This window comes from Aquimarina macrocephali (assembly GCF_051627225.1).
In the GTDB taxonomy this organism is placed as follows: Bacteria; Bacteroidota; Bacteroidia; order Flavobacteriales; family Flavobacteriaceae; genus Aquimarina; species Aquimarina macrocephali.
The window spans coordinates 346,028-403,698 of sequence record NZ_CP151795.1 but is presented as its reverse complement, the minus strand read 5'-3'; the positions used below and the strand labels follow the sequence as shown (position 1 = coordinate 403,698).

Sequence of the window (57,671 nt, the reverse complement as noted above, 5' to 3'; positions counted from 1 at the left end):
GTAGGTGAAGTTGCAGAGAAATACTCAGAATGGGTAGATGAATTGTCTAATGGGCAGATTAAAATAAAAGTGTATGGAGGAGGAGAATTAGTCCCTCCATTAGAAGCTTTTGATGTGGTATCCCAGGGAACTATAGAGATGGGATGTGGAGCAGCTTATTATTGGGCAGGAAAAACTCCGGCAGCACAGTTTTTTGCAGCCGTACCATTTGGGATGAATAGTCAACAAATTACCTCTTGGTTAGAAACAGGAGGAGGATATGAATTATGGAAAAAGACATACGCTAAATTTAACCTCGTGCCATTTATGGGAGGAAATACAGGTGTACAGATGGGAGGGTGGTTTAACCGGGAAATCAATTCTGTAGAAGATTTTAAAGGATTAAAAATGCGCTTACCGGGTATTGGAGGAAAAGTATTGGAAAAAGCCGGAGGAGCAGCGGTTTTGGTTGCAGGTAGTGAAGTGTATACAAGTTTAGAAAGAGGAGTTATTGATGCCACCGAGTGGATTGGCCCATATCACGATTATAAAATGGGATTTCATAAAATTGCAAAATATTATTATACACCCGGATGGCATGAGACAGGTTCACAACTTGAGTTTTTTATTAATAAAAATTTGTATGACGGTCTGCCTCGACATTTACAAGCAGTTTTAGAAGCAGCTTCTAAACGAGCACAAGTATGGGTTTTGGCAGAGTTTGATAGACAAAATGGTATTTATCTGGATAAATTAGTAAATGAAGAAGGTGTTGAAATTCGTGAGTTTTCTAAAGAAACTCTGGATGCCTTGCGAGGATTTACCGATGAAGCAATCCAGGAAATGATAGGGAATGATCCCCTTTCTAAAGAAGTATATGAAAGCTATTCAAGCTTTCAAAAGAAGATCTCCAAATGGTCCGAAGTAACAGAAAAAGCTTATTATAATAAAATACAGAAGTAATCAAAAAAAACCGTTTCAGAAGAAATTTTCTTTGAAACGGTTTAATTGTTTATTAAAAGGTGTTTATTGCTACAATTCGATAGTAGTTTCATTACCATCAGCATCAGTCTGAGTTGCAATATTATCGCATTCCCCATCACCATAGTTCAAAGTAATAACGGCACTATTCTCTGTAGTTGCTATAACACCACTCACCGTATATTGGCATGAGCTTTCATCACGTAAAGGAGTTGTGATCTCTACAGCAAATCGATCACCATTACTAAACTGAGTAAGGCTGTTACCTGTAGTTAAACTATAGAAAATTAGGTTAGGTGGTGTATCTGGGTTACTGTTTCCAGGGAAAGACTCTGTTGCAAAATTAGTTTTACTTGTAGCAGTAACTCCATCTGTCCATGCAAATGTGAAATCAGAATTTGTAGTGAATTTAGTATTTCCTGTGTCACTTTGAAAAGAAAATATAGTAGTGGCAGTTCCACTCACAGTAATATCTTTATAAACAATCTTGTCAAGACTATAGCTAATCTCAATTTTACTTTCTGTATCCAGTTTAAGACTAAAACTCATACGAATACTACCAGAAATTACCTCTCCATTTGGTAACTCGCAATTTTCACCAAAATCTATAGTAACAGTTTTTGTTTGATCTGTTATTTCTGAAGTGATAGTTGCACACTCAGGTGTTTTTACTTTAGAAAAAGACTTATTACGAATATTAGATTCGGTATTGAAAACATTTTCTACTACAGAATTTATTTCTTTGTTAGCAGATGTGATGTCTTTATATTGTTTTGAAGTAGTAACCGCGGTGGTTGGTATTTGTGTTTCGTCGTCGTCATTACTACAGCTTAATAAAAGGCTACAGGTTATGAATAACAGGCCTGTGTAGGCAAAAATTCTTTTTTTCATTGTCAAAGGCTTTAATTAATAAATTGAAAAATGTTATGGGACGTATGATCAGTAAACGATTATAACCCACAGAATCTTATAAAGGGTGTAGTTAATTTGTGTTAAGGTTATGTTATAAGATGTTATTATAAGATGCTGAATTGGAGACAAAAGATTGTTAAGCATATCACAGATTAATTTTATTTATACCAATTTTAACATTACTGTTGCATAGCATTTTTCTTATCAATATCTTCGTAGCGAATGTTCGCTAAAAGTGATTTTAACTCATAAATTATATCATGCAAATCAAAAAAGTTTTAGTAGCTAATCGGGGAGAAATTGCAATCCGTATTTTTAGAGCTTGTACAGAAATTGGATTAGAAACAGTAGGAGTATATACCTATGAAGATCGATATTCTTTACATAGGTACAAGGCAGATGAAGCATATCAGATTGGCGAAAATAATGAACCATTAAAGCCTTATCTAAATGTAGAGGCCATCATAAAAGTTGCCAAAAACAATAATGTAGATGCGATTCATCCAGGCTATGGTTTTCTTTCTGAGAATGCAGAGTTTGCACAACAATGTTTAGAAAATGATATCATATTCATTGGACCTAAAGTATCAGTTTTACGCTCTCTGGGAGATAAGATTACAGCTAAAAAAGTAGCGATCGAGAATGATATTCCTATCATAGAGAGTAACAAAGAAGATCTTACAGATGTAAAAATAGCATTAAAAGAAGCTAAGCGTATTGGTTATCCGGTAATGCTTAAAGCTGCTTCTGGAGGTGGAGGCCGAGGGATGCGAGTGATTCGAAATGATGAAGAACTGGAAAAAGCATACCCAGAATCACGAAGAGAAGCCTTAAATGCTTTTGGAGATGATACCGTATTTCTGGAGAAGTTTGTAGAGAATCCAAAACATATCGAGATACAGATCGTAGCAGATCATCACGGTAATATGGTACATCTTTTTGAACGTGATTGTTCGGTACAACGACGCTATCAAAAAGTAATCGAGTATGCTCCTTCTTTTGGAGTATCCGAAGATATAAAACATGATTTATACAATTATGCACTTGCTATTTGTAAAGCAGTGGATTATAATAATATTGGTACTGTAGAATTTTTGGTTGATGAAGACCAAAGTATCTATTTTATTGAAGTGAATCCACGGGTGCAGGTAGAACACACAGTAACAGAGATTATAACAGGAATAGATCTAATCAAAGCTCAGGTATTTATTGCAGGAGGATATAAATTATCTGATAGGCAGATTAAAATTGAAAGTCAGGAAAGTATAAAAACAACAGGGTTTGCACTACAATGTAGAATTACAACAGAAGATCCTGAGAATGATTTTAAACCTGATTATGGAACTATTACAACCTATCGTAGCGCTTCAGGGTTTGGGATTCGGTTAGATGCAGGAAGTGTATACCAGGGAGTAACCATTTCACCATTTTTTGACTCGATGTTGGTTAAAGTTTCGGCAAATAGTAGAACTCTTGATGGCGCATGTAGAAAAATGTTAAGAGCACTGTCTGAGTTTAGAATACGTGGTGTAAAAACTAATATGCCATTCTTGGCTAATATCTTAAGACACGAAACCTTCAGAAAAGGAGAGGTAACCGTTAATTTTATTCAGAATACTAAATCGCTATTTACGATTAAAGAACCTCGTAATCGAGCAACCAAATTAGCTAATTTCTTAGGAGATATTATTGTGAATGGTAATCCTGATGTTAAAAAGATTGACGATACAAAAACTTTTGTAGTACCTGCAGTTCCAAAATTTGATGAAACCTTGGCATATACAAAAGGAACCAAAGATTTACTAACCGAGCTAGGGCCAGAGAAGTTTGCAACATGGCTGAAGAATGAAAAGAAAGTTCATTTTACAGATACCACCATGCGTGATGCACATCAAAGTCTATTAGCAACCAGAATGCGTACCTATGATATGCTTAAAGTTGCAGAAGGGTTTGCTAAAAACCATCCCGAAATCTTTAGTATGGAAGTTTGGGGTGGAGCTACTTTTGATGTCTGCCTTCGTTTCCTTAAAGAAAATCCATGGGAAAGACTTCGTTCGCTACGAGAAGCAATGCCCAATCTATTGCTTCAAATGTTAATTCGTGGATCTAATGGTGTAGGATATACCGCGTATCCTGATAATTTGATAGGAAAATTTGTAGAACAATCCTGGGAGAATGGGGTAGATGTATTTAGAATTTTTGATTCCCTAAACTGGATGAAATCTATAGCCCCATGTATCGAACATGTACGTACGAGAACACAAGGACTTGCCGAAGGTTCCTTATGCTATACAGGAGATATTTTGGACCCAAATCGAACTAAGTATACTCTCGATTATTATATTCAATTGGCCAAGGATATCGAAAATGCAGGAGCACATATTTTGGGAATCAAAGATATGGCAGGATTGCTAAAACCATATGCTGCTTATGAACTGGTCTCGGCATTAAAATCCGAAATCAATATCCCTATACATTTGCATACACACGATACTTCTTCGGTACAATCTGCAACATATCTTAAAGCAATTGAAGCAGGTGTAGATGTTGTAGATGTAGCTTTGGGTGGACTATCAGGACTAACAGCACAACCCAATTTTAATGCGATAACAGAAATGATGAGATTTCATGAGCGTGAGAATGTAATGGATATCTCTAAATTAAACGAGTATTCTAATTACTGGGAGGCTGTACGCGAATACTATTATGTTTTCGAATCTGGGTTAAAAGCAGGAACAGGAGAAGTATACCAACATGAAATTCCCGGAGGACAATATTCTAACTTAAAACCGCAAGCACAAGGGTTAGGATTAGCAGATCGTTTTCATGAAATTACTAAAATGTACGGAGAGGTAAATCAACTTTTTGGAGACATTGTTAAAGTAACACCAAGCTCTAAAGTCGTAGGAGATATGGCACAATATCTGGTGAGTAATAACCTAACCATAGAAGATGTAAAAGAGCGTGGAGATACTATTTCATACCCACAATCGGTGGTTAGTTTGTTTAAAGGAGAATTAGGACAGCCCGTTGGCGAATTCCCAAAAGACCTTCAGAAATCAATACTAAAAGATCAAAAACCATTTACAAACAGACCCAATGCACATCTGGAACCTGTTGATTTTGAAACCGAATTTACAGAGTTTGTCAAAATATTCAAAAAAGGTATGGGAAGAGAGCTGGATATTACAGATTTCCTTTCATATAAACTATACCCAAAAGTTTTTACAGGAGCCTATAATCATCACTTAAAATATGGCAATGTGATGACGATACCAACCAAAAACTTTTTTTATGGAATGGTACCTGGAGAGGAGATTATTATAAAACTTGATAAAGGAAAAATACTGTTAATAGAATTAATATCGGTAGGAGAACCTCATGATGATGGTAAAGTCACTGTATTCTTTAAAGTAAATGGCCAAACCAGAAATGTAGAGATACAAGATAATTCTATTAAAGTAGATAAAGTGATACATGCAAAAGTGGATAAAGCAGATGCTAAACAGATTGGAGCCCCTTTACAAGGATCATTATCTTCTGTATTGGTCAAAACAGGTCAGGAAGTAAAGAAGAATGATCCTCTATTTATCATCGAAGCCATGAAAATGGAAACCACCATAACGGCCAATGAAGACGTAGTGATTAAGAAAATTGTTCTTAAATCTGGTACGATGGTAAATGCAGATGATTTGGTGATCATGCTTAAATAGTTTTGTCTATTTTTACATCATGCCATATTTTTTAATTATTGCCTTACAAGGCTTTTGTGTTTACCATGCCGTCAAGAATAAAAACAATTACTATTGGTTTTTTGTAATTATATTTTTGCCGGTGTTAGGGAGTGTTATCTATCTTTTGACTCAGGTATTTGGTAAAAAAGATCTGGATGTGGTTCAGGATGAGATTGTGAACGTGATTAATCCTACAAAGAAGATTGATGATTTACAAAAACAACTAGATTTTGCTGAAACATTTCAGAATCGGGTGAATTTGGCAGATGCTTTATTAGAAATAAAAGATTATCCTAATGCTATAAACGAATATGAAGTGGCACTTAGTACCAATTATGATGAGGATGCCGGTGTTGTCAAGAAGCTAATAGAAGGGTATTATCAAACCAAAAATTATGATAAAGTTATCTTTTGTGCCGAGAAGATAATGACTAAATCAGATTTTAAAGGATCTCGAAGTCAGTTTTTATATGGTTTGGCATTAGAAGAAATAGGGCAGTCAGAAAAAGCAGAAGAGCAACTAAAACAAATTGATCAACGATATTCTAATTATCAGGAACGATATACACTTGCTCAATTTTTGGTAGAAAAAGGAAAAATTGAAGATGCTAAAGAAATTCTATCCGAAATCCTGATAGAATCTCAACATATGTCAAAACCCAATCGAAGTAAATATCAGGGAGTAGTAAATGATGTAAAGAAGTTAGCTTCTTCTCTTTAGACATACTTTAGATTGTACTATAAAAATATATAACCTCACAGGCTTTCAAAATCTGTGAGGTTATAAAGTATAATGTGGTAGTATGGTATGAATTGCTTTTTGAAGGCTCTCTTAAAATTTTCTTTCAAAGAAAAAATGAATTATTGCGAGTCGATAATCTCAAAAGTCTCAATACGCTCTTTTACTTTTGTTATCATAATTCCTTTTTCTTGAAGAAATAGTTTAATTTCTTGCATGGGATCGGTAGCTTTTTTGATTTCGTTTAATTTCATACCGTATGTGTACACTAATTTATCTTTTAAGGAAGTATCAGAAGTGAAAAATTCTTTAGATGCATTTTCGAAAAGTGGTAGGAGTCGTTTAATTGGAGTATAAAGTGTTGAGGTTCCTTCTTCTAATTCATTTCTTGCGATAATATATTGATTGGGAAGGGTAACGGTTAATTTGTTTACTAAATGTTCATTCCCAACATTTTTAAATTTGATATCTAAATAACTCAATAGCTCTTCGTGTATTTCCTTAAATGCTTTTTTTACATCATTTCCTTTTTCGTTTTTAGAATATATGATGTCATAAGCAAAAGTGTCCCGGGAATTATTTTGTATTCGAATTTCTGAAGGAATTTTATTAATGATTTTGAAAATATTAGTTAACTCATTACCTATAATTGTAATTCCAACAGAATTATCTCTTGAGCTATAGCCAGCAATGTTACTTTTTTGATATGGTGATTTGCGTATTACAAAACTTCTAATATTTGCTTTGTCAACTAATTTTCGGGATTCTTCAGGTTTGTTTGAGTTCATATTTTTCATTAAATCAATATAAACAGGGTCTTCACCTGGATAAAACCCACCAGAAAATGATATTCCAGATAACTTGGAATCGTTCTTCATTTCTGGTTCGGCCAGTTTTTTAAGAGTAATGGTATCTGTTGTTAAAACCTCTTCTATTAATTTTTCAGTAAGGCGACTACCTCTATAAACGATTTCACCTTTTTTATTGATAATTATGATACTTGGGAAAGATTGAATCTCATAATCCTTAAGGGTTTGTTTGCCCTCTATTCGACCGATCCAGAAATCAAGATCAATATTTTTTAGAAAATTCTCTACTTTTTCTTTAGAGTCACGAGTAACGGCTATAAAATGCACTCCCTTATCTTTGTATTTATTATATAAAGTATTGTTTTTTGGGAACTCTTTAATACAAGGAGCACACCAGGTTGCCCAAAAGTCCAGAATTACAATTTTTCCTTTAAGAGATGTAAGGGTAGGGAGGATATTACCTGGTTTGTTGTAAATTTCCTTTAGTTCAATTTCTGGTGCTTTTACTTTGGTAATGGTATCACTTGTATTAGTGGTTTTGCTATTAGCAATAGCAGAGTTTTGATTATGTGTTTCTTTTTTATTACAACTACTTGTTACTATTGTAATGATTAGACAGGACAGTACAATTAGGGTTACTTTTTTCATTATATTTTGTTTTTTAAGCAAAAGTATAACTGAAAAAAACTATAAAATGCCTAGGGAAGGATGAAAAAAGAACTAGTACGAGTATAAAAAACGGATTATACCTTGTGTTCGTCTTTTCGTATTAGCTTTTTAAGTTGACTTCTATTCTCGACCTGAAACTTTGTATATATTTTTGACAGATGAGATTTGATTGTTGAAACTCCCAAGTGTAATTGAACTGCAATTTCTTTATTTTGATAATCTTGGATGATAAGCTCTAAGATTTCTTTTTCACGTCTGGTAAGTGATTTAATTAATTGATTATAATCTGTGAACTTATCTTTTTCTGATTGAATATGAGTAGATGATATTGAGGCGATTTTCTTTTTCAGATTAAAAATGTAGACAATTAGGGTTATCACAAACAAGCAAAGAAGAATAATCGCAATATCCTTAAGTAGGGAAAAATTGTACTTATCAACTTTAGACTCATTCTTATTAACCTTATATCCAATTACGTCTATTTTTTTACTAAATGCTTCAACGTATGCAAATGTTTCTTTGTTACTTTTTTTTAATTTGAAAAGAACCTCTTTGTAAAAATCAGAATCATTTGAATACTCTTTTTCAATATTTAATTTTTGAACTGCAAATATGGTTACAAGTGGATATGTGTTTGATTTACAGAACTCTTTAATAATATTTTTTCTCTTTTTTGCAATTAACTTTTGCCCTTTTTCTGATTTTAGATAAGGACTAGAATCTTGATTACTTAAATTGTATAGCGATAATTCTAGCTCTTTTATTTTATTATTTTGTTTCTCAAAATCCCCTGTGATTATGTAATCAAAAGGATTGGAACTAAAATCTGAAGATTCTATATGTATTTTTGATTTGTCATTAAGAACAAGTAAAATATGATTTTTTGGTTTGTAAGATAACATTACATCAATTTTTTCATTTTTTACCAGGTAAATTCTTACCACGCTATTTCCTGGCGGTAAATTGTTCCCTTTAAAAATAAAATTCCCATCCATATCAAGTGTTGTAGAATTAATAATTTGACGAGAAGATGCAATATTGTAGTCTTCACCTGGCTCTATGTACGCGATATAAATTTTATCATGCCAAAGCTTATTATAGTGTGATAACTGACCAGAAATTTCATATTGAGAAAAGATGAATTGACTTGAAAAAAATAGTATGATGTAAACAAGATGTCTGCTCCTCATGTTGAAATAGTTGTGAAAATTTATAAGATATTTAGTTTTCTTAACGTTTTATTGTCATAAATGTATACAATTAGAGTCATCTTTATATATCTATCACCTTGGTAGTTTCTAAAATCTTTCTATTTTTACTAAAAAGTAGAAATATCCCCGGGAAACATTGAGAGTCAGGCCTATTCAAATATCATTATTTATCCTATTCGTATTGGGAGTATTATTTGGACTCATGTTTTTGAGTCAAAAAGGAGGAGTTCAAAAAGCTCAAACACAAGATGATGGATTCTCATATGAAGGGATTTCGGTTAAATACCCAACACATACTACATTTTTGGGATTAGAAAAAGATTCATCACTTACAAGACAAGATATCCTGGAAGTCACTCAAATTGTAACTCCTCTGGATATTGAAACCGATGAAAGTAAAAATAATATTGCTTTAACCGAGGAAATAAAAAAACTCCCTGACTTCTCAGAAATAGATACGACTCGTATTGTTAGGATCAAGTATCCTGAGGGTAATCCTGATTTTGCAAGTGAGTTGAGAGAAAAATTATCTTCTAGAGCATGTAGAATTATACATTATGGCGATTCTCAGATCGAAGGAGATCGTATCACAGGATATCTTCGTAACAGGCTTCAAGGGATGTATGGTGGTAGTGGCCCTGGGTTTCTTCCTGTGCTACCTGTGTATAGACAAATAAGCGCTATTGTAGAACCAAGTGAAAATTGGGAACGTTTTGCATTTTTTGATCCAACTCAAAAAAAGTTTTCACATCGAAAATATGGAGCCTATCTTTCTGCTTCTCGTTTTACAGTATATCAAAAAGAGCTTCCAGATAGTACTATGGTTGATTCTTTACCAATTATCAAAGCTTCTGTGAAAATAGGAAAGTCTAGGAAAACATATGCAAAATTCAGGTACTTTACCAATATTGGACTGCATTATGGTAATTGTAACTTTCCGATCAAAGTATCGGTGTATAATGACGGGGTTTTGGTTCAGCAAGATAATCTGATTGCAGATGGCAAATATCATCAATATAAAATAAGAACAGCAACTACGCCTACAGATCTCAAAATTGAACTAGAAGGCAAGGTTAGTGCAGATTTTTATGGATTAACATTGGATGGAGGGTCTAGAGTGCAAATTGATAACGTGGCGATGCGAGGGGCTTCGGGAACGGTTTTTGCAAATTCGAGTGCTGCTATCTACGGTCAAATGATGAGGCAATTAAAACCAAAAATTGTTATTATGCAATATGGAGGTAATACGATGCCATATCTCAAAGATTCTACAGATGTAACCAAGTATGCTAAACGAATTGCCAGACAGGTAAATTGGATTAGAAGGCGGGCAAAAAATACCAGTATTGTATTTATTGGACCAACAGATATGTGTCTTCCGGTAAACGGTAAAATGGAAACCTACCCGTTATTACCGTATCTTAATGCTGAATTAATGAAAACTTGCCTGGAAAATAATGTAGCCTATTGGAGTATGTATGATGCTATGGGAGGAAAAGGAGCGATGAAGTTATGGGTAGACGAAAAACTAACCGCCAAAGATTATATGCATTTTACCTGGAAAGGAACCAAAATAATTTCAGAACTATTTTTTATAGCCCTATACCTTGACCTCAAAGAACCTGATAACCATGATGAGACGTAACAAATTATTCTTTTATGTATGGCTTTTAACATTGCCTCTGATGGCACAAACCTATGTTATAGATACGATACAAAATAAATATCCTTTTGTGAATTGGAAAGCCAATACCATAAAAATGGCAGAAAATTCACCAGCATTTAAGACACTTTTTCGCAAATTAGATACAATTGCAAAAGGAGGAAAAGAAGATTTACATGTTTTTCATATCGGAGGATCTCATATACAAGCAGATATTTATTCGAATCGTCTACGATCTTATCTTCAGATGATGAGCCCTACTGCAAAAGGACAACGAGGATTTATTTATCCGTTTAGTATTGCCAAAACCAATAACCCTGGTAACTATAGAGTAAAGTATGATGGCGAGTGGACGGGATACCGATGTTCGGTTCGAAAAGACAGTGTGGCCTGGGGATTATCAGGAGTAACAGCAGTTTTTAAAGATAGCGTATCAAATGTGAAGATAATTGCGAATGGAAATAATTATCATGAAAAGATGTATGACTTTAATAAGATCAGAATCTTTTATGATAATTGGAGTGATGACTATGAGATATCTTTTAAACAAGATTCCCTGGTTTCTATAGTTAAAGAAAATAAAGAAGCACATTTTGTAGAATATACATTACATAAAAGTGTTGAAGAAATTGAGTTTTGTATTCGCAAAATTAAAGATGAAGAAAATGCCGAGTTTTTGATGATGGGTATCGAATTAATGAATGATAATAAAGGGATTCAATATACTTCTATAGGAGTAAATGGCGGTAGTTTTTCGTATTATAAAAGATGTCGTTTTTTTGACGACCAGTTACTGCTTTATAAACCAGATTTATTTATAGTATCCATTGGTACCAATGATGCATATCATCCTGATTTTAATCCGAAAACATACAAAGCATATTATACAGATTTAATAAAATTAGTACAAAAAGCAAATCCTAAATGTGCAGTATTACTTACTGTGCCTAATGATTCGTATTACAAAAAGAAATTTCCAAATCCGAGAACCAGAATTGCTCAAAAGATTATCTATGAAGTGGCAAAAGAACAAAAAATGGCGGTTTGGGATTTTTATGAAATTATGGGAGGTTTTAATTCTTCAAAAGATTGGTATGCAAATAAACTAATGCCTAGAGATCGTATTCATTTTACTGTTATGGGATATCGTATAAAAGCAGATCTTTTGTTACAAGCACTAGCGCATTCATGGGAAAACGAATTGCAATTAGAGCCAGACTCTATTTTGAATCAGGTAATTAATGAATAGACTTATTGACATATTTTCTTTCTCAGAAGATTTTCCGCTAATCTTTACACAAGCGAATTTCTGGGTTTTCTTTGCAGCAGTATATTTTATTTACGCTATAGTATATAGCAAAAAAAATCTACGAAGTGCTTATCTCTTTGCGATTAGTCTTCTTTTCTATTATAAAACCAGTGGTCTTTTTATAGGGATTTTACTGTTTAGTACAGTCAATGATTTCTTTTTGGGTAGAGCTATTTATAAAAGTAGGTCGGTTTTACTTCAGAAAACATTGGTTGCCATAAGTGTGATTATTAACCTGGGAACACTCTGTTATTTTAAATATGCCTATTTCTTTACAGAGTCGTATAATTTCCTTTTTCAAACAGATTATGAGGTTATTAATTACCTGGCGCAATGGGCTAATACCTGGAGTACGGTGGATTACTTTACAGTGGATAAAATTATCCTTCCTGTAGGAATTTCTTTTTACACATTTCAGACAATTAGTTACAGTGTAGATATTTATAGAAAACAAATCAAACCGTTAACATCTATTATTGATTTTGGATTTTTTGTTAGTTTTTTCCCGCAGTTGGTTGCTGGGCCCATAGTAAGAGCTGCTGATTTTGTGCCTCAGATCAGAAAAGAAATTACGATTACCAAAAAAGAATTTGGCCAGGCAACTTTTATGATCCTAAAGGGCTTGATCAAAAAAATGTTATTTGCCGATTATATTGCAGCCAATTTTATGGATCGGGTATTTGATGTGCCCGAGATGTTTTCTGGTTTTACCAATATCATGGCGATGTTTGGGTATTCACTACAAATCTATGGTGATTTTTCTGGGTATACCGATATTGCTATTGGATTAGCATTACTTATGGGGTATAAACTACCGGTTAATTTTAATTCGCCATATAAAGCAATTCACTGTGGTGATTTCTGGAGACGTTGGCATATTTCATTATCGAGCTGGCTTAAAGATTATTTATATATTCCTATAGGGGGTAATCGTAATGGAACAATCTTTTCCTACACATTTATATTGATTTTTACATTTTTAGGAGTTTTTGCTGTTTCTGATTATGCGATAGCACTTTTGGCTGCTTCGGGAATTGGTGTTATACTTATTATTACACTTTTCTCACCCAGGTTGGCCTGGCATTTTAATAGAAATGTTAATATCATGATTACCATGTTAATTGGCGGATTATGGCATGGCGCCTCATGGAAATTTGCAATCTGGGGAGGACTTAATGGTATCGGAATCGTAGTGTACAAATATTGGCGTAAGATAAGTCCGTATGAAGAATCTAAGGCTTGGTATGCCTTGTTATGGAGAATTGCACTGACTTTTGTATTTATCACCTTTACCCGTATCTATTTTAGAGGAAATAGTATGGATCACATTGATCGTTTTTATCAGCAAGTGGTCACCAATATGGATTGGCAGAATGCCCTGGCTGTACTCTGGGAGTATCGTATTGTATTTATTGTTATGCTTTTAGGATATATCACTCACTGGTTACCGTATAGTACCAAAGGTTGGATAGAAACTGTATTTATTAAAAGCAATATGCTTGTTAAAGCTGTAGTTGTGATAGCGGTAGCAATTGTCTGTTATCAAACCTATGCGGCCGATTTCCAGCCCTTTATTTATTTCCAATTTTAGGCAGTGAAGCATTAGAGTGGGGGAGGATTTGAGTTTTTATTCCTATATTCTTTGAACTATTACCCATACCCAGCACAGAAAGCATTTCTGCACCACCTTAGTAAACGTAAAAATATTAGGTTAGACCACCTATTATAAGGCAAGATTTTCATTTTATAAAACAAGAGAAGTATAATAAGGGGGTACTTGCGAAGTACCCTCTCCCTACTGCAGAAGTACCCCTCCCCCTGTTCAAACACAGGGCAATCCTATGTTCAACAGAGGCAGTACCTCTGTTGAACACAAGTGCTGCCTCTGTTTTTAGTACCCCACCCCTCTGATGGAAGTACCCCTAACCGAGATCACAGCGAACTATACCCACTACCATAAGTATCCCTGTGGCATGTATACTATTACCATACCCACTTATATAAGTACCCACCCCCACTTGTGTAAGTGGGTATCTATACATTATTAGCGGTTGCTTTTTCTTCTCACATCAATTTAATGGTTGATGTAAGGCAATTCTATTTCCTTCACTATCTTCAAATTCTGCAACAAAACCTAAGTCTCCATTTGATGTTTTTGGGTACAAAATTTGTCCACCACTTTCAATTGCTATTTTTAGGGTCTTGTCTATGTTTTCTGTATTGAAATAAATTACAATTCCGTCATTTGTTGGTTTGTAGATTTCTCCCTTTGCTAATGCTCCCGAAATTCCAGTGTTTTCTTCTGCAAATGGAAACAAAGCCATTTCATTTTTATCAATGATTTCTTTTTCAAATGTGAAGTTAAATACAGATTTGTAAAATTTAATTGCCCTATCAATATCTGTAACAGGAATTTCAAAATAAACAACTGGATTGCATTTCTTTGTCATCTTATTATTTTATAATTGGTTAACGATATCTTTTGATTTATTAGAACAAGATACATACTATGCTCGAGCGAGGTTAGTTGGTTAAAACTAGTAATTTTTCAGCTTCTTTTGCATCAGGTTCATTTGCTAATTTTAAAACACTAGCCATGACCTCTAACCAATGTCCTTTATCATAACTATTATGAAATGAAGCCCCATAAAGTGAAGCAATAGGTGGATAAGAAGGAATTTCTTTTTCTTTTGCAATTTTAGAAAAGATGATTGCTAAATTTTCCTTATTTAGCTCTAAAGATTGAAACTTTTCAGGTAAAATACTAATATTACAAAATAGTGTTAAGCATAAATTTGACAATTCTCTATACTTAATATCATTTGGTAGTGATTGATTTAAATAAGAAAAAAAGTCTTTTAAATTATCGTTCATAATTATATTTTACTCATGCTCTCGCTAGTGGCACTAAAGTTTAGATAACGCAAAAAACATCAATCTCTATACTGTATTATAGTGTCATTCTAATAATTTTTTACACTACTATATTTACAATACACCATAGCGAAGCTAACAAAATATAATCCAGATGTATTATAAAATTTATAATTCCTACTCATCTTGCTAAAATATAATATTACAGTTTCGAAAAATGAAACTAGAATATTGTAATTCTAATAAAAAACCAGTTACAATAATGTAACTGGTTTTTCTAATTTTTGTACTCTTACCCACCAATTTTTGACGCCACTAGCGAGAGCGGGGGCTTTTATAAAAATAACCGATCTTTTAAAATTTCTAAAGATTTTATATTCATAAACATATTACATTTAATCTTTTCTTCTTCGATATTTATTATAAGTATTTCATTATTAGTAGGACGACTGCTTACAGATATTCCTTGCATAAAGTTATCTAAATAAAATTGATCACTTTTTACATCAACTTTTATTTCTCCATCATTTAAAGAATATTTAATTTTTGTTTCTTTATCTGATATAAGAATAGCATTTTTATAAAGATAAATTACTTCTCCTTCCTCTTTATAAAATATAAGTTTTAAACTTGATATTTGATTTTCATTCAGCAACACTTTATGAACAAATTGATTAATAGATTTTTCAGATAATGCAAAATTTGATATACTTTTGGTACATTCATTATCACTAGAAATTATCAATTGAGAAAACTTATGAACTGAAAGTTTATTACTTCTTTTCGAATTCATATCACAGTTTGTGAAAAAGGCTATAAAAATGATAGTATAAATGATTTTATTCATTTTAATTATTTCCAACTTTACGAAGCGGTAAGGTTTGTTCTTTTCTAATTTCATTTTCAAACTTTCTTGTATTTAATTCTTCTTTTGACAATGTTGTACCTGATCCATCAGGGTCAACAACTCCAGATGATTCTGTTGTAGCTTTTCCATTTACATGATTTCTAGCATGACCTAACTCATGTGCTAATCCTATCTCTGATGGTCTTTCATTACTTCCTTTTACATCTTTACCTCCAGTCGTTTTATCTGGATTATAACTTACTTCTGTATTACTCCCCCCGCTCCCGCTAGCGTCTCGCTAGTGGCACTACAGTTTAGATAACGCAAAAAACATCAATCTCTATACTGTCTACATAGTCTCCTGATAATTTTTTGCGTAACTATATTTACAATACACGATAGCGAAGCTAACAAAATATAATCCAGATGTATTATAAAATTTATAATTCCTGTTCATCTTGCTAAAATATAATATTACAGTTTCAAAAAATGAAACTAGAATATTGTAATCCTAATAAAAAACCAGTTACAATAATGTAACTGGTTTTTCTAATTTTTGTATTCTTACCCACCAATCTTTGACGCCACTAGCGGGAGCGGGGTAGAAAAAGTATCTATCTATAATCTAATTGATTCCCTTATCTCTAAGAAAAAACTAAAAGATAATCTTACGAACCTAATTTCTTCGTAAGTATATTGTATAAAAAAATCCACAACATTAATGCTGTGGATTTTTTATGTTTAGTCATACTGCTTTAAGCATCACGCGAAGTCAGGAGACTTTGCGCAGCTAGGGGAATTTCTAATTTTTATTGCATTCTTCTGTCTAGTTCTTCAATATATTTAGTAATATTTCTTGAAAAATGCATAGATGTTTCTTTCTTTAAAAGAGTATCTACTTCGGCATAAACCCATATAGTATCTTTTCTATGAACATAATACCACCCATATACTTTGTACCCTGGATCTGCTTTAAAATTCTCAATCCTATCTTTAATAATTGGCCCTTTAAAAGGTACTTTATCAATACCTCTATCAAAAGTAGTATTTTCAAAATTAAATCTTGCTTCATCTAGTAAATCCTGTTCTTTAGGAGGTTGACAAGAAGTTAAAAGAATACATAAAAATAGTAATCCTAAAGCTTTTTTAATTTGATATATTTCCTTTACCATAAAAATTTATTTTAAACTCTTTATTGTGTAAATTAAAAGGACTTCTATCTGCAACTATTCTACCCCCGACGGTTGCTGCATTCCTTATTCCTCTCTTAGCGTTTTCTTTAATACGTGTTAGAGGGGAACTAGCTGTACTTCGTCTATTATGCCTTCCAAAATCATAAACGTCAGGAGCTGCACTAACTTTATTTTCACCTTCGTAAGTAAAAGTAACATTTCCGTAAATAGCTCCATCTTCAGAATCAAAAAGTGTTTGTATTGGTTTAGTAGAACCTACACTTTTAAATTGTTCTGAAGAAATAAAACCCAAATCGACTTTAGATAAATCTACAAATAAAGGTTTTCCTCCTCCATTTCTATACCAGTCGTTTGCTTCTGATAATGTTATTTTCCCATCATAATCAGGTCGGTCTTTTAAGCCATTATAATTTTTAATTAATTTTTCACCAGCAGCTTCGTCTTTTAAACCTTCTGTGCCTAAATTATTTGATAATGCATCTTCATGAGACATCCCTTGTTCAAAATTCTCTGCTTCCATAACTATTGCTTTTCCTTGCAACCCTTGATCATCTGTACCTAAGAAATTACCTCCTGTATCATAAATCGGTGAAAAAGCAGCACGACCGTCTGGATCTATAAGATTAATTGGATTATTCATCATTGAGTTATATGGCGACCAACTTGAAAACTCCTCGCTTAATGGATCTGGTGACATCCAACGTCCTATAGCTCCATCATAGTTTCTAGCGCCAAAGTCGTGCCATTCTAACCCTAGTTCTGATTGTTCTTCTTTTCCATTAAACCCATAATTGTGGTTTCTTCCTCGTAGTGTACTATTATATCCAGAGTGAGTCATGCCGAAGGGATAATAGTTTTTTTCCTGTATGATTTCATCTTGTGTGATAACCCCATCTTTGTTTCTATCTGAATACGAGAGTCTTAAGTTTTGAAGGTGATCTTTAAACTGATATACATATTTGTACCCATCCGCTTCTTTCTCTACAATGCCTTCAGGATGGTTAAAGAACTCTAGCGTACCATTCTTATAGACGTAATTCCCAGCATACTCTGTTGTTAATGAACTTCCCTCTGTTGTAATCTTTTTTAATTTTACCCCAGTGGCATCGTAAATATAGGTAATATTTCCATTATGAGAAGCATTATTTACAGTTACTGTTTTGGGTAGATTTAAATGATTATAGGTAATCCCTGTAATCCCTTTGTTTTGATCCATAGTCATATTACCATTGGCATCATAGGTATAATCATCATTGGTATTGGTACCATCTTCAAACCCGCTGGCACCATCAATCTGTTCTTCAACTGTTAAGAGTTTATTCCCTGTGTCATAAGTATAGGATAGGTAATCTAATGCTACACTTTGATTAAGGCTTCCTTTTTTATGTCTTTTTAGTGATTTTAGGTTGCCGTTCTTATCATAGGTAATCCCAAAAACCCTAAACCAATCCTGCTCGCTATTATCCTGAGTATTATAATTTGCATTGGTAATTCGGTTTAAAGCATCATATTGATACCCATAAGCACGTTTGGTATTATCATTTGCTGTTTTCCAGGTGGTTTCACTAATGTTACCATTGTATAGGGCTGTTGCTCCCAGGTTTTCTGTAGTGGTGTTGTAATTAATCCCAAAAGCAAAAAGCTTGTTCCCAAGAGTTGCCTCGGGGTTGTTAATTTTGGTCAACCAACCCCGTACATTATAGGTGTAATCAATCGTTTGTAATCCTCCTCCTATTTGTTTACGTTCTAATTGCCCTAAAGCATCGTAGGTATTAGTTGCAATTACCTCTGGAGTTTGAGTATCTATCTTTTGAGTATGGGTGCCCATTCTACCCATATGATCATAGGTAAAGGTATCTATAGTAACAATTTCAGCATTATTGCCTTTCTTGTGTCTAGTAGTAGTCTCTTCTACCTTACCTACAAAATCCAGTTTGGTTTCTATAATATCAATACATCTTTATATTATATCAATTTTTGTTCTATATTTGGAAGAAATCTACTAAATATAAACTCAAAATTGGCACAATAATATTCATATGAAATACTTATTATTACTATTTATTTTAGGAATGACAAGTTGTTCTTCCCAATCTAAAGATTGTTTAAAATTTAAAACAGGAACTTTTAAATATTCTGATGATGATGATTGGATTATTACTCGTACTGATTCTACACAGATTGAGGTTAACAAAAAAAATGAGAGAACTTTAAAAAGTTCTATAAAATGGTTATCTGATTGCGAATTTGTTATTACTGTTGTAGAAGATAACAAAGGTTCTTCTAATATACTAGACAAGAAAATTACTGTAAAAATTTTGAATACTACTTCTAAAAGCTATCATTATGAAGCAACAGATGGGATTAAAAAAACAAAGAATATTCTAATAAAAATACAAGGTAAATAAAATTAAAAAAAACAGGTTATCATTATAATGACAGCCTGTTTTACTTGTTATCTATAGCAGAAATTAATCTCCCGAATAATTAATAAATTTTTTTTCTTCAAAAATTTTATCCCATTCTACAATTTGCTGCTTTGGATTATCTTTGTTTATGATTATTTTAAATTTAAAACCAACGCAATTATTTTTGTTTTTACACCAGCCTGAAAATATAAAATCAGTTCTTGATCTAGCTTTATATGTTTTACCCCCATATTTGTATTTATAATAAATACATCTTCCATTTTTAGAACATTTTTCAAGGCTAGTAATCGTAGCTATTGTTTCAAAAGGATTTTTTTCAACGGCAGCTCTTTCTATTATATTGTGTATAATAACATAGGCTATTATTCCAAATGTGATAACTAAAAATATTATTTTCTGATATATTTTTTTTGAACTCATTTATTTGTTGTTTTCAACTTCATTTACTATTTCCTCTTTAATAACTTCACCCCCTATATTCTCTGCTCCTTTAACAACTGTTTCTGTTAATATTTCACCCACTTTACTATTAGTAATTTCCTTTGATACATTTGACTGAACTTTACCCCCTCCAATTCCAATAACAAAATCCATCACCATTGCGGTTGGAGATTTAGCTTCTCCATTTGTAGAGCCAAAACCAGTTTCAATACTAATTCCATTTGCACCAATGTTTACATCTACTAATGCATCAGTTGCTTCTTTTGTAAGTGGTCCAATAACTGGAACATAATTCATCGCTATACTAACCGCATCAACTTCTCCAGTAGTTACAATTTGACTTGCTGCATCTACAGCAGAAACACCTGTTTGAAATAAAAAATTTCCTACAACAACTTCATCACCCGGAATAGGACTAACTATTGCCAGCGCTAAAGGAGCACTTTTTAAAGTGACTTCTAATGTTGTTTTGTTATACTGTCTTAATTCTTCTTTTGTAATTCCTTGAAGTGCTGGATCATGACTTGATAAAAACTCCTTCGTTTCTAATCCTTCAAGTTCAGTTCCTATACCCATTTTATTCTCTTGAAATGCATAGGTAGCATTATATGTATAATCTTCTGATAAAGGATCAATCTGCCAAAACCTACCAATACTACGATCACTTATACGGTAACGCCACTCATGCGTATTTAACCCTAAATCCTCGGTTAACTCTTGCCCTTGGAAGGTTTTTAAATTGTTTGTAGCATTTCTGATTGTGCTATTAACGCCTTTCCATGTCATACCAAAAGGGTAGTAGTTTTGTTCCCTACGTATTTCAGCAGCAGTGATAACATCATCTTTATTATTGTCTGCATAGGTGATTCGGGTATTTTTCCAGATATCCCTATGCTCATATACATAGGTAAAAGACCCATCGTCTTCCTGCTCGATATATCCTTCTGGGTGTGTAATTGATTTTAAAGAACCGTTCTCATATACAAAGTTACCATTATATTCTAAAATGTTTGTAGTTCCCCTGTCTAAAGCAATCTTTTTTAACTTCACACCATTGGCATCGTATACATACTGTACATTACCATCATGATCGGGATTAGTAACGTTTATTTGTGTAGGGAAGTTAAAATGGTTGTAGGTAACACTAGTAAGTCCCTTGTTTTTATCTTCAATAAGATTCCCGTTTGCATCATACACATAATCATTGCTTGTAAAGCTCCTGTCTTTAAAACCATAGACTTTATTTCCAGAATCGGTTACACTTAATAATTTATTACCACTATCATAAGTATAGCTCAGTACATCAAGGTTGGTGTAATTTGATGTGTTCTGCCAACCGCTACGGTTTAAGCTCATAATATTACCCATCTTATCATAGTTAATATTACTTACACTATAGTTACCATCACTACTGGTTGCACTTAATATTCGTTCAAATCCATCATAATCATAAGTATACCATCGCTCTACATTATCATTGGCAGTTTTCCATTCAGCTTCTGCTATGTTGTACTTATACTGTGGTTTTGCTCCATGCTCTGTGGTGTTGTAATTGATCTTAAAGGCAAAGAGGTTTATGCAAAAAAATAGGGGTCGTACCCTTTTTTTTGGTACTATTCTGCTGGTCAAAAAATTTAAAGAACGTATTGGTATTACTACCTCATGGTAAATGTACTAAAATAATGTGTAGGCCTACTAAAGCCATCCGCATTACCAAAGCTATCTTTACATAATCCTTATTATACCCGCACTTCCTATCGTCAGGGGCTATAACAGGGTTTATATAAAATAGCCGCGCACCGACTACTACATTTAAAGATTTTGACTTCTAACAAGCTATTTTTAGGAGAGATATTATAGTATTATACACATATAATCGTGTCGTAGACGTGATTCTAAGCATTGTGGGGTCATTCAGTCGCCATTAAGGCTAGTATTTTAATAAAAAGTGGAAGTCTGACTACTACAGCCACCGCATTCCACTTTTTCTTAAAATAGTTTTCCGTTTCGGGTAAGAACGATCGATCTTGAAGCTGAAGTGCGCAAAGGCTGCAAGCGTTGTGCTTCAGCTTCAAGATTGATCATAGCCATCTGGCGATTGAAGATGCCTGCGTGGCGAACGCAGAACAAGGCGTAGCCATAGCGGAGAGAGGAGCAACCGACGTAGACCGGGAGTGTAACGAAGGGATGCGCCAGACGATTTTTATGTGTTCCTCTTTACCTGTACTGAGCTTGCCGAAGTATCAATATTAACTTCCACATAAATAATCGGCTAGGTTGCGACCAAGCGGCGTAGCCCATGAAGCAGCGGTTTTGCTTAATTTAATATTCAGCGTTAGCGTACCTTATTGTTTTTAAGCAAAAAAGTAGCTGCGGGTGATGGAGGAAGGAGTCCCGCGAAGACCAGTAATAATTGCTGACGACCGAAGGCGAGGAAGTGATTATGGTGCGATAGCAACTGGCGAAGCAGGGAACGAGTGACGAAGGAACACCTTATAACAGCTTATAACAAAAGCCCTTTTCGGGCTGATGTTATAATAATACATTGGAGTGTAACGACTCACTTGGTATTATTCTATCCATAGGATAAAAGTAGGATTTGTGATAACCAGTAAATGCTATCTTCATGGTTTTTCTCTGATACGCTTAATTGATGTATTGCTGCTGCTAAGGAACTTTGTAAATAATTTAATTCTTCTTTGTCGGTAATGATGATTTCTATTTTCATAAGGATGGGTTTTGTAGTTTAATTTGCTTAATATATTGGATGGAAGTTATTTACGATTTCATGTAGGTTTTCCAGATCGTCCTGCAAGTAATTCTCTGTAGAACAGATGTGTTTATGTCCTGCCAAGTATTGTACCTTTCTAAGATTGTATTGTCCTAACCAGTGTATAATTACGCTTGCCCTGATTTGCTTGGCACTGGATATCTTTTGATTATAGGTTTTCATCTTTTTGATAAGGATGCTAATAATGGTAAACTGCTCGCCATAAGGAAAGAGCCTCTCGTGATCAGTAAGGTTTTTTACCCTCTTTTCTAATACGGGCCTAATGCTGTTTACGTACTCCATCATTTCCATGATCTGCCATGGTTTAAGATCCAGGGTACGTGCATTACTACGTTTTCTACCTGGGATATAGATTTTACCTTTTTGTAATTGCAGGTGTTCTAGTTTTAGGGTTCTAAAATCTTTGGTGTCCAGTCCTTGATACACTAATAATCCAATGATCATTTTATTACGTTTGGCAGTACATCTATAATAAGGTTCTTTGTTTTTATCAGTCTCAAAACTGTAATACAGGTCGTCAAGTTCTTCGGGTTCTAGTAGTGTATAGTTTGTATGTTTTTTTTCTCCACGTATAAAAGTACTTTCTATAGGGTTATCTATCCTGTAGGCTTCATCAATCAAGTATTTAAAGTAATTTCTAAGATGCCCCAGTTTATGATTGATCGTTTTTTTGCTATTGCCTTTTTTAGTAAGGTGTTCTATATATTTTAAACACATTTTATAATCAATCTGATCGGGTGTGGTTGCTCGTTTTTTACACCATTTGGTAAAATGACGGGCTTCATCTTCTTTAGTTCGTATGGTCTTTGGAGTATATCCAGTTTCTTGTAGATAATCGTTAAAAGTCTTCATCGGTAATGGTTTTTAATAGGTGAGTGTATACTTGAGTGCTTACCAGACTGCTATGTCCTAAAAAAGTTTTTATGCTTTCTATGGGTACTCCTTGTTGTAATAAGTGGGTAGCTATTGAGTGTCTAAGGGTATGAGGGGATATGTTTTTTTCAATAATACTTTTATCCCCTGTAGCATTGGCGATGGTTTTTACACGATCCAGAACCGTAACCCCACAAAGACGTGTACCTTGCGTCCCAATAAATAAAGCTTCGCTTTGTGCTGCTTTATAAAAGTTGGGTCTTGCATCATACATATAATCTTCTAGCATGCGTAGGTTATACCTATTGAGCGGTACAAAGCGTTCTTTATAATTTTTGCCTTTTCTTATGTGGATACGTTGCTTATCAAAAAGGATATCTTTTAGGTCAAGTTGTATGGCTTCATTTCTACGCATCCCACAACTGTACAGGCAAACTAATAAGGCTTTATCCCTTATTCGTATACATTCACGGGTATTACTATAATCAGTAGCCAAAAACAAGGCTTTGATTTCGGATTGGGTTAAGATATTGGTGCGTTCTTCGGTAGCATTGGTTTCGTATTTTAAATGTATACGTAAAGGTGTACTGGCATTATGTTGTATCAGGTAATTTCTAAACTTTCGTAGTGCATTCTGATGTTTGTTCAGGTAACTTTTACTTAATCCACCATCCCTGCGCTCATTGGCTCGTTGTTTTAATGCGTCATAGTATTTTTTTATGTCTTTTGGGGTCACTTTACTAAGGTCGCTGTGCCCGTGGCACTCTAACCAGTAAAAAAACTCTTGTAACTGTATAGGCATGCCATACACACTACTTTCTGCATAACCTAAGATATCTAACCATTGCTTAAAATCAGACAATAGTATCTTATAGCTATCGTTTTGTAGCTTTAATTTTTTCATACGGTATGTGTTTTTTAGAATTTTACGGAACGGGCTGTAATAAGTGGGTTAACTCGCTCTCTTTGTTTTAATTGGCTGTTCCGTTTTAGGAGTGGAACACTCTGGAACACCGGAACGGTCTATATTAGTTATACATTCTTGTAATGCTTTGGTAATCTGTTGTTCCAGTTCTTTATATTCATTAGGGTTAGTGATTTCATATTTGATACTGGTTTCACCTTTTTTCTTCCTCTGTTTTTTGATGTAGTAATTATCTTGTAACTGCTGATGATACCGCCATTGTGTAGTTTTTTTTACTTTTAATCTTCTGCGGATTTCTAATGCGGTAAAGGTGGTTTGTGTATTTTGATGTAAGTATTTTTTGAGTTCTTCTAAGTAATTACGGCATGCTCCTGTGATTTCATCACTTTTACGAAGTAGTGTTTCTTTAATCAGTTCATTAGCTGCCTGTATATCTTGGGTAGTGGTTTCTATATATTCTTCACCAGTTTGTTCATCGTATTTACGTTCCCGTTGATACTGACAGTAAAAGGTAACGGCTTCTATAAATTGTAAATAGTGGCTGTTAGTCCTTCGGGGTTTAAATACGGATTCGGGTAAACTTAAGTATTCTGCATACGGATTAATGACTTTGATTGGTTTTAATATCCTTTGTACATCACGTAAAAATCGTGCTGCGATAAACTCATCATCATTATTTATTTTCCCTGCTGATAATAACCGCTGATAGTGCATGATTTTTTTATCTTGTTCTGCTGATTCATCGATGTAGAGTAAAAAGCTACGATTGCTATTATCTTCATAAATACTTTCTTGTGTAGTACAACCTGATACACTTACAGGGCCTTCTACAGTAAGATGTATCGTTTTAGTTGTTCCTTTTTTGTCTTTATGGACTACGGTTTTGGTAATCTTCTTTTTAGATTGTAGTTCCCGTAATGGATAAAGCACACTTTCTGCACCGTCTAAATCCTCGATTAAGATTAATTTGTGTTGTAATTCTGTTCTATTAAAGTAGTAAAAAGCATTAGCTGATAATACTGTGATTTCTATTTTATCTTCATCAGGGATTAATTCTGCTACTTTTGATTGTAAATGTGTTTTACCAACTCCACTACTACCAAGACTAATACAATGTAATGGATTATTGGTTTTTCTACTGGTAAAGATCAGATACATTAATAATCGGTTGGTTTCTTCTCCGATTACTCCTGATTGACCTATTAAATCATTTGTGTTTTTTAGTAAATCCTTCCTTTTTAAAAATGCCTCTGCGGCTCGCAGTTCTTTGGCACTTAGGATATGTAAGGATGCTTGGTTTGCTTCATTTTCTTTGTCTAGTTCCTCGATCCTATAGTGTTCTAATGCTGTGGTAAGTTCCTGCAATGTGGTACGCACTACAGTTGTACCAATCTCGATACGCTCTGCAATTTTTCTAACAAACTTCTCAATCATGTTATCATTGTAAAGATCAATACTGTGTCTTAGTACATTTACACTTTTAGGTTTCTGTATGCTTAATGTAACTCGCATACGTTCTAGATTAGTAAACTTGATACCGCCCAAGATGTGGATTTCTAAGTATGTATTGATGTATTCGTAGTTGTATGGATTATGAGTTTTTAACATAATAAAACTATTTTAATTAACCTTTTACGGTCAAAATTAATCTTATCAATCCAATAAGACAAATTTTATCATGCTTTTTTTAATCGATTAAGAGTTATATATTTGCCTTATATCGTAATTCACGTGTATTTATAACCGTTTAAGTCTAATTATAATGTTATCATTTGGTAAACGTATTTCTATTTTAAGAAAAGAGTTAAAACTGTCTCAAACAGATTTAGCTAATCAACTTGATACTTCGGTAAGCGTTATTTCTCGTTATGAACTTGATAAAATGACACCGTCGGTTGATACTGCCAAAAAACTTGCAAAGCTTCTTAATACTTCTGTAGGTTATTTACTCGGTGAGAACGATAATGCAGAACTTTTTAAAGACCCTGAGATGTTAAAACGTTTTCAAGATATCACAGAGTTTAAAGAAGAAGATAGAAAGTATATTTTATACACTCTTGATGCTCTTATCAAAAATGTAAAACTTAAATCTATAGCATAAAAAAACAAGCCACAAGATTTAACTTGTAGCTTGTTTTTTAATTTAATTGGTAAAAAGGTTTATTGTTTTACTTCTACTTTCTGTCTTGTACTATCCTTAGATTTAAGTTGTAATTTCCCTTCTTTTAAACTATAATTTGATATGATAGAATCAACTAATTCTGAGTAATTATTTTGATCGACGTAATTGTCTAACGTATTCTTAACTAGTGTAACTCTTAATAAATTTTCCTCTTGCACTATTTCTGAGTATGACTTTATAACAAGTTCTGCTATATCATCAACTTTATGAGATAGTAACATTTTATCTATAAGTTTTCCATTATTGTCAAACTGAAAAAGATACCAAGAAGATGTTTCGTCTTCATTAATAAAATAAATGATAGCAGAACAAGGTACCGATTTAGGAGAAGAATGATAAAAACTCTTAGAGTTACTTCTTTCTATCACTTTTGAAAAGTAACTTGCATAATTCTCATCAATAGCAATCATCCCTTTTAACTCACCTCCCTTAACAAGTTCAATATCAAAAAGTTTCTGTTTTGTATTAAGGTCATTATCATTGATGTATTTGCAATTAATATAAATCTCTCCTTCCTTAATAAAAAAGATTTTTTGTGAAGCCTTAGTATTAGTAGCTACATTATCTTTTTTAATATTATTTTCTTTAGTAATATCATTTGAACTTACGTTATCAGAAGATTTATCACTCTTTTTTTCACTACTAATACTATTACAACTAGTAATAAAAAGTAGTATACATAATATTTTTAAAAGCGTTTTAGTCATATTCATTATAGTTTTTAATCAACAATTGGAGTTGGTGGTATTATAATTGGTGTTGGTACTGGTATAGGTGCAGGTGTTGGAACAGGTATAGTTCCTCCTCCAGGAATCGGCCCTGGTGTTGGAGATGGCGTAATACCTCCAGGTGTAATTGTACTAACATCAGATGCCTTTCCTCTATTAAGAAAGTCACTATATGGTTTGTAATATTTAATATATTCGTCATCAGGTATAATAAGGGAAAAAGACTCATTAGCAGCTTCAAATTGAGATAGTGTTAAAGGGCCTACAAATCCTTCTCCTGCAGGTCTTCCTGCTCCAACAAACTCCCTTTCATATTTACCACCTTTCCATAACGCTCCATCAGTTGAAGTATTATACTTATCATTTATACTTATTCCTCCTTTATTATATGTTGATTGTATAATATGCAAAGTACCATCATTATTAACTCTAGTTACAACACCAGTATGGCTAATTCTAGTAGTACCTGGTTTTCTCCAATATACAAAATCTCCTGCTTTAACTTCTGATATATTTGTAACCCATTGACCGTTTTCTTGATAATATTTAGCTTGTGTTCTACTATCTCTACCCGGATCATAACCATCTGCTAATGCTACTTCTCTTGCAAATTCAGAACAATCTACATAATTATCATTATAAGCTGCTGTTCCGCCTACCATTTTATAAGTTCTCGTATCAGAACTATTTATACTTTTAGCAGCAGCTACTCTATCTCCTGGCCCCATTGGTAACATTCCATCAATATCTATATAAAGAACAGGGTTATCAAAAGCATATGAAAAAGGAGAGAACGAAGGCATAAATTCTGCTAAGGGGTCAATGTTCATCCATCTACCTAATGCAGGATCATAATTTCTAGCTCCAAAATCAAGCATACCAAAATCTAAAGAATTTTGTTCCTCTTTACCATTAAATCCAAAGTTATGCTTTCTGCCTCTTATTGTATAATTATATCCTTTTTGAACTAATCCAAAAGGATAATAATTTTTTTCTTCTCGGATTTCATTAGTATAATCACCATCGCCATCAATATCAACACCATTTCTAACAACATCAATTTTACCATCCTTATCATTATCAGCATATCTTAACCTTACTGATCCAAGATGATCCTTATATTCGTAAATGTAAGTATAAGTCCCATCGCTTTCAGGTTCTACATATCCTTCTTTATGATCAAAAAATGATAGCTCATTATTCTCATAAATATAATTGTTAGCATATTCTGTCATTGTTACAGAGGCACCATTAGTTACCTGTTTCTTAAGTTTAATGCCATATGCATCGTACACATAACTAATTTTCTTTGAACTAGAGTTATTAAAAGTAATTTCTACAGGCATGTTAAGATGATTATAAGTCATACTCGTAATACCTTTATTACGGTCTATAATCATATTGCCATTTTCATCATACGCAAAATCATCGTTGGTATTAGTACCATCTTTAAAGCCATAGGTTTTGTTCCCTGTATCAGTTACTCTCATTAATTTATTACCTACATCGTAAGTATACCCTAAATTGTCCATTATACCAAAATCGTTAACTCTTGATATATCTGGGCTGGACACTATTGTTCCTTTTCGTTGTAAAGTTAAAATATTTCCATTTCTATCATAAGATACAGAAGTTAAATCATACCGACCATCACTACTTTTAGCCTTAATCAAACGATTCATAGCATCATAATTAAATCCATATCCTCTTTTAGTATTGTCATTAGCAGTTTTCCAAGTCGTTTCACTAATGTTACCATTATATAAAGCAGTTGCTCCCAGATTTTCTGTAGTTGTATTGTAATTAATTTTAAAGGCAAAGAGGTTTATGCAAAAAAATAGGGGTCGTACCCTTTTTTTTGGTACTATTCTGCTGGTCAAAAAATTTAAAGAACGTATTGGTATTACTACCTCATGGTAAATGTACTAAAATAATGTGTAGGCCTACTAAAGCCATCCGCATTACCAAAGCTATCTTTACATAATCCTTATTATACCCGCACTTCCTATCGTCAGGGGCTATAACAGGGTTTATATAAAATAGCCGCGCACCGACTACTACATTTAAAGATTTTGACTTCTAACAAGCTATTTTTAGGAGAGATATTATAGTATTATACACATATAATCGTGTCGTAGACGTGATTCTAAGCATTGTGGGGTCATTCAGTCGCCATTAAGGCTAGTATTTTAATAAAAAGTGGAAGTCTGACTACTACAGCCACCGCATTCCACTTTTTCTTAAAATAGTTTTCCGTTTCGGGTAAGAACGATCGATCTTGAAGCTGAAGTGCGCAAAGGCTGCAAGCGTTGTGCTTCAGCTTCAAGATTGATCATAGCCATCTGGCGATTGAAGATGCCTGCGTGGCGAACGCAGAACAAGGCGTAGCCATAGCGGAGAGAGGAGCAACCGACGTAGACCGGGAGTGTAACGAAGGGATGCGCCAGACGATTTTTATGTGTTCCTCTTTACCTGTACTGAGCTTGCCGAAGTATCAATATTAACTTCCACATAAATAATCGGCTAGGTTGCGACCAAGCGGCGTAGCCCATGAAGCAGCGGTTTTGCTTAATTTAATATTCAGCGTTAGCGTACCTTATTGTTTTTAAGCAAAAAAGTAGCTGCGGGTGATGGAGGAAGGAGTCCCGCGAAGACCAGTAATAATTGCTGACGACCGAAGGCGAGGAAGTGATTATGGTGCGATAGCAACTGGCGAAGCAGGGAACGAGTGACGAAGGAACACCTTATAACAGCTTATAACAAAAGCCCTTTTCGGGCTGATGTTATAATAATACATTGGAGTGTAACGACTCACTTGGTATTATTCTATCCATAGGATAAAAGTAGGATTTGTGATAACCAGTAAATGCTATCTTCATGGTTTTTCTCTGATACGCTTAATTGATGTATTGCTGCTGCTAAGGAACTTTGTAAATAATTTAATTCTTCTTTGTCGGTAATGATGATTTCTATTTTCATAAGGATGGGTTTTGTAGTTTAATTTGCTTAATATATTGGATGGAAGTTATTTACGATTTCATGTAGGTTTTCCAGATCGTCCTGCAAGTAATTCTCTGTAGAACAGATGTGTTTATGTCCTGCCAAGTATTGTACCTTTCTAAGATTGTATTGTCCTAACCAGTGTATAATTACGCTTGCCCTGATTTGCTTGGCACTGGATATCTTTTGATTATAGGTTTTCATCTTTTTGATAAGGATGCTAATAATGGTAAACTGCTCGCCATAAGGAAAGAGCCTCTCGTGATCAGTAAGGTTTTTTACCCTCTTTTCTAATACGGGCCTAATGCTGTTTACGTACTCCATCATTTCCATGATCTGCCATGGTTTAAGATCCAGGGTACGTGCATTACTACGTTTTCTACCTGGGATATAGATTTTACCTTTTTGTAATTGCAGGTGTTCTAGTTTTAGGGTTCTAAAATCTTTGGTGTCCAGTCCTTGATACACTAATAATCCAATGATCATTTTATTACGTTTGGCAGTACATCTATAATAAGGTTCTTTGTTTTTATCAGTCTCAAAACTGTAATACAGGTCGTCAAGTTCTTCGGGTTCTAGTAGTGTATAGTTTGTATGTTTTTTTTCTCCACGTATAAAAGTACTTTCTATAGGGTTATCTATCCTGTAGGCTTCATCAATCAAGTATTTAAAGTAATTTCTAAGATGCCCCAGTTTATGATTGATCGTTTTTTTGCTATTGCCTTTTTTAGTAAGGTGTTCTATATATTTTAAACACATTTTATAATCAATCTGATCGGGTGTGGTTGCTCGTTTTTTACACCATTTGGTAAAATGACGGGCTTCATCTTCTTTAGTTCGTATGGTCTTTGGAGTATATCCAGTTTCTTGTAGATAATCGTTAAAAGTCTTCATCGGTAATGGTTTTTAATAGGTGAGTGTATACTTGAGTGCTTACCAGACTGCTATGTCCTAAAAAAGTTTTTATGCTTTCTATGGGTACTCCTTGTTGTAATAAGTGGGTAGCTATTGAGTGTCTAAGGGTATGAGGGGATATGTTTTTTTCAATAATACTTTTATCCCCTGTAGCATTGGCGATGGTTTTTACACGATCCAGAACCGTAACCCCACAAAGACGTGTACCTTGCGTCCCAATAAATAAAGCTTCGCTTTGTGCTGCTTTATAAAAGTTGGGTCTTGCATCATACATATAATCTTCTAGCATGCGTAGGTTATACCTATTGAGCGGTACAAAGCGTTCTTTATAATTTTTGCCTTTTCTTATGTGGATACGTTGCTTATCAAAAAGGATATCTTTTAGGTCAAGTTGTATGGCTTCATTTCTACGCATCCCACAACTGTACAGGCAAACTAATAAGGCTTTATCCCTTATTCGTATACATTCACGGGTATTACTATAATCAGTAGCCAAAAACAAGGCTTTGATTTCGGATTGGGTTAAGATATTGGTGCGTTCTTCGGTAGCATTGGTTTCGTATTTTAAATGTATACGTAAAGGTGTACTGGCATTATGTTGTATCAGGTAATTTCTAAACTTTCGTAGTGCATTCTGATGTTTGTTCAGGTAACTTTTACTTAATCCACCATCCCTGCGCTCATTGGCTCGTTGTTTTAATGCGTCATAGTATTTTTTTATGTCTTTTGGGGTCACTTTACTAAGGTCGCTGTGCCCGTGGCACTCTAACCAGTAAAAAAACTCTTGTAACTGTATAGGCATGCCATACACACTACTTTCTGCATAACCTAAGATATCTAACCATTGCTTAAAATCAGACAATAGTATCTTATAGCTATCGTTTTGTAGCTTTAATTTTTTCATACGGTATGTGTTTTTTAGAATTTTACGGAACGGGCTGTAATAAGTGGGTTAACTCGCTCTCTTTGTTTTAATTGGCTGTTCCGTTTTAGGAGTGGAACACTCTGGAACACCGGAACGGTCTATATTAGTTATACATTCTTGTAATGCTTTGGTAATCTGTTGTTCCAGTTCTTTATATTCATTAGGGTTAGTGATTTCATATTTGATACTGGTTTCACCTTTTTTCTTCCTCTGTTTTTTGATGTAGTAATTATCTTGTAACTGCTGATGATACCGCCATTGTGTAGTTTTTTTTACTTTTAATCTTCTGCGGATTTCTAATGCGGTAAAGGTGGTTTGTGTATTTTGATGTAAGTATTTTTTGAGTTCTTCTAAGTAATTACGGCATGCTCCTGTGATTTCATCACTTTTACGAAGTAGTGTTTCTTTAATCAGTTCATTAGCTGCCTGTATATCTTGGGTAGTGGTTTCTATATATTCTTCACCAGTTTGTTCATCGTATTTACGTTCCCGTTGATACTGACAGTAAAAGGTAACGGCTTCTATAAATTGTAAATAGTGGCTGTTAGTCCTTCGGGGTTTAAATACGGATTCGGGTAAACTTAAGTATTCTGCATACGGATTAATGACTTTGATTGGTTTTAATATCCTTTGTACATCACGTAAAAATCGTGCTGCGATAAACTCATCATCATTATTTATTTTCCCTGCTGATAATAACCGCTGATAGTGCATGATTTTTTTATCTTGTTCTGCTGATTCATCGATGTAGAGTAAAAAGCTACGATTGCTATTATCTTCATAAATACTTTCTTGTGTAGTACAACCTGATACACTTACAGGGCCTTCTACAGTAAGATGTATCGTTTTAGTTGTTCCTTTTTTGTCTTTATGGACTACGGTTTTGGTAATCTTCTTTTTAGATTGTAGTTCCCGTAATGGATAAAGCACACTTTCTGCACCGTCTAAATCCTCGATTAAGATTAATTTGTGTTGTAATTCTGTTCTATTAAAGTAGTAAAAAGCATTAGCTGATAATACTGTGATTTCTATTTTATCTTCATCAGGGATTAATTCTGCTACTTTTGATTGTAAATGTGTTTTACCAACTCCACTACTACCAAGACTAATACAATGTAATGGATTATTGGTTTTTCTACTGGTAAAGATCAGATACATTAATAATCGGTTGGTTTCTTCTCCGATTACTCCTGATTGACCTATTAAATCATTTGTGTTTTTTAGTAAATCCTTCCTTTTTAAAAATGCCTCTGCGGCTCGCAGTTCTTTGGCACTTAGGATATGTAAGGATGCTTGGTTTGCTTCATTTTCTTTGTCTAGTTCCTCGATCCTATAGTGTTCTAATGCTGTGGTAAGTTCCTGCAATGTGGTACGCACTACAGTTGTACCAATCTCGATACGCTCTGCAATTTTTCTAACAAACTTCTCAATCATGTTATCATTGTAAAGATCAATACTGTGTCTTAGTACATTTACACTTTTAGGTTTCTGTATGCTTAATGTAACTCGCATACGTTCTAGATTAGTAAACTTGATACCGCCCAAGATGTGGATTTCTAAGTATGTATTGATGTATTCGTAGTTGTATGGATTATGAGTTTTTAACATAATAAAACTATTTTAATTAACCTTTTACGGTCAAAATTAATCTTATCAATCCAATAAGACAAATTTTATCATGCTTTTTTTAATCGATTAAGAGTTATATATTTGCCTTATATCGTAATTCACGTGTATTTATAACCGTTTAAGTCTAATTATAATGTTATCATTTGGTAAACGTATTTCTATTTTAAGAAAAGAGTTAAAACTGTCTCAAACAGATTTAGCTAATCAACTTGATACTTCGGTAAGCGTTATTTCTCGTTATGAACTTGATAAAATGACACCGTCGGTTGATACTGCCAAAAAACTTGCAAAGCTTCTTAATACTTCTGTAGGTTATTTACTCGGTGAGAACGATAATGCAGAACTTTTTAAAGACCCTGAGATGTTAAAACGTTTTCAAGATATCACAGAGTTTAAAGAAGAAGATAGAAAGTATATTTTATACACTCTTGATGCTCTTATCAAAAATGTAAAACTTAAATCTATAGCATAAAAAAACAAGCCACAAGATTTAACTTGTAGCTTGTTTTTTAATTTAATTGGTAAAAAGGTTTATTGTTTTACTTCTACTTTCTGTCTTGTACTATCCTTAGATTTAAGTTGTAATTTCCCTTCTTTTAAACTATAATTTGATATGATAGAATCAACTAATTCTGAGTAATTATTTTGATCGACGTAATTGTCTAACGTATTCTTAACTAGTGTAACTCTTAATAAATTTTCCTCTTGCACTATTTCTGAGTATGACTTTATAACAAGTTCTGCTATATCATCAACTTTATGAGATAGTAACATTTTATCTATAAGTTTTCCATTATTGTCAAACTGAAAAAGATACCAAGAAGATGTTTCGTCTTCATTAATAAAATAAATGATAGCAGAACAAGGTACCGATTTAGGAGAAGAATGATAAAAACTCTTAGAGTTACTTCTTTCTATCACTTTTGAAAAGTAACTTGCATAATTCTCATCAATAGCAATCATCCCTTTTAACTCACCTCCCTTAACAAGTTCAATATCAAAAAGTTTCTGTTTTGTATTAAGGTCATTATCATTGATGTATTTGCAATTAATATAAATCTCTCCTTCCTTAATAAAAAAGATTTTTTGTGAAGCCTTAGTATTAGTAGCTACATTATCTTTTTTAATATTATTTTCTTTAGTAATATCATTTGAACTTACGTTATCAGAAGATTTATCACTCTTTTTTTCACTACTAATACTATTACAACTAGTAATAAAAAGTAGTATACATAATATTTTTAAAAGCGTTTTAGTCATATTCATTATAGTTTTTAATCAACAATTGGAGTTGGTGGTATTATAATTGGTGTTGGTACTGGTATAGGTGCAGGTGTTGGAACAGGTATAGTTCCTCCTCCAGGAATCGGCCCTGGTGTTGGAGATGGCGTAATACCTCCAGGTGTAATTGTACTAACATCAGATGCCTTTCCTCTATTAAGAAAGTCACTATATGGTTTGTAATATTTAATATATTCGTCATCAGGTATAATAAGGGAAAAAGACTCATTAGCAGCTTCAAATTGAGATAGTGTTAAAGGGCCTACAAATCCTTCTCCTGCAGGTCTTCCTGCTCCAACAAACTCCCTTTCATATTTACCACCTTTCCATAACGCTCCATCAGTTGAAGTATTATACTTATCATTTATACTTATTCCTCCTTTATTATATGTTGATTGTATAATATGCAAAGTACCATCATTATTAACTCTAGTTACAACACCAGTATGGCTAATTCTAGTAGTACCTGGTTTTCTCCAATATACAAAATCTCCTGCTTTAACTTCTGATATATTTGTAACCCATTGACCGTTTTCTTGATAATATTTAGCTTGTGTTCTACTATCTCTACCCGGATCATAACCATCTGCTAATGCTACTTCTCTTGCAAATTCAGAACAATCTACATAATTATCATTATAAGCTGCTGTTCCGCCTACCATTTTATAAGTTCTCGTATCAGAACTATTTATACTTTTAGCAGCAGCTACTCTATCTCCTGGCCCCATTGGTAACATTCCATCAATATCTATATAAAGAACAGGGTTATCAAAAGCATATGAAAAAGGAGAGAACGAAGGCATAAATTCTGCTAAGGGGTCAATGTTCATCCATCTACCTAATGCAGGATCATAATTTCTAGCTCCAAAATCAAGCATACCAAAATCTAAAGAATTTTGTTCCTCTTTACCATTAAATCCAAAGTTATGCTTTCTGCCTCTTATTGTATAATTATATCCTTTTTGAACTAATCCAAAAGGATAATAATTTTTTTCTTCTCGGATTTCATTAGTATAATCACCATCGCCATCAATATCAACACCATTTCTAACAACATCAATTTTACCATCCTTATCATTATCAGCATATCTTAACCTTACTGATCCAAGATGATCCTTATATTCGTAAATGTAAGTATAAGTCCCATCGCTTTCAGGTTCTACATATCCTTCTTTATGATCAAAAAATGATAGCTCATTATTCTCATAAATATAATTGTTAGCATATTCTGTCATTGTTACAGAGGCACCATTAGTTACCTGTTTCTTAAGTTTAATGCCATATGCATCGTACACATAACTAATTTTCTTTGAACTAGAGTTATTAAAAGTAATTTCTACAGGCATGTTAAGATGATTATAAGTCATACTCGTAATACCTTTATTACGGTCTATAATCATATTGCCATTTTCATCATACGCAAAATCATCGTTGGTATTAGTACCATCTTTAAAGCCATAGGTTTTGTTCCCTGTATCAGTTACTCTCATTAATTTATTACCTACATCGTAAGTATACCCTAAATTGTCCATTATACCAAAATCGTTAACTCTTGATATATCTGGGCTGGACACTATTGTTCCTTTTCGTTGTAAAGTTAAAATATTTCCATTTCTATCATAAGATACAGAAGTTAAATCATACCGACCATCACTACTTTTAGCCTTAATCAAACGATTCATAGCATCATAATTAAATCCATATCCTCTTTTAGTATTGTCATTAGCAGTTTTCCAAGTCGTTTCACTAATGTTACCATTATATAAAGCAGTTGCTCCCAGATTTTCTGTAGTTGTATTGTAATTAATTTTAAAATCAAACAGGTCATTATCATCATAACTATCCTGATTGATATTTTTTAACCATCCTCGTACATTGTATTTGTAATTTACATCCTGTAATCCACCACCAACTTCTTTAGAAATTAATTGCCCTAACTTATCATAAGTATTGGCTACAATCAATTCTCCCGGGAATTCCTCGTTCTGGATCTTAGCAAAGAAAGAAGTACTAGCTGTGGCTGCAAAATGAAATCCATTAGATAGGGTAATAGTATTACCTGCTACAGTAGTCGTGGTTTGGGTGATTGGTTGTGATAAGGTTACTGCTGGTGTAACCCCTGCATTACTATTACAATTTACCCCAGAAGCATCTTCTATACATTGTCGCTGGGTGAGCATCCTGCCCATATGATCATAGGTAAAACGATCTATGGTTATAATAGGTGTATTACTGTCTTTGGTATGAGTTGTTTTAGTCTCTTCTACCTTACCTACAAAATCCAATTGGGTTGCTACAATATCGGTGGTATTAAGATACTCATTTTTACTAGCCACATAGATAGGCCTTGCTTTTTTATCATAATAGGTAACCGTGGTGATCCAATCATAAGTATCTAATACCCGTACTTTGCTTCCTGTAGCTAGTGTTTTGGTTTGATCGGTAATAGTTTCGTTATATACCGTACCGGGATTGGTTAATCCTGCAATATCAAAAGTATAGTCGTCATAATAATTGATCGTTAATAATGTGGCACTACTTACTTTGGGATATCCGCCATCGTTATAATACAGTTGCACTCCATCGACCAACACAGGAGCGATACGAGCTACCCATAATACATCACTATAGGCTGTTGCCTCGATTTGTATGGCAGCCCTATCTCTGGCATCGGTAATCTTACCTGTATAAGCCACTCGACCAAAGGTATCGTATTTGGTGTATAGCCACACGTTATCTGCTTTTAACAAAGCATCTTGAGTCATAATTGGTTGATCTAACTGGTTGTATACAATATACTCCCAGCCCATACCGGGGATCTTTTTCTCGATCAATCTATTACGGTAATCATACTTATATTGATAACATAGCTCTTTTAATTCTATTTCACTTATACCATTACTTGCTGTAGCTTTAGGAGGGATTACATAGGTTAAATTCCCAAACCTATCGTAAACATAATGAGTATCGTGTGCTGATCCTGCATTAAAGGTTCGTTTTAAAACAATTCTACCTTGCTTATCCTTGTACTCTTTAGCCGTATGATTATTACTATCTGCTGTAGTCCAATTCTCATCATGAGTAACAGTTATGTACAATTGATTTGCACCATAATACCCATCTTTAACTAAGCTAGGTTCTTCTGTATTATTTGGATTGGCAAAATCTACTTTAAAATAGATTACTTCAGTAGCTTTATTAGTGAACCAAGCTGTCTTTATAGTGTGATCTGCATCACTATTTCGGTTTGCTTTCCAAGCTGCACCGGGAGCTCCTTGCTCTAATACTCTATTAAGAGGGGAAGCTTCATATACACTTTCTGAGTAGGCATTAAAATCTTTATGATTTGCATCGACCCCTATAAAATCATCGGCATAAGTGGTTTTATAATATTGGTTGATATCCGTATTTACATCAACATTTTGAAAACTTCCTATGTTTTTGTCAGATTCAAAAGGCAAGTATTGTTTGTCCTGCCGACCATAAGCATCGTAGTCAATATGAGTAACAATATCTTTGCCCATTGGTGAGGCCTGAATAGCTCTTTCTTGTATAGGTCTGCCTAGCCCATCATAGTAGGTTATACTCTCTATAGCTCTGTCTAGATCATTAATAGTAGAGCAATTCACATTTTCTAACTCAATAATAGTCATTGGCGTTTGTGGGGCTACTACATGTATGTAGTTCTTATCCGATAATACTACTTGAGAATGAAGGTTCCATCCTATTAAAAGCAGTGCTATATATATTAAATGTTTTTTCATTCTATATGTTTATTATTAATAAATTAGTGTTGCTGTCCTCCATCAATAGGATCACCGCCACCGCCTGTATAAATAGTACCAAGAACAATCATAGTTTTTGTGAGTTGTTGGCCTGTTAAATTATCTTTGATTGTAGCTATAATAGTGTACTCGTGAGTACCATTTGAAAAATTAGAGAAATAATACTGTGTACCACTTCCTGAGCCTAAAGATTGAGAGAGATTTGTACTCTTATAAGCTCTCCATGTAATTTGCTTTGAAGCTGAACCTCCTCGTAAATTAACAATGTTAAATCGGACATTAGGATAAGTTGCTGTAATATTAGTATGAGATTGACTTGTACTAGCGGTCATACTGTGGTATGATTTTACCACACGAGTATTTGCACTGTACTGATATTGTCCGTTTTCTAATCCCCGATCAACTAGTCTAAATTTTACATTATACGTTCCTGCGGTAGGGAAATTATACGAAAGCGTTGTTCCTGAAGGAGCTTGTTGTACGCCATTAATAAACCACTGATATAAATGTGAACCTGTACCTCCTCCAATACCTGAAGCAAAGAATGTAGTAGTTGTCCCTCGAACAATATGCGCTTTGGAAGCACTTACGTTAGCTGCGGTTAACGGGTTATATGCGTATAGCTTTCTTACAGCACTATCTACAGATCTCCCGCTTACATTATCGATAACTTTAAAATATACGTTATAAGTTCCTGCGGTACCAGAAGTATATGCAAATGTGGTTGCTGTACTGGCTTGTTTTACATTGTTTACATACCATTCGTATCTTAGGTCCTCTGTACCTCCTCCTACACTTGAGGCGGTAAAGGTGGTTACTGTTCCTTTTACAATATTGGTATGGTTTGCACTAATTATAGGAGTAACAAGGGGAGAATACCGTATAATAACGGGTGTTGACTTACTTTTTAATAATCTTTTGGTTTTGGTATTATACGCTACTAACGTAATGTTATAGTTCCCTTCATTAGTAAACGTTCTGGTAAAAGATGTAGTGTTATCACACTGTTCTTGATTACCATTTACAAACCAGGTGTATAAGTAATCACCAGAATTCTGAAGAGCACCAGCTGTAAATGTAATAGGTTTCCCGGGAGTGACTGTACCCGAACTGGTTATGCTAAATATAATTCCGTCATAAGGATCAGGATTTTGCCCTATATAATTATAGTTAATTCTTTCGATTACTTTATCATCATTATCTTTTACCAAAGTCAATCGGCTTAGGCCATCATAATCATATTGGGTAGTATACCCTCTTGCATCGGTTATTGCTACAACTCCTTTAAGCGGATCATAAACAAAAGTGGTGATCTGTGCATTTGCAAAAGAGTTTCGTAAATTACTATACAACGTATTGAGTTGACTATCGGTAGTTGTTTTTAGATTAACAGCCCCAGTCACTCCTTCTAATTCGGTTTTGGATACTCCCATGAGTTGTGCCAAAACATAGTTATGCGTTGTGTCCCATAAGATAGCAGTAGGAACCCCGTTTTTACGCTTTACTTCAATAGGTTTTCCTGCTTCAAGTTTAAACTCCTGGTATAATTCATAATTCGATGGGATATGCCCTGCAGCAGATTGATGAGTAGATAATCCTTTATGATGCCTGTACGTAGCAATCGCATTACCTTTAAGATTATAATCCATGTATTGCCCCTGGATAAGATCACTATTCACATATACTTTTTTGCTTATCGGTAAACCCGTTTGATGGTTATTATATAAAGTAGCAATAGTGGCATTTTCTGATTGATGATCTACAGGATAGGTATATCTAATTTCTACATGCTTGCCATCGGGTATAATACTATAGTTATCATCGAGAATAGCTTGTTCACTTTCTGCATACAATCTACCATCTAACTCTTCTTTGGTAACCTGGATATCATTATTATACTCATACTTGTATCTAGTAATTAAAGCTTTAAAAGGCTGCCCGGCTCTATGAAGATAATCCACTTCTGTTCTTTGAGAGAGCACATTTTTACGATGGTAATAATTAGACGAATTAGGGTTAGTATATCCAAGACTAGGTTTACTACTACCAAGAGGAGTAAAACAAAGTGTCTTATCGCTAAGTGTCCAAAATTGTGTTGTCTTTACAATAGCATTATCATAAGTATAGATAGTCTTTTTTATCTTATCATTTTTGCTATACAATTCTTGTTCTAACAATTGAGATTCATAAGATTTATTTTTAAAAACATCGGTATATTTTTCTATTGTTTTAATTGACTCATTTGCTCCTATTTTGTTAATAGTAACCTGTTTATAAAAATATCCTGATTTGATTAAAGCTGGATTTAAAGCGATATTTTCTGCAGAAAATGCTGTTTTTTCCCCATAACTTTTAATTGTGTTGTTGATATTTAAACTATTTCCGGTGAGTCCATCATAAGCATATTGGGTCTCCCCGGTAACATTATCATTAGTGTCTTTATCTACTATAGATTTTATCCTTAGTCCTCCCGCATAACGTGTAGTTTCAGTACTAGACGTTTCTTTTTCGCTCCAACTTAGATTTACTGATATTCGTGCAGTAGGATTAGCTATAAGTTCTGATTCTTTTACTTTAAGTTCTAAAATATAATCTCCTTTTAAAAGATTTTTACTCCCTTCTGCTCCAATCACTTTAAAGGGAGAAAATATAGGGGTTCCCAGACTGCCATCACTTTGTTTTGGGTAGATGTTAAACCTTGAGCAATCTATACTTGGATTATTAGGATCATTATTACAAATTGTCGAGGAAGACCCGTAGGTAACGGGAGTTCCTAAATTACCCAGTAAATCATCGGTCAAAGAAAAAGGAGTTCTAAACACTCTATATCCTCCTGATGTAAAATAGTCACCAGAAGCATGTATTGCAACTCCTTTATGTACATATCTCGGATCATTATTGGTTGTAGAAGGAACAGCGTTAGGCTCATAAGTAAATTCAGTTGAACCGCCTGTTGGATACTCAACTTTATTTAAGACACCTCTTTTAAGAAAATTAAAATCTTCTCTACGATCTGCAAGACTACTACGATAGTTTGAAGCTATGGTGTTATATGCATTGAGAGAGTAGGGGACTAAGGTGCTATTGTTTTTTCCATTATAGTACCCATGATAATCTTTTGCCATACTTCCTTTTGAAGGAAGATTACCTCCTTGATAATAAAACTTATATGGCGGTTTGGTACTCCCATCAAAACCTACTTCCTGGATTTGATCTAATCGTAAGCGTGAATCTCCAGAGAATTTACCGTAAGTAAAGGTGTAAGACTTCGTTTTATTAGCTATTTTATCTAAAATGGTAATAGAGTTTAACTTCTTTTGCCAGGTAGATAATGTAGTGTCTTGCTCGTAATTAAAAGTCACTTTAATAGTAGCAGATTCAATAATACTAACAAGTTGATTTCTGGTAGAATATCCAATAGTCGTAGTAGAAACTGAAGTGTTATTACTTGTTCCTATTCCAGAACATCCGCATGCAGGATTAAAATCAATACATCCCGGAGCAACAGTTATAGAGTGAGAAGCATTATTGATGGTATAATCTAAATCATAAGGAGAGTACGTAAAATTGATTTCCTTATTGTTTTTAGTAACCAATTTATTCATCATCCAACCCGTAGGATAAGACTCTGAATTTGAACTTATGTTTCCATTGTTCGTACCAGTAACTACTCGCTTAGAATTTAACTCCCTCATGGTACTATTATCAAAATAATACGTGTTACCATTTCCATCGAGAGCTTTAAAATAAGCTGAATTTCCTACTCCTGTAACTTTTTCAATCAACATAGAAGATCGTTTTTCTTGAGCTGTAGTCCCGTCTTGATTAAAAATAAAAGCTCCTGAGTGATTTAAGAACCTATAGCTAAAATCATCGGGATAATAATCGTGATAATAATCAGAACTTCCTATTTGCCGTTGAACAGCTTGAGTATTAAGTTGTCCCTGTGAGGCTAACCATTCAGGAGTTACAATACCTCTAGAATTAGGAACTAGCCAACCTTCTTCGTCGATCTTATCATTTACTTGCCGAAAGATTCCTCCACCGGCATTGAGAGTCCATTTCAACCCAACTACACTGGCCAGATCATCGACCTTAACCCCAGAAGCATGATAGGATAGTGAAATAGGAATCGAGTTTCCATCTTCTTGTATAGTGAATATAGGGATTTCAATTTGTGGAATCCCCGTGGCATGATTTACCGGAGTGTTTCCATAAATAGTAAATGTAGATGCATTAGGCGTCTCTGGTACATACTCGGCATGGTACGTGAGATAATCTGGTTTAAATTCTTCTTGAGTTTGAGCCTGAGCACAGAGCCCATAGCAAAACAGGAAGAGTAGTAGTATTGTTGGTTTGTTCATAGGTAAAATATTTAATGACTGATTTTGTTTTTTAATCATATTCCCTATGCAATATTAAAGCGTGCCAGTTTCATTTTTCGGGACTGAGAAAAAAATAAAAACTTTTTTGAAGTCGATAGTAGAGAGGTTGTGAGTATTTGTATAGCTCTATAAACTTCTTTCACTTTTTTAAATAATACGACTACCTTCGTAATTCATTAATTCATAATTCGTAATTCATTTGTTTCTACATACACATCCATACGAGCCGTTTTTTCCCAAAGGAGCTACAAAACTTATTGTAGGAACACTACCACCGCCCAGGTTTACCACAGGAGTACTAAAAAAAGGAGATGTTAATTTCTGTTATGGGAGTATAAGTGGTTTATTATGGCCTGTTTTGGATAGAATATTTGATCTGGATTTAAAGTTTGAGACCACTCAAAATGCAATACATCAAAGAAAGAATTTCTTAACTTCAAGAGGGATAGGAGTTTGTGATATTGTACATAGTTGTGAACGAGAAAAGATTGATGCATCAGATTTGGGAATGCAAAACAGTACGCTTAGGGATGTGATATCGTATTTAAAACAATATCCACAGATAGATACTTTGCTTTTTACAGGAGGCAATAGTAAAAATGGTCCTGAATATTTTTTTAGAAGACACTTAAAAGGATATGACCTAAAGTTAGAAGTGGTATCAAACGATATCCCTAGAATACATCGGTTTAGTTTAGAAGATAGAATAATTAATACAGTATCTCTTACCGCGCCATCGGGAGCTGCCAATCGATCTATAGGAAGTTTACAGGAATATAAGATATTAAAAAAAGCAAACCCTAAATTCAATACTATTGATTTTAGGGTGATGCAATATCAAAAATATTTTTAAAGCTTATTCAGATTCTTCGTCAGCTTTCTTTTTTGTAGTTTTCTTTGCAGCTGGTTTCGCTTTAGGTGTTGCCTCGGTTTTTGTTTTTGCCTTCGCCTCAGCTTTAGGTTTTGTCTCAGTTTTTGTTTCAGCTTTTGTTTCAGCTTTTGGCGTTGCTTCAGCTTTTGGTGCTGGCTCAGTTTTAGCCACTGCTTTAGGTTTTGGGGTTGATTTAGGTTTTGTTGTTTCTACTATAGCGGTCAATTTTTTACGACGTCTTAGTTTTCCATAAGAACCAATACCGATTTTACCACGACGTGTTTTTTTATCTCCTTTACCCATATATTAGATTTTATATTAAATAATTGATTAGGTGTGAATTACTAATGTAAGGATTTAGAAATGAAAAATGAAAAATAATATTTTTTTAAAGCTGTTTTGTATCAGGTATAAGTCAGGGGGGTAGTATTGTTTTTGATTGAAATGGTTTAACTATTTTCACTTCAATCAAAAAAGAGTAAACTACTTCGGTAAAAAAAACTATTTTCGGGCGAATCAAAAAAGCGAGGATGAGTTCATTTCGAAAAACATTAAAACGTAGGTATAGTATTTCGAATAGAAAATTTCTTCTTATACTTTATAGCATACTTATTTTTATTCATTTCATTCTTAGAGATACAATATATCCGATCAATATTATATATTATGCATGTCCCATACTATTTCTACTCATTGGAAATCTAATACTAAGTGTATTGTTTTTTAAAGTTAAAAAGGTGTTTTATGTTTTAATAGGATGTCTTTTATGCTTATTACTGTATTGGTTTGCTACCTACTATAATGCGAAATCACCACCAGAACCTTCTGATAAAAGTAAGAGTATATTATTTTGGAATATTGCGAGAAAAGGAGAACGATCGATTGATGTTATTATCAAAAAAATAAAGGAACAAGAGCCGTCTTTCATAGCATTGGTAGAAGCCGAAGAGGTGACTGATAAGGATGTAGTACGATTTAAAAATATATTTCCTGTCTATAGTATACAAAAATTGGAGGGAGGAATGGTACTAGCAGTAAAAGGAGAAATAAATAATATTAAGTATCACTACAAAGACGAGAGTTTTAAATTTAATTATATAACCGTTACTCTTGATAATCATAAAAATTCAATACTTATTGCAGATGTTAATGCAGTACCTTTTACGAATAGAAAATCGGCATTACATACTATTTATGAATTCACTATAAAAAACAATCCATCTTTTATTGTAGGAGATTTTAATACACCTTATGAAAGTGTACATTTTAGTGATTTTAAAAATAACCTGAATAGTTTTCATATGGCTTCTAAAGGGTTTACGGCAACATGGCCTTATGGTATTCCTTTATTCGAAATAGATCAAATTTGGAGTGCTAAAAATATTAAACCGGTTTTTCTGAAAAAAGAACATTACAAAATATCAGACCATGCGCTCTTAATAGGAGTATATGAATAAACATGACTTCATTTTTCACTGTTCTTATTTGTATATATAGATTGGATTCATGAATTAATACTGTAAGTATTCTTATCATGATTAAACTTTGATTTTTTTTAGTAAATTTATGCCTGTTAATTCTGAAATCTATGAAAGAATTTTTTGAAGGTATGTCAACCTTCGAGCAAGCATATTGGATTATAGCAATATTAGGTTCTATTATATTCCTGGTTATTTTTGCTTTAACCTTTATTGGTGCTAGTGATGTGGATATGGAAGCAGATATTTCTGATGTTGATGCAGATGATGGAGGTGTAGGTTTTCAATTTTTCACGTTTAAAAATGTAATTGCTTTTTTTACCATTTTTGGTTGGACAGGTATTTTATGTATTGATAACGAATTATCTACTATTGTTACAATCGTTATTTCTTCTTTTGCAGGATTACTAATGATGATATTAACCTCTCTCTTGTTTTTCTGGATGCATAAAATGGCTGAATCTGGTACATTAAAAATTAAAAATGCTATTGGAGTAATTGGCGAAGTATATTTACCAGTTGGAGCAAATCGGTCGAGTATAGGAAAAATACAGATTAAAGTACAAGGTAGTTTACGAGAATTAGAAGCAGTAACAGATTCTGAAGAAGTTTTGAGCACTTCTACTTTAGTAAAAGTTGTTGAAATTATAAGCTCAGAATTACTACTGGTTGAAAAATTATCTAACTAAAAATTTTAAATAAAATACGAATGAATATATTTTCATTATTTGCTGGATCTGGAGTTACTGGCATATATTTAGTAGCTGCAGTTATATTAATTTTTGTTGTTTTTATGTTCTCTATGTTCAGAAGGTACAAGCGTTGTCCTTCTGATAAGGTGTTGGTGGTTTATGGAAAAACTGGCGGGGAAAGTTCTTCTAAATGTATTCATGGGGGAGCGGCATTTATATGGCCAATAATTCAGGATTATTCGTTCCTGGATTTAACTCCGATTTCGATAGAAGTAAATTTGATTAATGCATTGAGTAAACAAAATATCCGTGTAAATGTACCTTCTAGATTTACTATTGGTATTTCTACAGAACCATCTATAATGCAAAATGCAGCAGAACGTTTATTGGGACTAAGTTTAGATGCTGTTCAAGAATTAGCACAAGAAATTATTTTTGGCCAGCTACGATTGGTTGTGGCATCAATGGATATTGAAGAAATTAATACAGATAGAGATAAATTCTTATCACATATTACTCATAGCGTTGAAGCCGAATTAAAGAAAGTAGGTTTAAAACTGATCAATGTAAATATTACAGATATACATGACGAGTCTGGATATATTGAAGCCTTAGGAAAAGAAGCCGCAGCAAAAGCTATTAATGATGCTATTATTTCTGTAGCTCAAAAAGATAGAGATGGAGCAATAGGGCAAGCAGAAGCTGTTCAAGATCAAAGAGTTCAAGTTGCTGCAGCAAATGCAAAAGCGGTCGAAGGTGAAAATACAGCAAAGGTTCAGGTTGCTAATTCTGATGCAGATAGGAGAGCTCGTGAAGCAGAGGCAGAGAGAATAGCTAATGCTTCAGAAAAAGTACAATCTGCAAAAGCATTAGAAGAAGCCTATGCAGCAGAAAAAATCGCCGAAGATGCAAGAGCAAAACGTAAAGAAGCAGAGCAAGGTGCAGATATCATTGTTCCTGCACAAATTGATAAGAAAAAAATTGAAATTGATGCAGAGGCAGAGGCAGAACAAATTAGACGAATTGCAAAAGGAGAGGCGGATGCAATTTTTATGAAAAAAGAAGCTGAAGCAAAAGGGATGTATGAAATTTTAACTAAACAAGCAGAAGGGTTAGACCGCATTGTTAAAGCAGCTGGAAATGACCCTAAAGAAGCAGTGTTGTTATTGATAGCAGATAAATTACCTGAGTTAGTTAAAACACAAGCAGAAGCAATTAAAAATATTAAAATAGATAAAATTACGGTCTGGGAAAATGGTAATGGAGAAGATGGCAAAACTTCGACCTCTAACTTTATTTCAGGGATGTATAAAGCAGTACCACCTTTACAAGAAATGTTCAATATGGCAGGGATGCAATTGCCTAATTACTTAAAAGGAGAAGAGAAAGAAAACCTGGATTCTGAAATAATAAAAGACACTAATACCAAGGGCAAAGAATAAAGATGTCTCACTTCTCATACTGATAGTGGCCAATAATTTTATAATCAAACAGACAATCTGCTAGTACTTGTCCGCCACCAATATTATGAACAATTAGATAGCGCTGTTGATCGCTGGATTTTTTATTCACTACCAAACCAATATGTGTGAGTCCTCCTCCCAGACTCCAACATATAATATCACCAGGTAGATAATCTTTTGAATCGTTAGTTATTAGTTTTGTTTTTCCAAATCTGGAAAAAAACTTCATTAGATTAGGAACCCTTCTGTGGTCGATGTTTTTATCGGTTTTAGACAATCCCCAGTTTTTGGGATATAGTCCAAAATTAGTGTACATATCTTCATGTACTTCTTTTTGTAAGTCAATATCTAATGTTCTATAAGCTCTGATCACTACATCTGTACACACTCCTTTATCACTAGGAACATCTCCATTTGGGTAGTCAATAGAGAAATAAGAAGGGTCGTATGTTACTTTGTTTTTAGTTAATTCTAATGCAGCATCAGATAATTGAATTTTAAAATCAGCTTGTCCAAAACCAGATTGAACAAAAAAGATGAAAAGAAATAAAGAAAGTATGCGATATTTTGTAATCATAAATTAGCTCTTATACATTATTAAACATAAGGACAATCGCCATGTAGTCTATATAAAAAGGGTTCGATATAGCAAAATTTACGTCAGTCAGAGTACAGCTTTTCTCCAGGTCTTCTCGAGCACAGTCGAGAGATCATTATGAAAAACGACTCAATCTGACAGCTTTTTAAATTAAAACTATAGTCAAACTTAGATTACATATTAAAATACACGAGTATATTGCGATATATTTTTACTAGTGAATAATCCTTATGTTTTATTTATAGAAATATACAAAATCACCGAATGCTTTTTACAAAGTCACCAATGTTATCTGTTCCATTTTTGGTTAAATGTTTTATAAAAGCAGAGCCAATAATAGCTCCTTTTGTTGTTTTTGTAGCTTGTGTAAACGTTTCATTGTTACTGATTCCAAAACCAACGATTTGTTGGTTTTTTAGACCCAGAGCTTCAATGCGTTCAAAATATTGCTGCTGCGTATCGCCAAATGTACTTTTGGCTCCGGTGGTACTTGCAGAACTTACCATATAGATGAAACCATTAGATACACTATCTATAAACCGAATACGCTTATCCGAGGTCTGCGGAGTAATTAGAAATACATTGATCAAGCCATATTTTTCAAAAGTTTCCTGGTAATGTTCGTGATATTCATTAACCGGTAGATCAGGAATAATCAATCCGTCGATACCAATTTCCTGGCACTTAGCACAAAAAGCTTCTATACCATACTGCATCATAGGATTAAAATACCCCATGATAATTAAAGGAATGTTAACCGATTTACGAATATCTTTTAATTGCTCAAATAGAAGTTGAGTTGTCATACCATTTTTAAGAGCTATGGTCGAACTCTCTTGTATCGTTGGCCCGTCTGCCAAAGGGTCGCTAAAAGGTAATCCTATTTCGATCATATCTACACCGTTTTTTTCTAGGTCTTGTATGATTTTTTCGGTATCGTTTAGTGATGGGTAACCAGCTGTAAAATATATAGATAGTAACTTTTTATCTTGCTCTAATGCTGTATTTATTCTGTTCATGCTTTTAGTGTTGAGTAGTTAGTAATTAGGACTTATATTTTTTTATGCTAATTACGATGTACTTACTACTTAATTGTTATAATTTAAAATAGTCTATATATGTGTCAAGGTCCTTATCTCCTCTACCGGATAGGCTTATTACTACAATATCATCGGGTCTGAATTTTTTATCATTAAAGATCGCCAGAGCGTGCGAAGATTCTATTGCGGGAATAATTCCTTCTAATTGCGATAGTTCTAATCCGGCGGCCATGGCATCATCATCGGTTACAGAATAAAATTCTCCTCGTGCAGTTTTATATAGGTGAGCATGTAGTGGCCCAACACCGGGATAATCCAGCCCTGCAGAAATAGAATAAGGTTCTGTGATTTGCCCATCAGAGGTTTGCATTAACAGGGTTTTACATCCATGAATGATTCCTTCTTTTCCTAATTGAGAGGTAGCGGCACTCTCGCCACTATGTACTCCTTTTCCGGCAGCTTCTACAGCAATGATTCCAACACTTGGTTCTTCTAAAAAATGATAATATGTCCCTGCTGCATTACTACCCCCACCAATACATGCTACTACATAATCAGGATGTTCTTTTCCTTCTTTTTCTTTTAACTGCCACTTGATCTCTTCTGAGATTATAGATTGAAACCGTGTTACCATATCCGGGTATGGATGAGGTCCTATGGCAGAGCCAATAATATAATGTGTATCGACGGGATTATTGATCCAATCTCGTATAGCTTCGTTGGTAGCATCTTTAAGAGTTTTACTTCCTGATTTAGCAGGTCTCACCTCGGCGCCAAGCATTTTCATTCGCGCTACATTAGGGGCTTGTCGTTTGATATCAATCTCGCCCATATAGACAATACATTTGATACCCATAAGTGCACATACTGTGGCTGTAGCTACTCCATGTTGTCCTGCACCCGTTTCTGCAATAATCCTGTTTTTACCTAATCGTTTGGCTACAAGAATTTGTCCAATAGTATTATTTACTTTATGCGCACCGGTATGGTTAAGGTCCTCACGTTTAAGATATACTTTTGTATTGTATTTTTCTGAAAGACGTTTGGCGAAATATAAAGGAGAAGGACGACCAACGTAGTCTTTTAATAATTGATTAAACTCTTCTTTAAAAGAAGGTTCATTCATAATATCCAGATAGGTAGTTCGTAATTCTTCGACATTAGGGTAAAGCATTTCTGGTATATATGCTCCTCCAAAATCTCCGTAATATCCTTTTTCGTTAGCTTGATAATTCATTTTTTATTGTTTTTGGTTGTCATTGCGTTTATGTTGAAATGACAAGCTTTATAAATTTTTCGAGATCTTCTGTTTTCTTTAATCCTGGTTTGCTTTCGAATTTGCTATTTACATCAATAGCATGTAAATATTTAGATTCTGGGCTCTCGCGAAAAGATAAAAGATCTTCTGTTTCATCGAGTCCAATACCGCCACTTAAAATAAATGGAGTAGAGGAAGGATAGCCTTTTAATACACTCCAATCAAAGGTGTATCCATTACCTCCTTTTTCTTTTCCTTTGGTGTCAAAGAGAAAATAATCAACAATACCTTCATAGGGTTGTAAACGATCAAAATCAAACTCATCTTTGATCGAAAAGACTTTCCACACTTCGACAGACTCAGTGTGCTCAGTCAATGATGATTTTAAGTCTTGACAATACGTTTCAGGTTCATTTCCGTGCAATTGAATAGCTTTAAAGTCGTATTGTTTTACTTTTTCGACAATAAAATCTATAGAAGCATCTACAAATACCCCTACTTTTTTAATTGTCGAGGGTAGTTTTGAAATTTCTCCTTCAAAATTTCTGGGAGAGTTTTCATAGAAAATAAAGCCAAGGTAATCTGGTTTCAGAGCTGCTACCGCTTTTATATTTTCATGATATTTCATCCCACAGACTTTCAGTTTCATTTCTTTAGATCTTTTATGAATTCTACAGCACTGGCTCCGGGGTTTTCGGTTTTCATAAAGTTTTCACCGATAAGAAAACCTTTATATCCATATTGTTTTAGATCTTTTATTGCTTCAATAGTACTAATGCCACTCTCTGAAACTTTTACAAAATCATCTGGGATTTGGGTACTTAGCGTTTTACTAATATCTGTACTTACCTCGAATGTTTTTAGATTTCGATTGTTCACACCCAGCATATCCAAAGATGGCATAATAGATTTTTGTAGTTCGTCCTGGTTATGAACTTCTAATAATACATCGAGTGATAGGCTTTTGGCAAACTGGGATAAAGATTTGATCTCATCACGTGATAAAATGGCTGCGATTAATAAGATTACATCGGCTCCATGAGCTTTGGCTTCTAATAATTGATATTCGTCGATGATAAATTCTTTACGTAGCAAAGGCATTTGTACTGTAGCTCTGGCAAGTAAAAGATCTTCTAAGGACCCTCCAAAATACTTGCCATCTGATAGCACCGACATCCCGCAAGCTCCTGCATTTTTATACCCCTGTGCTACATCTTGTACACTTACTTTTTGATTAATCACAGATTTTGAAGGGGATCTACGCTTGTGTTCTGCAATGATACCAGTATCGCTATTCTGTAAAGCTTTGGCTAATGAATTTGTTTGACGGTCAAACAAAACAGAGTTCTCTAATTGTTTGATAGGAATTAAACTTTTTTTGAGTTCAACTTCTTTATATTTATCCGCTATTATTTTATCTAGTATGTTCATTTATAATTCTGATTCTTTTTTTAGCATTGTTATAGTTTCTTGATAAAAAGATTCATCGATATTTAGTTTCTGTAACCAATTCTTAAAATATTTATCTAATTCAATACTTCTCGGATGTGTTTCTTTATGATATAATTCATAATCTTTTCGGTTCTGTATTTTGTCTGCAATAAGCATATCATTTACATCCTTTAATGGAGATAATCGTATATCATCAATTGTATTTATTTTTTTGATTGAAAGATATTCGTTAGCAACAGAGCGATATTCTATCACTACAATCAATACTTTTGGATCAATTCCTTGAAAATCAAAACTGTAATTTTGAGAAAGGCATTCATCACTTTGTACAATTGGGTGTAGACAATATGCTCTTTTTGCGATATCACTGGCTTCAATTTTATCAAGAATAATAAGACCTTCATCAATATGATTAATTAGTTTAATACCACTTCTACGAGTAGTACCAGAGTCATAATATTTTTTAATCATTTGATATTCTTTCATCATCAAATATGTGTAAAACAAGTACAATGCAAGATGCGGTTTATTATACTTTACTTAGTTTTCCTTCTTTTTTTAGTTCATCATTCATTAGTAATCGAACAGATTCAAAATAATCAGATTCGAATGCAATTGCTGCAACTTCATATACCAAAAAGTTATAATCATATTCTTTTTTTATAGTTCCGTTAGAAGTGATTAGATCAATATAAAACATGTCACTTTTTATATGATTCAATTTTCCATAAAACAGTTCAGCTTCTTTGTCTTGAAATTCGAATAGCCCATATTTTTTTTCAGACCATTTTAATGTTTCAAAAACACTGTCTAATTTAAATGTATCAGGTACAGTTATTTGGGTGTTTTTTAGTTTTAAGACTCTTGATATTTTTTCTTCTTTTGCTTTAGACTTCCTCTTTTCAATAACACTTTTGTTATATAATTTATATCCATCAATTACATAATCGACTGGGATGTGTTTAACCAAAATCCAATCTTCATTTTCGCTAATAAGTAGCCCGGTTTCTTTCTCTTTCCAACCTATGATTTTGTATGTTTCGACTTTCATTTTATTAAATTGAATTTCTTTGATATGTTTACAAATTCCAGCTGAAATACTGGAATGATAAACTATTTTAATTCTTACTTAATTCCTGAACTTTTTTTAGTGCTATTAACCCTTTTCCAGAAAGTAGTGATTCTTTTGCTTTTTCGAATCCTTGTTTTGGTTCTAGACCTTCTACAGTGGCAATAGCCATTCCTGCATTGGCGCAGACTACATTATTTTGGGCTTCGGTACCTTTTCCACTTAAGATATTTATAAATATAGCAGCAGATGCTTCGATAGAATCTCCTCCGTAAATATCTTCTTGTTTTAATATTGGTACTCCAAAATCTAATGGCGAAAGCATTCCTTCTGTAGTATTAGAAATTGTTTTTGTGTTTCCGGTTAGTGAAATCTCATCGTATCCATCCAGAGCATGGATAATAGTGAATTTTTTATCTGTATTTTGATATAGATATCCATACATCCTTGCTAATTCCAGGTTAAAAACTCCTACGATTTGATTTTTTGGAAATGCTGGGTTTACCATTGGTCCAAGCATATTGAAAAAAGTTTTCACACCTAATTCTCTACGTATCGGAGCAACATTTTTCATTGCAGGATGAAATAATGGGGCATGCAATACACATATTCCGGCTTCATCGATACTACGTTTCAAAAAGTCTTTATCGTTACTGAACTTAATCCCCAAATGCTCCATTACATTAGAACTACCACATGTCGAAGAAACTCCGTAGTTCCCGTGTTTGGTAACTTTAATTCCTGCTCCTGCCGAGACAAAAGAAGAAAGCGTTGAGATGTTAAAGGTGTCTTTACCGTCACCACCAGTACCACAAAGATCTACGGGATTATACTCGCTAAGATCTATTGCAATACAAAGCTCTAGTAGGGCATCTCTAAAACCTTCTAATTCTTCGATGGTAATGCTACGCATCATATATACGGTAAGAAATGAAGCGATCTGACTTTGATTGTATTCTCCTTTAGAAATGTTAACCAAAACACCTTTGGCTTCTTCTTTAGAGATGGTTTCGTGATTGATTAATCGGTTGAGTAAGTTTTTCATAGGTCCCTCACTCCAACTCTCTCGCAACATAGGAAAGAGAGTTTGTATGGAGTATTTTTAAAAGTTAGTATTTATTTTCATTTAGGTATTAATTTCAATTATTAACCCAGTTTTCTAGTATCTTTTTTCCGTCGGGGGTTAATACAGATTCTGGATGAAATTGTACCCCGCGAACGTCTAATTCTTTATGGCGTAGGGACATGATTTGCCCGTTTTGATCATATGAAGTGACTTGCAGGCAATCGGGTAAATCTTTATCTTCTACTACCCAGGAGTGATATCTTCCTACATCAAAATTGGTATTAAGCCCTTCAAAAAGAGATTCATCTGTGACTGATAGTGTTACATTGGTTGCTACACCGTGATACACTTCATTGAGATTGATGAGGCTACCTCCAAAAACTTCTCCTATAGCCTGTTGTCCTAGGCAAACTCCAAAAATACTTTTGGTATTTGCATATTCACGGATGATATCTTTTAGTAATCCTGCTTCATCTGGAATTCCAGGACCCGGAGACAATAATATTTTTTGAAATGCATCTACATCTTCTAATCGTAATTGGTCATTACGTTTTACGACAACCTCACAACCAAGATCTTCTAGATAATGAACCAGATTGTATACGAATGAGTCGTAATTGTCTATTACTAATATTTTTGTATTCATTGTTCTTTTTTTTAGAGTTTCAGAGTTTTTACACTTTGTTACTTTATCTCTTTACTACTTTTTTGTGTTAGGGATAGAAGCTAGCTACCTTGTAGCGTGAATAGCCCGACCCCAAATAATTGGGGAAACACCCTTATATTTCTTCTGCAAGTTTTAATGCTTTTGTTAATGCTCCTAATTTATTATAGACTTCTTGTAATTCGTTTTCTTCATTTGATTCATTAACCAGTCCGGCTCCTGCCTGCCAGTGTAATTTGTGATTTTTACTTAGAAATGTACGGATCATGATCGCGTGATTAAAGTTTCCTGAAAAATCCATAAATCCAATAGCTCCTCCATAGAAATCACGATTTACGTTTTCGTATTTTTCGATAAGTTGCATGGCCATATGTTTTGGTGCACCACTTAATGTACCCGCAGGAAAAGTGTCTCCTACTATTTGCATGGTGGTGGTGTTTTTGTGTTTTTTGCTAGTGACTTTACTAACCAAATGGATCACATGAGAATAAAATTGAACTTCTCTATAGGTTTCTACAGTTACATGGTTTCCGTTTCGACTTAGATCATTACGTGCCAGGTCTACCAGCATCACGTGTTCTGCATTTTCTTTTTCATCTACAGATAGTTTTTTTGCTAATTCTGCATCTTGCTCGTCATTGCCTGTACGTTTAAAAGTTCCTGCGATGGGGTGAATCTCGGCAATATCATCTTTTACGACCAGTTGTGCCTCGGGAGAACTACCAAATATTTTAAAATCACCATAATCGAAATAAAACAGGTAGGGTGAGGGGTTAACACTGCGTAATGCTCGATAGACATTAAACTCATCTCCTTTAAATTTTTGAGAAAAACGTTTGGATAATACTAATTGAAATACATCCCCGCGATGACAATGTTTTTTGGCAAGGGAAACATGTTCTTTATATTGTTCATCATTAAGATTAGAGGTGGTATCACCGACTGTAGTAAAATTATAGGAAGCAAAGTTTTTGACTTTAAGTAAAGATTCTATTTCGGCAATATTGCTTTCTGATTCATAGCAATGAGCAAAAATATAAGCTTCATTAGTAAAATTACTGATGGCAATAATGTTTTGATATACCGTGTATTGTATGTCCGGAATATTTAGACTTTCTTCTTTTTTAGAAATAGAGATATCTTCAAAATATCGAACGGCATCATAGGAGATATAACCAAAAAGGCCATTGTTAATGAACTTGAACTTACTTTTTGAGGTTATAAATTTTTTACCAAATTGCTCAACAACTTCTGCGATGTTGGTGGTATCGGTTATGGGTGTTTCCTCGATATTCTTATCGGGAAAAGATTGATAAATAGTTTCGTTTTCTACTTTGATATTAGCTATCGGGTTACAGCAGATGTAAGAAAAACTATTTTCACTCCCTCTATAATCGTTATTTTCTAATAATAGGCTATTAGGAAAACGATCTCTGATTTTTAGATAAACACTCACCGGAGTAAAGGTGTCTGCCAAGATTTGTTTGAAATGTGTGGTTAATTTATAAGTCATTTTGCGTTTTTAATTTTTTAAATACAATCTCTGTTTAGGGAACAAAAAAAAGGCTTGTCGTGATTCGACAAGCCTTTGATATGTTTTACTTAACACAATGATAGGATCTATCTCACGACGTTTTCGTTTTGAGATGACCACCACCAATTATTTGTTAAGATTGTTTTCATTTTTTTATTTGTTAGGCCAAATATATAAATTAATTATAATTCAGAACAATAAAAAATTACATTTTTAAATTAACAGCTAATTCGAATTCATCGCTGATCGCTTTATCCCCTAAGTTATCAAAGAAACTTCCTGACCCGTACTTGATGTCATACTTTGTTCTGTCTACTTTAAGTGTTGTTGATGCGGTAGCACCATTTACGGCTAAAATAAATTTGATTGGATTTGTTTTTCCTTTAATAGTAAGATCTCCGGCTACTACATAACCTTTGTCTGTTTTTTTAGTTTTTGTAACCACTAATTTTGCACTTTTATGATTTGCTATTCCGAAGAAATCATCAGAGCTTAGGTGTCCTTCAAGTTTTTCTTTTCCTTTTCCAGCTTCAAGGTCACTAACGGCGAGTGTAGTCATATCTACTGTAAATTCACCTCCTGTAAGGTTATCACCATCAAATACTAAAAACCCTTCTGATAGGTTTAGTGTTCCTGTATGAGATCCGGTAACTTTTTTACCTGTCCAGTTAATTGTACTTTCTGAAGTTTTGATTTCTTTTTTTTGTGCAAAAGTAGATGTTGTTGCAACTATTGCAATTGCTAAGAATAATGATTTAAGTCTAGTTTTCATGATCGTTTAAAAAATTAATAGTTATTGTTATTTATAAGTTAGAATTTCGAAGTTTGTTTAATAATTCATTTAATTGGATCAAATCCTCTGTAGAGAAATTTGAAGTAATACTGTTTTCAAATTCATCCATTATAGGACTTACTTTATCCAAAAATTTTTTTCCTTGCTCTGTAATAGTAATTTCAACCTTTCTTCGATTAGATTCACAGGTTACTCGTTTTACATAGTTTTTGTTAATGAGTTTATCAACTAATCGAGTGGTATTACTCATTTTGGTAACCATTCTTTCTTGTATAGTAGAGAGGTTAGCAGGTTTTTCTTTTTGCCCTTTTAGGATTCGTAAGACATTAAATTGTTGAAGTGAAATGTCATAAGCTTTTAAATTGATATTGATTTTATCCATTATCCAATTTTCCGTATATAATAAATTTATTACGATTTTTTTAGGTAGCGGAAGTTCAATCTCTGTTTTTATGATTTTTTCTATGTTCAATTGTATCTACAA

General features: G+C 33.7%; 48 protein-coding genes and 2 pseudogenes (1 of these 50 cut by a window edge). 13 read left to right on the top strand and 37 right to left on the bottom strand.

Annotated features, from left to right (window positions below):
- On the top strand, nucleotides 1-942 hold the 3' portion of the coding sequence (locus AAFU52_RS01745; protein ID WP_438424991.1) for a TRAP transporter substrate-binding protein. 189 nt of this gene lie to the left of the window's left edge; only the last 942 of its 1,131 coding nucleotides appear in the window; its start codon lies beyond the left edge, outside the window; the stop codon is at nucleotides 940-942.
- A gap of 69 nt (nucleotides 943-1,011) precedes the next feature.
- On the opposite strand, the gene AAFU52_RS01740 is transcribed toward AAFU52_RS01745, so the two are convergent.
- Nucleotides 1,012-1,851 carry a hypothetical protein gene (locus AAFU52_RS01740; RefSeq protein ID WP_438424988.1) on the bottom strand — a complete coding sequence of 280 codons (840 nt, stop codon included), beginning with the start codon at nucleotides 1,849-1,851 and terminating at the stop codon, nucleotides 1,012-1,014.
- 281 nt (nucleotides 1,852-2,132) lie between these two features.
- Here AAFU52_RS01740 and AAFU52_RS01735 point away from each other — a divergent pair, with 281 nt between their 5' ends.
- Entirely contained in the window at nucleotides 2,133-5,585 is a 3,453-nt protein-coding gene (locus AAFU52_RS01735) for a pyruvate carboxylase (RefSeq protein WP_438424985.1), read from the top strand.
- Between the two features lie 19 nt (nucleotides 5,586-5,604).
- Nucleotides 5,605-6,327 carry a CDC27 family protein gene (locus AAFU52_RS01730; RefSeq protein ID WP_438424983.1) on the top strand — a complete coding sequence of 241 codons (723 nt, stop codon included), beginning with the start codon at nucleotides 5,605-5,607 and terminating at the stop codon, nucleotides 6,325-6,327.
- Between the two features lie 140 nt (nucleotides 6,328-6,467).
- On the opposite strand, the gene AAFU52_RS01725 is transcribed toward AAFU52_RS01730, so the two are convergent.
- Nucleotides 6,468-7,802 (bottom strand): TlpA family protein disulfide reductase, encoded by a 1,335-nt coding sequence (locus AAFU52_RS01725; protein WP_438424981.1) that lies wholly within the window; start codon nucleotides 7,800-7,802, stop codon nucleotides 6,468-6,470.
- A gap of 95 nt (nucleotides 7,803-7,897) precedes the next feature.
- On the bottom strand, nucleotides 7,898-9,013 hold the full coding sequence (locus AAFU52_RS01720) for a response regulator transcription factor (protein WP_438424980.1): 1,116 nt from the start codon (nucleotides 9,011-9,013) through the stop codon (nucleotides 7,898-7,900).
- 202 nt (nucleotides 9,014-9,215) lie between these two features.
- Between AAFU52_RS01720 and AAFU52_RS01715 the strand changes: the two genes are divergently transcribed.
- From AAFU52_RS01715 to AAFU52_RS01705, 3 genes are read left to right on the top strand one after another with little or no spacing between them, the layout of a single operon-like run.
- The gene (locus tag AAFU52_RS01715; protein ID WP_438424979.1) at nucleotides 9,216-10,679 is read left to right on the top strand and encodes a GDSL-type esterase/lipase family protein; all 1,464 of its coding nucleotides are present in this window, start codon (nucleotides 9,216-9,218) and stop codon (nucleotides 10,677-10,679) included.
- Between the two features lie 40 nt (nucleotides 10,680-10,719).
- Complete coding sequence (locus AAFU52_RS01710; protein WP_438424977.1) at nucleotides 10,720-11,946, top strand: GDSL-type esterase/lipase family protein; 1,227 nt, start codon at nucleotides 10,720-10,722, stop codon at nucleotides 11,944-11,946.
- Nucleotides 11,939-13,597: an MBOAT family O-acyltransferase gene (locus tag AAFU52_RS01705; protein ID WP_438424975.1), complete on the top strand. Its 1,659-nt coding sequence runs from the start codon at nucleotides 11,939-11,941 to the stop codon at nucleotides 13,595-13,597. Before AAFU52_RS01710 ends, AAFU52_RS01705 begins: the two co-directional genes overlap by 8 nt.
- Before the next feature lie 478 nt (nucleotides 13,598-14,075).
- Here the strand turns inward: AAFU52_RS01705 and AAFU52_RS01700 are convergent, their stop codons facing one another.
- The 6 genes and pseudogenes from AAFU52_RS01700 to AAFU52_RS01675 form a co-directional block, all read right to left on the bottom strand.
- Nucleotides 14,076-14,456 (bottom strand): VOC family protein, encoded by a 381-nt coding sequence (locus AAFU52_RS01700; protein ID WP_438424973.1) that lies wholly within the window; start codon nucleotides 14,454-14,456, stop codon nucleotides 14,076-14,078.
- Nucleotides 14,457-14,529: 73 nt separating this feature from the next.
- The gene (locus tag AAFU52_RS01695; protein ID WP_438424971.1) at nucleotides 14,530-14,880 is read right to left on the bottom strand and encodes a hypothetical protein; all 351 of its coding nucleotides are present in this window, start codon (nucleotides 14,878-14,880) and stop codon (nucleotides 14,530-14,532) included.
- 334 nt (nucleotides 14,881-15,214) lie between these two features.
- The gene (locus tag AAFU52_RS01690) at nucleotides 15,215-15,781 is read right to left on the bottom strand and encodes a hypothetical protein (protein ID WP_438424970.1); all 567 of its coding nucleotides are present in this window, start codon (nucleotides 15,779-15,781) and stop codon (nucleotides 15,215-15,217) included.
- Nucleotides 15,729-16,001, bottom strand: a pseudogene (locus AAFU52_RS01685) (M91 family zinc metallopeptidase); the annotation flags it as partial. The gene AAFU52_RS01690 and the pseudogene AAFU52_RS01685, both read right to left, overlap by 53 nt.
- Nucleotides 16,002-16,536: 535 nt before the next feature.
- Entirely contained in the window at nucleotides 16,537-16,899 is a 363-nt protein-coding gene (locus AAFU52_RS01680; RefSeq protein WP_024770721.1) for a hypothetical protein, read from the bottom strand.
- Nucleotides 16,874-18,748, bottom strand: a complete 1,875-nt coding sequence (locus AAFU52_RS01675) for an RHS repeat domain-containing protein (protein ID WP_438424969.1) — start codon at nucleotides 18,746-18,748, stop codon at nucleotides 16,874-16,876. Before AAFU52_RS01675 ends, AAFU52_RS01680 begins: the two co-directional genes overlap by 26 nt.
- Before the next feature lie 211 nt (nucleotides 18,749-18,959).
- Between AAFU52_RS01675 and AAFU52_RS01670 the strand changes: the two genes are divergently transcribed.
- Entirely contained in the window at nucleotides 18,960-19,328 is a 369-nt protein-coding gene (locus tag AAFU52_RS01670) for a hypothetical protein (protein WP_438424967.1), read from the top strand.
- A gap of 63 nt (nucleotides 19,329-19,391) precedes the next feature.
- Here AAFU52_RS01670 and AAFU52_RS01665 read toward each other — a convergent pair whose 3' ends face one another.
- From AAFU52_RS01665 to AAFU52_RS01640, 6 genes are all read right to left on the bottom strand, one after another.
- Entirely contained in the window at nucleotides 19,392-19,769 is a 378-nt protein-coding gene (locus AAFU52_RS01665) for a hypothetical protein (RefSeq protein ID WP_438424965.1), read from the bottom strand.
- Nucleotides 19,770-21,419, bottom strand: coding sequence for an RHS repeat domain-containing protein (locus tag AAFU52_RS01660; RefSeq protein WP_438424963.1), 1,650 nt, complete (start codon nucleotides 21,417-21,419; stop codon nucleotides 19,770-19,772).
- A gap of 946 nt (nucleotides 21,420-22,365) precedes the next feature.
- Nucleotides 22,366-22,518 carry a hypothetical protein gene (locus AAFU52_RS01655; RefSeq protein ID WP_438424959.1) on the bottom strand — a complete coding sequence of 51 codons (153 nt, stop codon included), beginning with the start codon at nucleotides 22,516-22,518 and terminating at the stop codon, nucleotides 22,366-22,368.
- 27 nt (nucleotides 22,519-22,545) lie between these two features.
- Nucleotides 22,546-23,433, bottom strand: coding sequence for a tyrosine-type recombinase/integrase (locus tag AAFU52_RS01650; protein ID WP_438424957.1), 888 nt, complete (start codon nucleotides 23,431-23,433; stop codon nucleotides 22,546-22,548).
- The gene (locus AAFU52_RS01645; protein ID WP_438424955.1) at nucleotides 23,420-24,358 is read right to left on the bottom strand and encodes a tyrosine-type recombinase/integrase; all 939 of its coding nucleotides are present in this window, start codon (nucleotides 24,356-24,358) and stop codon (nucleotides 23,420-23,422) included. The genes AAFU52_RS01650 and AAFU52_RS01645 overlap by 14 nt, the downstream gene beginning before the upstream one ends.
- A gap of 48 nt (nucleotides 24,359-24,406) precedes the next feature.
- A complete protein-coding gene (locus AAFU52_RS01640; RefSeq protein ID WP_438424953.1) occupies nucleotides 24,407-25,987 on the bottom strand; it encodes a hypothetical protein in 1,581 nt (526 codons plus the stop codon).
- A 154-nt stretch (nucleotides 25,988-26,141) separates the two neighbouring features.
- On the opposite strand from AAFU52_RS01640, the gene AAFU52_RS01635 reads away from it, so the two are divergent.
- Nucleotides 26,142-26,480, top strand: a complete 339-nt coding sequence (locus AAFU52_RS01635) for a helix-turn-helix domain-containing protein (RefSeq protein ID WP_438424950.1) — start codon at nucleotides 26,142-26,144, stop codon at nucleotides 26,478-26,480.
- A 59-nt stretch (nucleotides 26,481-26,539) separates the two neighbouring features.
- Here AAFU52_RS01635 and AAFU52_RS01630 read toward each other — a convergent pair whose 3' ends face one another.
- The 6 genes from AAFU52_RS01630 to AAFU52_RS01605 form a co-directional block, all read right to left on the bottom strand.
- On the bottom strand, nucleotides 26,540-27,268 hold the full coding sequence (locus tag AAFU52_RS01630) for a hypothetical protein (RefSeq protein ID WP_438424948.1): 729 nt from the start codon (nucleotides 27,266-27,268) through the stop codon (nucleotides 26,540-26,542).
- 14 nt (nucleotides 27,269-27,282) lie between these two features.
- Nucleotides 27,283-29,169, bottom strand: a complete 1,887-nt coding sequence (locus AAFU52_RS01625; protein WP_438424960.1) for an RHS repeat-associated core domain-containing protein — start codon at nucleotides 29,167-29,169, stop codon at nucleotides 27,283-27,285.
- A gap of 946 nt (nucleotides 29,170-30,115) precedes the next feature.
- Entirely contained in the window at nucleotides 30,116-30,268 is a 153-nt protein-coding gene (locus tag AAFU52_RS01620) for a hypothetical protein (RefSeq protein ID WP_438424959.1), read from the bottom strand.
- Nucleotides 30,269-30,295: 27 nt separating this feature from the next.
- Nucleotides 30,296-31,183: a tyrosine-type recombinase/integrase gene (locus AAFU52_RS01615; RefSeq protein WP_438424957.1), complete on the bottom strand. Its 888-nt coding sequence runs from the start codon at nucleotides 31,181-31,183 to the stop codon at nucleotides 30,296-30,298.
- Nucleotides 31,170-32,108, bottom strand: a complete 939-nt coding sequence (locus AAFU52_RS01610; RefSeq protein WP_438424955.1) for a tyrosine-type recombinase/integrase — start codon at nucleotides 32,106-32,108, stop codon at nucleotides 31,170-31,172. Before AAFU52_RS01610 ends, AAFU52_RS01615 begins: the two co-directional genes overlap by 14 nt.
- A gap of 48 nt (nucleotides 32,109-32,156) precedes the next feature.
- Nucleotides 32,157-33,737 (bottom strand): hypothetical protein, encoded by a 1,581-nt coding sequence (locus AAFU52_RS01605; RefSeq protein WP_438424953.1) that lies wholly within the window; start codon nucleotides 33,735-33,737, stop codon nucleotides 32,157-32,159.
- 154 nt (nucleotides 33,738-33,891) lie between these two features.
- On the opposite strand from AAFU52_RS01605, the gene AAFU52_RS01600 reads away from it, so the two are divergent.
- A complete protein-coding gene (locus tag AAFU52_RS01600; protein WP_438424950.1) occupies nucleotides 33,892-34,230 on the top strand; it encodes a helix-turn-helix domain-containing protein in 339 nt (112 codons plus the stop codon).
- 59 nt (nucleotides 34,231-34,289) lie between these two features.
- Here AAFU52_RS01600 and AAFU52_RS01595 read toward each other — a convergent pair whose 3' ends face one another.
- Genes AAFU52_RS01595 through AAFU52_RS01585 form a run of 3 tightly spaced genes read right to left on the bottom strand, consistent with a single transcriptional unit; the run spans nucleotide 34,290 to nucleotide 43,188 of the window.
- Nucleotides 34,290-35,018: a hypothetical protein gene (locus AAFU52_RS01595; protein WP_438424948.1), complete on the bottom strand. Its 729-nt coding sequence runs from the start codon at nucleotides 35,016-35,018 to the stop codon at nucleotides 34,290-34,292.
- 14 nt (nucleotides 35,019-35,032) lie between these two features.
- The gene (locus AAFU52_RS01590) at nucleotides 35,033-38,803 is read right to left on the bottom strand and encodes a DUF6443 domain-containing protein (RefSeq protein WP_438424946.1); all 3,771 of its coding nucleotides are present in this window, start codon (nucleotides 38,801-38,803) and stop codon (nucleotides 35,033-35,035) included.
- 23 nt (nucleotides 38,804-38,826) lie between these two features.
- Nucleotides 38,827-43,188 (bottom strand): hypothetical protein, encoded by a 4,362-nt coding sequence (locus AAFU52_RS01585; RefSeq protein WP_438424945.1) that lies wholly within the window; start codon nucleotides 43,186-43,188, stop codon nucleotides 38,827-38,829.
- Between the two features lie 220 nt (nucleotides 43,189-43,408).
- Between AAFU52_RS01585 and AAFU52_RS01580 the strand changes: the two genes are divergently transcribed.
- Nucleotides 43,409-44,062, top strand: a complete 654-nt coding sequence (locus AAFU52_RS01580; RefSeq protein WP_438424943.1) for a uracil-DNA glycosylase family protein — start codon at nucleotides 43,409-43,411, stop codon at nucleotides 44,060-44,062.
- 246 nt (nucleotides 44,063-44,308) lie between these two features.
- On the opposite strand, the pseudogene AAFU52_RS01575 reads toward AAFU52_RS01580, so the two are convergent.
- Nucleotides 44,309-44,383, bottom strand: a pseudogene (locus AAFU52_RS01575) (30S ribosomal protein THX); the annotation flags it as partial.
- A gap of 227 nt (nucleotides 44,384-44,610) precedes the next feature.
- Here AAFU52_RS01575 and AAFU52_RS01570 point away from each other — a divergent pair.
- The 3 genes from AAFU52_RS01570 (at nucleotide 44,611) to AAFU52_RS01560 (ending at nucleotide 47,692) form a co-directional block, all read left to right on the top strand.
- Complete coding sequence (locus AAFU52_RS01570; protein ID WP_438424941.1) at nucleotides 44,611-45,537, top strand: endonuclease/exonuclease/phosphatase family protein; 927 nt, start codon at nucleotides 44,611-44,613, stop codon at nucleotides 45,535-45,537.
- A gap of 131 nt (nucleotides 45,538-45,668) precedes the next feature.
- Complete coding sequence (locus AAFU52_RS01565; RefSeq protein ID WP_024772884.1) at nucleotides 45,669-46,247, top strand: hypothetical protein; 579 nt, start codon at nucleotides 45,669-45,671, stop codon at nucleotides 46,245-46,247.
- Nucleotides 46,248-46,267: 20 nt separating this feature from the next.
- The gene (locus AAFU52_RS01560) at nucleotides 46,268-47,692 is read left to right on the top strand and encodes a flotillin family protein (protein WP_438424939.1); all 1,425 of its coding nucleotides are present in this window, start codon (nucleotides 46,268-46,270) and stop codon (nucleotides 47,690-47,692) included.
- A gap of 7 nt (nucleotides 47,693-47,699) precedes the next feature.
- On the opposite strand, the gene AAFU52_RS01555 is transcribed toward AAFU52_RS01560, so the two are convergent.
- The 12 genes from AAFU52_RS01555 to AAFU52_RS01500 form a co-directional block, all read right to left on the bottom strand.
- Nucleotides 47,700-48,290, bottom strand: a complete 591-nt coding sequence (locus AAFU52_RS01555) for a DUF1287 domain-containing protein (RefSeq protein WP_438424936.1) — start codon at nucleotides 48,288-48,290, stop codon at nucleotides 47,700-47,702.
- Between the two features lie 278 nt (nucleotides 48,291-48,568).
- Nucleotides 48,569-49,330, bottom strand: coding sequence for a tryptophan synthase subunit alpha (gene trpA / locus AAFU52_RS01550; protein WP_438424934.1), 762 nt, complete (start codon nucleotides 49,328-49,330; stop codon nucleotides 48,569-48,571).
- A 76-nt stretch (nucleotides 49,331-49,406) separates the two neighbouring features.
- A complete protein-coding gene (gene trpB / locus AAFU52_RS01545; protein WP_024772881.1) occupies nucleotides 49,407-50,588 on the bottom strand; it encodes a tryptophan synthase subunit beta in 1,182 nt (393 codons plus the stop codon).
- A 28-nt stretch (nucleotides 50,589-50,616) separates the two neighbouring features.
- On the bottom strand, nucleotides 50,617-51,258 hold the full coding sequence (locus tag AAFU52_RS01540) for a phosphoribosylanthranilate isomerase (protein ID WP_035093616.1): 642 nt from the start codon (nucleotides 51,256-51,258) through the stop codon (nucleotides 50,617-50,619).
- On the bottom strand, nucleotides 51,255-52,040 hold the full coding sequence (gene trpC, locus AAFU52_RS01535) for an indole-3-glycerol phosphate synthase TrpC (RefSeq protein ID WP_024772879.1): 786 nt from the start codon (nucleotides 52,038-52,040) through the stop codon (nucleotides 51,255-51,257). The genes AAFU52_RS01540 and trpC overlap by 4 nt, the downstream gene beginning before the upstream one ends.
- Nucleotides 52,041-52,550, bottom strand: coding sequence for a hypothetical protein (locus AAFU52_RS01530; protein ID WP_152538678.1), 510 nt, complete (start codon nucleotides 52,548-52,550; stop codon nucleotides 52,041-52,043). It lies immediately after the preceding gene.
- 40 nt (nucleotides 52,551-52,590) lie between these two features.
- Nucleotides 52,591-53,112 (bottom strand): hypothetical protein, encoded by a 522-nt coding sequence (locus AAFU52_RS01525; RefSeq protein WP_024772877.1) that lies wholly within the window; start codon nucleotides 53,110-53,112, stop codon nucleotides 52,591-52,593.
- Nucleotides 53,113-53,179: 67 nt separating this feature from the next.
- The gene (trpD, locus tag AAFU52_RS01520; RefSeq protein ID WP_438426619.1) at nucleotides 53,180-54,175 is read right to left on the bottom strand and encodes an anthranilate phosphoribosyltransferase; all 996 of its coding nucleotides are present in this window, start codon (nucleotides 54,173-54,175) and stop codon (nucleotides 53,180-53,182) included.
- 94 nt (nucleotides 54,176-54,269) lie between these two features.
- Nucleotides 54,270-54,842, bottom strand: a complete 573-nt coding sequence (locus tag AAFU52_RS01515) for an anthranilate synthase component II (RefSeq protein ID WP_024772875.1) — start codon at nucleotides 54,840-54,842, stop codon at nucleotides 54,270-54,272.
- 133 nt (nucleotides 54,843-54,975) lie between these two features.
- Nucleotides 54,976-56,373 (bottom strand): anthranilate synthase component I family protein, encoded by a 1,398-nt coding sequence (locus AAFU52_RS01510; protein WP_438424930.1) that lies wholly within the window; start codon nucleotides 56,371-56,373, stop codon nucleotides 54,976-54,978.
- A gap of 226 nt (nucleotides 56,374-56,599) precedes the next feature.
- Complete coding sequence (locus AAFU52_RS01505; protein ID WP_024772873.1) at nucleotides 56,600-57,166, bottom strand: YceI family protein; 567 nt, start codon at nucleotides 57,164-57,166, stop codon at nucleotides 56,600-56,602.
- 31 nt (nucleotides 57,167-57,197) lie between these two features.
- Nucleotides 57,198-57,569 (bottom strand): MarR family winged helix-turn-helix transcriptional regulator, encoded by a 372-nt coding sequence (locus AAFU52_RS01500; protein ID WP_316929952.1) that lies wholly within the window; start codon nucleotides 57,567-57,569, stop codon nucleotides 57,198-57,200.
- Between the last annotated feature and the right edge of the window lie 102 nt (nucleotides 57,570-57,671).

Excerpts from the sequence above, each read along its gene's own strand:
- AAFU52_RS01740 (WP_438424988.1), bottom strand. The coding sequence starts at position 1,851 with ATGAAAAAAAGAATTTTTGCCTACACAGGCCTGTTATTCATAACCTGT.
- AAFU52_RS01735 (WP_438424985.1), top strand. The coding sequence starts at position 2,133 with ATGCAAATCAAAAAAGTTTTAGTAGCTAATCGGGGAGAAATTGCAATC.
- AAFU52_RS01730 (WP_438424983.1), top strand. The coding sequence starts at position 5,605 with ATGCCATATTTTTTAATTATTGCCTTACAAGGCTTTTGTGTTTACCAT.
- AAFU52_RS01725 (WP_438424981.1), bottom strand. The coding sequence starts at position 7,802 with ATGAAAAAAGTAACCCTAATTGTACTGTCCTGTCTAATCATTACAATA.
- AAFU52_RS01720 (WP_438424980.1), bottom strand. The coding sequence starts at position 9,013 with ATGAGGAGCAGACATCTTGTTTACATCATACTATTTTTTTCAAGTCAA.
- AAFU52_RS01710 (WP_438424977.1), top strand. The coding sequence starts at position 10,720 with ATGGCACAAACCTATGTTATAGATACGATACAAAATAAATATCCTTTT.
- AAFU52_RS01705 (WP_438424975.1), top strand. The coding sequence starts at position 11,939 with ATGAATAGACTTATTGACATATTTTCTTTCTCAGAAGATTTTCCGCTA.
- AAFU52_RS01700 (WP_438424973.1), bottom strand. The coding sequence starts at position 14,456 with ATGACAAAGAAATGCAATCCAGTTGTTTATTTTGAAATTCCTGTTACA.
- AAFU52_RS01695 (WP_438424971.1), bottom strand. The coding sequence starts at position 14,880 with ATGAACGATAATTTAAAAGACTTTTTTTCTTATTTAAATCAATCACTA.
- AAFU52_RS01690 (WP_438424970.1), bottom strand. The coding sequence starts at position 15,781 with ATGAAATTAGAAAAGAACAAACCTTACCGCTTCGTAAAGTTGGAAATA.
- AAFU52_RS01680 (WP_024770721.1), bottom strand. The coding sequence starts at position 16,899 with ATGGTAAAGGAAATATATCAAATTAAAAAAGCTTTAGGATTACTATTT.
- AAFU52_RS01675 (WP_438424969.1), bottom strand. The coding sequence starts at position 18,748 with ATGGGCACCCATACTCAAAAGATAGATACTCAAACTCCAGAGGTAATT.
- AAFU52_RS01670 (WP_438424967.1), top strand. The coding sequence starts at position 18,960 with ATGAAATACTTATTATTACTATTTATTTTAGGAATGACAAGTTGTTCT.
- AAFU52_RS01665 (WP_438424965.1), bottom strand. The coding sequence starts at position 19,769 with ATGAGTTCAAAAAAAATATATCAGAAAATAATATTTTTAGTTATCACA.
- AAFU52_RS01655 (WP_438424959.1), bottom strand. The coding sequence starts at position 22,518 with ATGAAAATAGAAATCATCATTACCGACAAAGAAGAATTAAATTATTTA.
- AAFU52_RS01650 (WP_438424957.1), bottom strand. The coding sequence starts at position 23,433 with ATGAAGACTTTTAACGATTATCTACAAGAAACTGGATATACTCCAAAG.
- AAFU52_RS01645 (WP_438424955.1), bottom strand. The coding sequence starts at position 24,358 with ATGAAAAAATTAAAGCTACAAAACGATAGCTATAAGATACTATTGTCT.
- AAFU52_RS01640 (WP_438424953.1), bottom strand. The coding sequence starts at position 25,987 with ATGTTAAAAACTCATAATCCATACAACTACGAATACATCAATACATAC.
- AAFU52_RS01635 (WP_438424950.1), top strand. The coding sequence starts at position 26,142 with ATGTTATCATTTGGTAAACGTATTTCTATTTTAAGAAAAGAGTTAAAA.
- AAFU52_RS01630 (WP_438424948.1), bottom strand. The coding sequence starts at position 27,268 with ATGACTAAAACGCTTTTAAAAATATTATGTATACTACTTTTTATTACT.
- AAFU52_RS01620 (WP_438424959.1), bottom strand. The coding sequence starts at position 30,268 with ATGAAAATAGAAATCATCATTACCGACAAAGAAGAATTAAATTATTTA.
- AAFU52_RS01615 (WP_438424957.1), bottom strand. The coding sequence starts at position 31,183 with ATGAAGACTTTTAACGATTATCTACAAGAAACTGGATATACTCCAAAG.
- AAFU52_RS01610 (WP_438424955.1), bottom strand. The coding sequence starts at position 32,108 with ATGAAAAAATTAAAGCTACAAAACGATAGCTATAAGATACTATTGTCT.
- AAFU52_RS01605 (WP_438424953.1), bottom strand. The coding sequence starts at position 33,737 with ATGTTAAAAACTCATAATCCATACAACTACGAATACATCAATACATAC.
- AAFU52_RS01600 (WP_438424950.1), top strand. The coding sequence starts at position 33,892 with ATGTTATCATTTGGTAAACGTATTTCTATTTTAAGAAAAGAGTTAAAA.
- AAFU52_RS01595 (WP_438424948.1), bottom strand. The coding sequence starts at position 35,018 with ATGACTAAAACGCTTTTAAAAATATTATGTATACTACTTTTTATTACT.
- AAFU52_RS01590 (WP_438424946.1), bottom strand. The coding sequence starts at position 38,803 with ATGAAAAAACATTTAATATATATAGCACTGCTTTTAATAGGATGGAAC.
- AAFU52_RS01585 (WP_438424945.1), bottom strand. The coding sequence starts at position 43,188 with ATGAACAAACCAACAATACTACTACTCTTCCTGTTTTGCTATGGGCTC.
- AAFU52_RS01570 (WP_438424941.1), top strand. The coding sequence starts at position 44,611 with ATGAGTTCATTTCGAAAAACATTAAAACGTAGGTATAGTATTTCGAAT.
- AAFU52_RS01565 (WP_024772884.1), top strand. The coding sequence starts at position 45,669 with ATGAAAGAATTTTTTGAAGGTATGTCAACCTTCGAGCAAGCATATTGG.
- AAFU52_RS01560 (WP_438424939.1), top strand. The coding sequence starts at position 46,268 with ATGAATATATTTTCATTATTTGCTGGATCTGGAGTTACTGGCATATAT.
- AAFU52_RS01555 (WP_438424936.1), bottom strand. The coding sequence starts at position 48,290 with ATGATTACAAAATATCGCATACTTTCTTTATTTCTTTTCATCTTTTTT.
- trpA (WP_438424934.1), bottom strand. The coding sequence starts at position 49,330 with ATGAACAGAATAAATACAGCATTAGAGCAAGATAAAAAGTTACTATCT.
- trpB (WP_024772881.1), bottom strand. The coding sequence starts at position 50,588 with ATGAATTATCAAGCTAACGAAAAAGGATATTACGGAGATTTTGGAGGA.
- AAFU52_RS01540 (WP_035093616.1), bottom strand. The coding sequence starts at position 51,258 with ATGAAACTGAAAGTCTGTGGGATGAAATATCATGAAAATATAAAAGCG.
- trpC (WP_024772879.1), bottom strand. The coding sequence starts at position 52,040 with ATGAACATACTAGATAAAATAATAGCGGATAAATATAAAGAAGTTGAA.
- AAFU52_RS01530 (WP_152538678.1), bottom strand. The coding sequence starts at position 52,550 with ATGATGAAAGAATATCAAATGATTAAAAAATATTATGACTCTGGTACT.
- AAFU52_RS01525 (WP_024772877.1), bottom strand. The coding sequence starts at position 53,112 with ATGAAAGTCGAAACATACAAAATCATAGGTTGGAAAGAGAAAGAAACC.
- trpD (WP_438426619.1), bottom strand. The coding sequence starts at position 54,175 with ATGAAAAACTTACTCAACCGATTAATCAATCACGAAACCATCTCTAAA.
- AAFU52_RS01515 (WP_024772875.1), bottom strand. The coding sequence starts at position 54,842 with ATGAATACAAAAATATTAGTAATAGACAATTACGACTCATTCGTATAC.
- AAFU52_RS01510 (WP_438424930.1), bottom strand. The coding sequence starts at position 56,373 with ATGACTTATAAATTAACCACACATTTCAAACAAATCTTGGCAGACACC.
- AAFU52_RS01505 (WP_024772873.1), bottom strand. The coding sequence starts at position 57,166 with ATGAAAACTAGACTTAAATCATTATTCTTAGCAATTGCAATAGTTGCA.
- AAFU52_RS01500 (WP_316929952.1), bottom strand. The coding sequence starts at position 57,569 with ATGGATAAAATCAATATCAATTTAAAAGCTTATGACATTTCACTTCAA.